Below are 51,120 nucleotides of genomic sequence, written 5' to 3' on the forward strand. Positions count from 1 at the left end.
CCTGAGATGTTGACAGATAATACTGTGGTTTGCTATTTGTCATGTATTTCCAAACTAGGAACACCATGACAACCAGCACCACGCCTCAACTCACTCCTCAACAAGTTGCTGTTGTAGATTTGGCACAGATAGCTAAGCGGCTAGCAGACTATTGGGAGATCGACAAGAACCTTCAAAAAGACGTAAAGGTATGGGCGCTGGCAATCGTTGACGCACTGAACTTTGCCGCCAAGCTCAAAGAGAACGAGAACACGAAAACCAGTATCTATGACGAGAAACACAAAGCTGTATTGGCGGCACTGAACTTGGGCTGCGTTGCTGGTGTTGATCTAGATGCCGATGGGAAAGAAGTCCTCTACATGTATGCGTCAGGAATCGGCGTTGTCTGTGTCCATACCGAATTCATTCAACCACTGCCTCAAGTCGGGAGGTGGGCGGATGATTGGAGTGGTATCAAACGTCAGCAATGGGCGCCTGCAGCTCTGAATCCAAAAGCCATGAGGGATCTGCTGGAAGATTACACCAAACCCCAAAAGCCACTTAGAGATAGTGGTGAGTTTCACAGGAAAGCAAAGGCGGTAGATCGCTTCTACCACTACAACGATTACCAAGCTTGACATGGAACTTCAACAGCACATCCTAGATTTCACGAAGGCTTTAGCGACCGGCGAAATTGAAATCTATAACGAGTTTAGCTTACAGCATGAGCTTGGGCTTTACCTTCGTGCGCACCTTGAAGATTACCGCATCCAGTTTGAGCGTAACGTCTCACACTTCAATTTGCATAAGTCTGACCTGTACAAGCGTGAGATTGATATTGTTGTGATCTCAAAGGACAGGACAATCAACCATAGCGCTATTGAATTGAAGTTCCCAAGGAACGGGCAAGTTCCAGAGACGATGTTCAGTTTTTGCACCGACATAGCATTTTTAGAACAGCTTGTCGCTGGTGGTTTTCAATCAGCCTACTTCCTCGCTGTAGTCGATCACCCGCATTTCTATACTGGCAAACCAGATGGCATCTATGGCCTGTTCAGGAACGGTCAAACCATCTCAGGTCGCATTGTGAAGCCGACTGGTGCGAAGGATCGGGAAATCATAATCAAAGGCTCCTACACAGCTCAATGGCTTCCTATCAGCGACGATATGAAGTGCTGTCTGGTTCAAGTGGAAACTGGTCATGCTTGATTGTGTAAAGCTGGACGAGCTCCAAGGCAAGGACGCAAATCAATACCGAAATCGCTAAGTATTTGCGTACGACAAGCAAGCTGAGCTGTTGAGAGATTGAGAGATCGGTGAGAAGCGCCCTCGCGTACATCGTGCTGTGTGAAAGGCCGCTTGCATCGACCGGTCGAATCCGCATCCCGAAGCCGCCTCTCGGATGACGTTAGCTATCCCGCTACGTTTAAACCATCCAGAATAGCTAGTACCCCCGATGCTCTAGACCTCTTTTCTGGATCTGCGCTTACCTCCGCATAGCTGATAATCCCATCTCGGCTGACGACATAGCGTGCGGACATCGGCAGGGACCAGCTGGTATCGCCGCTGAAGCATGGGATATTTCCCCCTGCCGACAATACCACCGACCGCAAATTGTCTGGTATCGTCCATTGCACCCCGTAAGCTTGGGTCACCAATCCGCTTACGTCGCTCAACACGGGAAAGCGTAGCTTATTCAGCCGCTGTGTCTTGCGACTATATTCAACCGTTTGCTGAGATACCGCCACAACCTGCGCCTCCCGGGCCAGAATTTCGTGACGGAACAAATTTAACTCCTGGAGATCAGCATTACAGAAAGGGCACCATATTCCTCTGTAAAATGTAATAACTACATGGCCCTTTCGCAACAGCTGCTCAAGTGCGACGTCTTTTCCAGATGTATCCCGCAAGACAAACGAGGGCGCGCGCGCGCCAGCGGAAAGTGCTTTGTCCAGCCCTCCGGGATCAATCACATTGCGAAGTGCATGACGCAGCGCGTCAAAGGGAACTTCGCCTGTACAGCCGGTTGCTACCGGCCCTTCTCCTGCAGGGAGTTGCTCATCTAACCGCATACAACCTCTGACATTGCTATATCAATGCAGACACTGTATCGGTTTCCCCCTTGAGGAACTAGCCAACTCCAACGCGTTACTGATATGCTCGGCTGATATGAATGATTATCTATTCGCGTTAAAGTTGTTCGCCCGGGTGGCCCGCCGAGGAAATTTTTCCGCCGCTGGCAGGGAATTCAATCTGCCCCAACCGTCTGTGTCGCGTATTATTTCCAGTCTGGAGCAAGAAGTCGGCGTGGTTTTGCTCAACCGGACGACCAGGGCCGTCAACCTGACCGACGCGGGCGTCGAGTTCCTGGAGCGCATCGAGCCGATTTTACTTGCCCTTGATGAGGCTGCACAGGCCGTACGCGGCAGCGGCGAGTTGCGCGGCACGTTGCGGCTGGGCCTGCCATCCAGCTTTGCATTACGCGCGGTCGTTCCTCTACTGCCGGATTTTCTATCTGAGCACCCTAAACTTAAAGTCGAATTCATTCTCGACGACATGCGTCAAAACCTGATCGCCGATGGCGTCGATGTGTCGGTGCGTTTTGGCCAGTTGATTGATTCATCGACCGTGGTGCGCAAGCTCGGCGAGACGCCGAAGGTCATCGTCGCTTCGCCGGCATATCTGAAAAAGTACGGTACGCCTAAAGTTCCCACCGACCTATCGAGCCACCGTACCATTTTCGGCCCGCAGACATCAGGGCAGGCATGGTCGTTCCGCAAGGAGGATCAGGCCGTTTCAGTGCGCATCGAGGGCGCGATCGTCGCCGCATTTAATGAAGTGGGGACCGCCAGCTCCGTTGCGGGCTTGGGCATCCATTGCCTGAGCGAGGCGGGATGTTACAAGGAATTGAAAGATGGAAGCCTGATTCGCTTGCTGCCCGACTGGGACATGGGCTCAATCGAAGTAAACGCGCTTTTCACCTCGGGGCGTGCATCCAAGCCGTCAGCCAAAGCCTTTTTCGAATACCTGAAAAGCCAGCTTGGCCAATTCGGCATCCGCTAATCCGCCGCACGCCTCACATGACAGTTATTCGCCCCGAGCATCAATGACGCCGGTATCTGCCCCCACAATAGGCATAACGGATCGACGAGCAGGAGCAGACGCTCCCACCGCCGATCTTCCATTCATGCTTATTTTGAGGATACTAAAATGCGCGCCATTCAAAACACCGCCTTCGGCAATCCAGTTGAAACCCTTAAACTGATCGACACCACTGCACCAGGCAAGCCAGGTGCCGGCGAGGTGCTCGTCGCCATGGAATTTGCCCCGATCAACGGTAATGACATGCTCATCATTACCGGCCAATTCAAGTTTGACACCGACCTGCCATCGTTCGTCGGTAATGAGGGTGTCGGCCGTGTGGTGGAGGTCGGCGCCGGCGTGACCAACGTGAAAGCAGGTGACCGCGTGCTGGCGCCGCTGTACAGCTGGACCTGGCGTGAGCAGATGATCTTCGCCGCCGATGGCTTGCTTGCACTGCCGACCCAAGTGGCCCCGCAACAACTGGCCATGGCGCGCATCAATCCCGTCACCGCCGTGCTGTTATTGGACCAGTTCGTCGATCTCAAGGAAGGCGACTGGGTCGTGCAGAACATGGCAAACGGCGGCATTGGGCGCTCGGTCATCGCATTGGCCAAGCAACGCGGCCTGCGGACCATCAGTTTCGTGCGACGGGCGGAACTGGTCGACGAATTGAAGTCCGCTGGCGCGGACATCGTGCTCATCGATGGCCCCGGCGCAACCGAGCAAGTGAAGCAGATCGTCGGTGATGGCAACGTTCGCCTGGCCATCGACGGCCTGTCGGGCAGCCACGCGGCGCGCCTGATCGATCTGCTTTCGCAGAACGGCGTGCTGGTCAGTTACTCATCGCTGAGCGGCGATATGAACATCCCGGTCAATGCGCTGGACTTGCAGGCGCGCGGCATCGTCGTGCGCGGAATCTACCAGGGCCTGCCCGAATACGCAGCAGCGATTCCCGGTGCGATTCGCACTTCGGTGGACCTGCTGGCATCGGGCGAGTTGACCCTCGCCGTCGATGCAGTGTATCCAATCAGCGAATTCACCCAGGCAGTCGAGCACTCGCTGCGCGGAGGCAAAGTGCTGCTGGACCTGCGTAACTAAAGTCCCCCGGCCTGCTGGATCGCCTGCCGCCTTAGGCGGTGCGGTCCGGCGCCCACCCTCCCCCGTTTTATTGATCGCTTGACCGCCCCCGGCGCCGTCAGGCCGTGCGCGCTTGCCCATCTTTATACCTTCGCGCAGCGCCCTTTCCGCCCTCAGCAATTCATTCAATCCGAGCATGAATGTAATACCGCCCACCCGTCTAGTGCGGTGGCCTCATCAGCATTATCTTGACAACCGAACGCAAGAAACGGCGCGCCTATTGTGCTGATTGCCTTCACATAAAACAACCAACCGGGGTCACCTCATCATGGAAAAGATCACCCGCTTCATCTCTCACCGTATCCCACGCGAGCTTTCGTTCCAGGGACCGCAGGGAATTTTGCAGGCATCGCACTGGCTTCCAGAAGAGACCGCAGCCTCCTACGACAATCTGATCGTGTTTTTTCACGGCGGGTACTTTGTCGCCAATGACAGCGAAAGTCTGACCAGCTTATTTCACGATCTCACCAGCATCCCTGCCAATACCGCGCTGCTGGTGTTGCACTACACGCTGGCCAGCACCAGCCCTTTTCCGGCAGCGCTGGAAGACGGCTATAGCGCCCTGCTGTGGGCGGTACGGAACAGCAAGGCGCTGAAGTGGAGCGGCGCCAACCTGATTGTCGCCGGCATCGAAGCGGGCGCCAATCTGGCGGCCAGCGTCGCACTCGTCTGCCGCGATCGCAAAATGCCGCTGCTGAGCGGTCAGTTGCTGATCATGCCCATGTTGGATCCGGGCCTGACCAGCGGCTCCATGCGTGACGCACATGAGGAACCGGCACAACTATCGGCGGCCAACCGTTGTGTGCACGGCTACCGGCAGTACCTGCCCGACGTCGTCGACCGCCTGCATCCATATGCCAGCCCACTCAACGCCCATCGGCTGAAGGATTTGCCGCCCGCGCTGATCCTGTCAGCCGACGCCGACCCGCTGCGCGACGAAGCCGAGACGTATGCCTCGCGTCTCATTACCGCCGGCATTGCGACCTCCACGCTGCGTCTCGCCGCGTTCCCTTTGGACGATCACAACGCCCGCAGCGCCTGTGCCGCTGGCAGCGAAGCCGTCAGCGCTATCGCCGCATTCCTGCACACCATTCAGCACCGGCCAAAGCCAAGCAAGCCACCCGCCATGAGCATTTAATCCAAAGCAAAGAAAGACCCAACTCACCACATGAAGGAACACCATGAATAAGCACTCAATCATCCAGTCAGCCCTACGTCCGTTGGCTGCAGCGCTCACCATTGCCGGCATTGTGGCTGCGCTCAGTGGCTGCGGCGAAGCCAGCAGCAAAGCGCAGGAAGCTACGCCGCCAGGGGCCCCGATCACCGCCGCGCCCGCCATCGCACGGCAGATCACCGAAACACAGGAATTTTCAGGCCGCATGGAGTCGGTCGAGAATGTTGAGATCCGTGCCCGTGTCAGCGGCTACATCACCGCAGTGAACTTCCAACCCGGAGGCAAGGTCAGCAAAGGACAGGTGCTGTTTGTCATCGACCCGCGCCCTTACCAGGCAGAAGCGAACCGCGCCGAAGCAGCAGCCCATGCCGCCAGGGCCCGTGCGGATCTGGCTCGGCTGGAGCTGGCGCGTGCTGAAAAGCTCCTGGCTGACAAAGCTATCGCTCAGCGAGAATTTGACGAGCGCGCCGCCACTCAGAAAGAGCTGGAGGCGAACGCGCGTGCCGCGTCGGCACAGTTTGACACCGCTAAACTCAACCTCAGCTATACCCAGGTGACAGCACCGATTAACGGCCGCGCCAGCAAGGCCGAGATCACAGTGGGCAATCTGATCGATGCCAGCGCCGTACTCACATCGGTGGTCTCTGATGAGAAGATTTACGCCAGCTTCGACGGCGATGAATCGACCTATATCCGCGTAGCCGCCAACGTGCAGCAAGGCCGTGCCATAAACGTCCGGGTGGGCCTCGCCGGTGAAGAGGGGTATCCGCACGAGGGCAAGCTCGAATTCATCGATAACAAGCTCGACGTGCATACCGGCGCGGTGCGCATGCGCGCCGTCTTCGTTAACAGCGACCGGGTGTTGGCGCCCGGCCTGTTCGCCAAGGTCCAAGTCGACACAGGCAATGCGCAGGCTGGCGCCACGAACGCCGTACTCATCAACGACAAGGCGATCGGCACCGATCAAAGCCGCAAGTTCGTCTTTGTCGTCACGGCCGACAACAAGGCGGAATACCGCCAGGTCACGCTGGGCCAGAGCGTTGACGGCCTGCGCATAGTCCGCACCGGCCTGAAGGCTGGCGAAAAAGTTGTGGTCAACGGGCTGCAGCGCGTTCGCCCCGGCGCCCCGCTGGCCCCGCAGATCGTCTCTATGACAGCCGATCACGCTCCCGCCGCTACGGCCGATGTCAAGGTCGCTGTCGCGGGCACCTCGTCGAAAGGACATTGATCATGAACTTCTCCCGATTCTTCGTCGACAAACCCATCTTCGCAGCGGTGTTGTCGATCATTATTTTTGTCGCGGGCACCATCGCCATATTCCGCCTGCCTATTTCTGAATATCCGGATGTGGTGCCGCCATCGGTTGTGGTGCGGGCACAATATCCGGGTGCGAATCCCAAGGTGATCGCTGAAACGGTTGCCGCGCCGCTGGAAGAACAGATCAACGGGGTGGAACACATGATCTACATGTCTTCGCAAAACACCTCGGATGGCGCCCTGATGCTGACGGTCACCTTCAAGATCGGCACCAACATCGAGCAGGCCGAGACTGCGGTGCAAAACCGCGTCCAGCGCGCGCTGCCGCGCCTGCCGGAGGAAGTGCGTCAGATCGGTGTGACCACCGTCAAGAGCTCGCCCAACGTGACCATGGTCGTGCATCTGGTATCGCCAGACAAGACCTATGACGAACTCTACCTGCGCAACTATGCCGTTCTGAACGTCAAAGACCAATTGGCGCGCATTCCCGGCATGGGCGATGTGCAGTTGTTTGGTTCTGGCGACTATGCCATGCGCGTCTGGCTCGACCCACAGAAAGTGGCCGCCCGCAATATGACCGCCACGGACGTGACTGCCGCGATTCGCGAACAAAATGTGCAAGTCGCCGCTGGCGTGGTGGGCGCTTCCCCCACCAGGGATAGCCAGTTTCAGCTGACGGTCAACACGCAGGGACGCTTGAAGTCGGAAGAAGAATTCGCCAACATCATCGTGCGTACCGGCAGCGACGGCGCCATCACCCGGCTCAAGGATGTCGCCCGCGTTGAAATGGGCTCCGGTTCCTACGCCCTGCGCGCGCTGCTCGACAACAAACCGGCGGTGGCGCTGGTGATTTTCTCGTCGCCCGGCGCCAACGACTTGCAACTGTCGGCCGACGTCCGCGCGAAAATGGAAGAGCTGAAAAAAGATTTTCCAAAAGGTGTTGAATTCAGCGTGGCGTATGACCCGACCATGTTCGTGCGTGATTCCATCAAGGCCGTCATCCATACCCTGATCGAGGCCATCGCGCTGGTCGTGCTGGTGGTGATTATCTTCCTGCAGACTTGGCGCGCCTCCATCATTCCGCTGTTGGCAGTGCCGGTGTCGGTGGTCGGCACATTTGCGGTGATGCTCGGTTTCGGTTTCTCGATCAACACATTAACCTTGTTCGGGCTGGTGCTGGCGATCGGCATCGTAGTCGACGACGCGATCGTCGTGGTCGAGAACGTTGAACGCAATATCGCCAACGGCCTGACCCCGCGCGACGCCACCCTGCAGGCGATGAAAGAAGTGAGCGGTCCTATCATCGCGATCGCGCTGGTGCTGTGCGCGGTGTTCGTGCCGATCGCCTTCGTCAATGGACTGACCGGCCAATTCTATCGCCAGTTCGCACTGACCATTGCGATCTCAACCGTCATATCGGCATTTAGCTCTCTGACGTTGGCGCCGGCCCTCAGCGCCGCGTTGCTGCGCCCGCACGATGCGCCGCAAGACGCCGTGACCCGCGTGATGGACCGATTGTTCGGCCGCTTTTTCCACTGGTTTAATACCTTCTTCCATCGCAAATCGACGCAATACGAGGGCGGGGTAAAACGTGTGCTTGGCCGCAAATCGCTGTCCATCGGCGTCTACTTGGCGTTGGTACTCGGTGCCGCCTTCATGTTCCGTGCCGTGCCAGGCGGTTTTGTGCCATCGCAGGATAAGGGATATCTGGTCGGGTTCGCCCAGTTGCCGGATGCCGCTTCGCTGGACCGCACGGAATCAGTGATCCGCCGTACCGCTGACATCGCCCTGGGTGTGCCGGGCGCGCGCAATACCGTCGCCTTCCCCGGCCTCTCGGTCAACGATCTCACCAACGCCCCCAATTCCGGCATCGTTTTCGTCGGGGAATTGGCGCCGGAAACCCGCAAGACCGCCGAGGTCAGCGGCCCCGGCATCGCCGCCGAAATCAATAAGCGCGTCGGCGCCATCGAAGACGCGTTCATCATGGTGTTCCCTCCTCCGCCCGTGAACGGACTGGGGACCATTGGCGGCTTCAAAATGATGATCGAAGATCGTGGCAACGTCGGCTACGACGAGCTGTATGCCGCCACCCAGCGTCTGATCGACAAGGCACGCGCGGCGCCGGAACTGGCCGGCGTGTTCTCCGGTTACCAGATCAACGTACCGCAACTTTATGCCGATATCGATCGCACCAAAGCCAAACAGCTCGGTGTGCCGCTGGAGAGCATCTACCAGACTTTGCAGATCAATCTTGGCTCGCTGTACGTGAACGACTTCAACCAGTTCGGCCGTACTTACCAGGTGCGGGTACAAGCCGACGCGGCCTTCCGATCGCAACCTGAGCAAATCACCCAGCTGAAAGTGCGCAGCACGGCGGGCGACATGATTCCGTTGTCGTCGCTGATGCGCCTGAGCGACAGTTACGGCCCCGACCGCGTACAGCGCTATAACGCCTACGTCGCTGCCGATGTCAACGCCGGCCCTGCGCCTGGCTACTCGTCCGGCCAGGCGCAGGCGGCGCTCGAACGCATCGCCCGCGAGACGCTGCCGAAAGGCGTTAGCTATGAGTGGACCGAACTGGCCTACCAGGACATCTTAGCCGGCAACATGCTGATCTATGTATTCCCGCTGTGCGTGCTGCTGGTGTTCCTGGTACTGGCCGCTCAGTACGAGAGCTGGACGCTGCCGCTGGCGGTGATCCTGATCGTGCCGATGTCCATCCTGTGCGCCTTGGTCGGCGTCAAGCTCACTGGCGGCGACAACAATATTTTCACGCAGATCGCACTGTTCGTGCTGGTGGGGCTCGCCTCGAAAAACGCCATCCTGATTGTGGAATTTGCCCGCGAGCTGGAAGAGCATGGCCGCACCATCGTCGAGGCGGCGCTAGAAGCAAGCCGTCTGCGCTTGCGTCCGATCCTGATGACGTCGATCGCTTTCATCATGGGTGTAATACCGCTCGTGTTCTCACACGGCGCAGGCGCCGAAATGCGCCATGCGATGGGCGTCGCGGTGTTCTCCGGCATGCTCGGTGTGACATTCTTCGGACTGTTCCTGACACCGCTCTTCTACGTATTGCTCCGTAAGCTAGCCCTTCGCCTGGAGCGCAAGTCTGCGGCCGCAGCGACAACCGTACTACCGCAAGGAAATCACTGATATGAACACGATGATCAAGCGGGGCGTCGCGCCCCTGATGGCTGCACTCATTCTTAGTGCTTGTGGCACGCCCGAATTTCGCCAGCCAACGATAGAAACACCGGCCGCCTTCAAGGAAGCGAAGGCGGGCGAAGTCCAGACTGCCTCAGACGGTACCAACTGGAAGCGGGCGCAGCCAGCGGAACAAGAACCGCGCGGCGAATGGTGGCGCGCATTCCAAGACCAAGTGCTTAATCAGCTTGTAGACGAGGCGACACGCAACAACGCCAACCTCGCGATAGCAACCGCACGACTGAAGCAGGCCCGCGCCATTGCCGGCATCGCAGAGGCGGACCGTGTGCCGCAGATCGGCATGGCGGCGGGCGCACAGCGCGCCCGTTCCGCGCCGGCGGAACTAGGTCTGGTGCCAGGTGTCCCGGTAGCGCCACAAACCAGCTATTCGGCACGGTTGACCGCGAGCTACGAAGTCGACCTGTTCGGCCGTGTTTCCGCTGGTGTGGCAGCTGCGAATGGTGACGCTGCAGCGGTCGAGGCCACCTACCGCTCGGTGCTTCTGGCAATGCAAGCGGACGTTGCGCAGAGCTATTTCCGGTTGCGTGCCACCGACGCCGAGTTGGCCACGCTGGAGCAGACCGTTCACCTGCGAGAAGAGAATGTCAAAGTTAACCAGCGCCGTTTCGACCTCGGCGATATCGGCGAATTTGACTTGGCACGGGCCCGGACGGAGTTGGCGACAGCGCGCGCAGAAGCGATCGGCCTGCAGCGCGAACGCGCAACCATCGAGCATGCACTGGCAGTCTTGCTGGGCAAACCTGCCTCGGCGTTCACCAGCAGTGCCAGTCCGCTGCTTGATAGCACGCTGCTGCCTGCTGTGCCGGCAGGCTTGCCGTCTTCGCTGCTGGAGCGGCGGCCCGATATCGTAGCGGCGCAGCGCACCATGGAAGCTGCCAACGCACGGATTGGTGTTGCACGCGCGGCGATGTTCCCTGCATTGAGCATCAATGCTTCAGGCGGCGGTGTCGCGGACACAGTCGCGAACGTTTTCAGCATGAGCGGCCGCTCCTGGATGCTGGGCGCACTGCTTTCCGCACCGTTGATCGACGGCGGCCGCAGCCGGGCAAATATCACCCGCAGCGAGGCGGCGCTGGAAGAATCGGTCGGCCAATATCGCCAAAGTGTCCTGACCGCGTTTGCAGAAGTCGAAGATAACCTGTCTGGGCTGCGCGTTTTGTCAGAGCAGGCACGCGAGATCGACGCGGCGCTGTTAGCTGCGCGCCGGTCGGCGGATCTGGCGCAAAAGCTCTACGACGCTGGCAGGTCCAGCTATCTGGACCTGCTTGATGCGCAGCGGAACTTGGCGGCTGTTGAGCGACAGGCGGTACAGCTACGTGGGAATCGTGCGGTAGCAACGGTGGCACTGATTCGATCACTCGGCGGTGGCTGGGACGCCCAAGTCAACGCGCTTTAAACGCTAACGGATGGGGCTGTGCGCTGGCGCCTGACGCGCCATGCGCGCCCCTCGGATAGGGAAGCCATGTCACAAAAGAACGTTCAATTCTCGCTCGCAGCTCATATTGTGGCCGTGCTGGGCTACCACCACGGCAGCAGTGTCACAACGGCGGTGTTAGCGGATAGCGTGCGCGCCGATGCCACATTTGTGCGCCGGTCAGTCGCCAAACTGGCACGCGCCGGGGTGATCACCACGACGCGTGGCCAGCACGGCGCCTGCCGCCTAGCACGTCCACCGACGGAAGTCACACTTCTGGAAGTGTACCGTGCCAGCGAAGCACCTCCGCCGTTCGCTTTACATGAATATGCCGAGGAGCCGCTATGCTCAGTCAGTGCGAATTTCAAACCATCAATGTGCGAACTGCTACTCGACACTACATCACGCTTCGAGAGTGGCTTGGCAGAGCTCACGGTTGCTGATCTGGTAGGTCGGATTCGCGTCATCGAAACGACATATGGCGCCAATTCGATCAACGCAAGCCGTAGGGCGTTAGGGACAAACAATGTTCCACAAACGTTATGAAAGCGCGCGCTTTCGGGCTGGCATGGCGGCCACCTGGCAATACTGCCCACAGATCGAGACGCGGCAATTCCCAATCGGCCAGAGCCACACAAACCTGTCCCGACGCCAGTTCATCGGTGAAAATCCATTCGCTCGCAACTGCAATGCCAAGGCCCGCGAGTACGGCTGCGCGGACGCCTTCAAGCGCGCTGATGCGAAGCTTAGGCTTGAGCACGATAGTTTGCGTCGCCACGCTTTTGTCGCCCGAGGCGAACGTCAGCTGCTCGCCACCTTCGCCACGCGAAAATACAATCGCGGCATGGTCGGCCAGATCTTGTGGCCGACCTGGGGTGCTGCAGCGGGCGAAATACGCCGGCGTGGCGACGACGATGCGGCGACACTGTCCGATACGGCGTGCGGTCAAACCGGAACTGGGCAGCCTGCCCATCCTGAAGGCTACTTCCGCCCCTTCCTCCACCAGTCCAATGTTGCCATCGTCCAGCAACAGGTCGATCTCCAGTCCGGGATGTTGTTCGAGGAACGCGGCCATATTGGGGATGACGTGCTGGCGAATAAAGGTGATGGTGCCCCCCACTCGCAACCTTCCGCTGAGCGACGCAGGCTCGCCCCGTACCGACCTCAATGCCAGCTCGGCTTCGTCGAGGGTGCGTGTCGCATGCTCGAAAAAAGTCTGTGCCGCATCGGTCGGAGTCAGTCCACGGGTCGAGCGCAAAAACAGTTTATTGCCTAAATGATCTTCGAGCTGGGCGATCGATTTGGATACCGCCGGCTGTCCGATGGCGAGATGCTTGGCTGCGATGCTGAAAGAACCGCTTTCATAAACCCGCACGAAAGCGCGCATGGCGCTGAGTAAATCCATAAATATTCCCATTGGAGATAAAAGATATCACCGAGACCATCATACCCACATAGAAAGGAATAAACCATACTGTTTTTGAGACAGTCATCTCTCACTCTTCCCAACTTTTAAAGAAAGATAATCATGAAACTTTACGGCGATCCTGGCTCGGGCAGTACCCGTCGCGTTCTGGCCGCGTTGTACCACATCGGAGCCGAGTTCGAATTTGAACTCATCGACCTGTTTAAGGGTGACAACCGCACGCCGCAATTTTTAGCTCTTAACCCGAACGGCATGATCCCGGTGCTGGTGGACGACGACGCTGTGCTCTACGAAGCAGCCGCGATCAACCTTTATCTGGCTGAAAAATTTTCCTCCAACCTTTTGCCTGCTGGCGTGGACCGGTCGCTGACCTTGCAGTGGATGTTCTGGGCCGCTGAGCACTGGCGCCAAGGACCGCCGGTACTTTTCAACGAGCGCGTCGCAAAAACTATCATGGGCCTGCCGCAAGATCCGCGTGCAATCGCTGACGCTGAAGCATCGATCCGGAAATTCGCGGCGATTCTGGATGACCATCTGCAGGATCGGCAGTATGTGGTCGGCAAGCACTTCACACTGGCTGACATCGATTTGGCAGCCACGTTCACCCACCTGCCGCGCAGCCGTCCGCCCTACGATGAATTTCCCAATGTGATGGCATGGCATCACCGCTTACTGGAGCACGTCCCGGCTTGGTCCCGGACCCGCGACAAAGTAGAACAGCGCATGGCCGCTTTAATGAAATGAAAGGACATAAAAATGAATGCAATTAATAAACCGCTTGCCGGTAAGGTCGCCTTGGTGACAGGTGGTGCACGCGGTTTGGGCGCAGCGACGGCCAAAGCTCTGGCGGCGCAAGGCGCAAACGTGGCGTTCACATTTGTGTCGCCTGAATCGATCCCCAAAGCAGCAGCTGTCGTCGCCGAGATCGAGCAACAAGGCGTGCGCGGAATCTCAATCCAAGCTGACCAGGCTGATGCGAGCAAAGCATCAGGCGTAATTCAAACCATTCTCGACCAGTTCGGCAAACTCGATATCGTCGTCAACAGCGCATCAATCGACCGTTTCGGTACCGCTGACGACGCCACACGCGACGAAGCGGTGTTTGATCACTACTGGGCTGTGGCCAGCAGCGGCTTCCGCGCTATCGTGCGCGCTGCAGCGCGCGTGATGACGGAGGGCGGTCGCTTCGTGTTCGTCGGCTCGAATCTCGGCGTGCGGCCGGGCTCACCTGGCCTGTCAGACATGGCAGCGATCAAAGCGGCCATCGATGGTTACGCGCGCGGCGCCGCACGCGATCTCGCCGATCGCGGCATCACGGTCAACGTGGTACATGCGGGCTTCATGGAGACAGACATCAACGCCCATATGCGGGACGCGATTGTGCCGATGCTTCAGGGTCTTTGCATCAAACGCTTCGGACGCCTGGAGGAAGTAATTGCTCCGATACTGTTCCTAGCGAGCCCCGCAGCTTCCTACATCACCGGCACGATTATCGAAGCCGACGGAGGCTACAACGTGTAATGCATCTGCCCGACATGACCTGCCGGGCACTTCACCATTTCAGGAACACCATATGACTAAATTAAACGGCAAAACTGCGGTGATCACTGGAGGCAGTTCCGGTATCGGTTTGGCGACCGCGCGGCGCTTCGCTGCCGAAGGCGCAACGGTATTCATCATGGGACGCCAGCAAGCCAGGCTCGATGCGGCGATCACGCTACTGGAAGGGCGCGGCCACGCGGTGCAGGGCGACGCCGGCAACTTATCGGATCTTGACCGGCTCTACGACGCGGTTCGCGTTGCAGGGCGACGCATCGATATTCTGTTCGCCAACGCCGGCGCTGCGATCGCCGGAGCGTTGGGAGACATCAGCGAAAGTGATTTCGATGCAGTCATCGGCATCAATATGCGCGGCACGCTATTTACGGTGCAAAAAGCGCTGCCGCTGTTCAATGACGACGGGGCGATCATCCTCACCGGTTCGATCGCCGGTGTCAAGGGGCGTTCCGGACGTAGTGTGTACGCGGCCAGCAAGGCCGCCTTGCGTTCCTTCGTGCGTTCCTGGGCCAGCGATTTGAAACAGCGCCGCATTCGCGTGAATCTGATCAGTCCAGGACCGACCGACACCGCCTCACTGTCTCGTGCATCAGACGCGGTGCGCCTGGAACTGGCAGCACCAATTTTGCGCGGTGCGCTGGGGCAGCCGGATGAAATAGCTGGCGCGGTATTGTTCCTGGCGTCGCGCGACGCGGCATTCGTCAACGCAACCGAGCTTTTTGCCGACGGCGGATACGCCCAGGTGTAACGCAATAACTATCCCGCCCCGCGACAAGGGGTGGGCTAACCAAGGGAATTCAAATGTTGAGTATCATCCACCGCAAACTAGGGGCGCCTGCCAACGTGCTTGAGCGTGTCGATGCCCCAGCCACAGGCGAACCTGGACCAGGTCAACTGCGCATACGTGTCGCCTATGTGACCGTCCATCCTGGTGATCTGCAGATTATTGAAGGTGCGCCCGCCTCGGGCGGCCCATATGCTGTCAGCCCTGAGGGCCGGACGCCGGGATTTGAAGGCGTAGGCTTTATTACGTCTATAGGGCCAGGCATCGACGCTGCACTTGGGCTGCATATCGGCAAAGCCGTAGCCTATTTTCCGGTTGCCAGCGGCTGGAGCGAATACGTATTAGCTTCTTCCGACGCGGTAGTCCCTGTTCCGGATCACGTGCAGCTGGAAATCGCCGCGCAAGCGCTGATCAATACGGTAACTGCCGAACTCATCATTCGCGCTGGCCACGCCGCCTGGCCCGCCGGGCAACGTGACGCCGTCACCGTGATTCAAACTGGGGCCGCTTCAGCAGTAGGAAAAATTATCACTGCATTGCTGACCGAGCGGGGCGTGCAAGTGATCCGTTTGGTGCGAAGCGCTGCTAGCGCACGCCGTCTCAGGGAAAATGTGGATATCGGTCCAGTCATCGCCACAGAGGAAGTCGGCTGGGAAAAATCTCTCGCACAGGCGGCGGCCGGCGTGCAGTTGCATGTCGCTGTCGATGGTGTTGGCGGTCCGGTACTGCCAGTAATCGCTGACTTACTGGCGCCAGGGGGCACGATCATTAACTATGGATCACTTGGTGGAGCGACGACCGACATTCGCCTGCTGGTCCCGCGTGGACTCACCATTCAAGGCGTGCATATTGGCCAGTGGATGGCGCAGTCTGGGACACAGAAAACGACGGATCTCGATACTGCAATGCGACTTGCGGCAAACCGCCCCGACCTCTTCCCGGTGGCGGCAGTCTACGGGCCAAACCACATCAAACAGGCAATCGAACACGTACGTCAGGATGGACGCGACGGCGCGGTCCTTTTAACATTTCAAGGAGAGAATTCATGAAAATTGGCTTCATTGGTGCAGGTGAGGTTGCCGTTGCTATTGCACGGTATGCGATATCGGCAGGGCATGAAGTTGTATTGAGCAATAGTGGGAATCCAGCCAAGCTGAGTGCGGTGATTGCTCAGCTCGGACCGGAAGCATCCGCTGCCTCTGCTAGCGAAGCTGCACAAGCGCCGCTGGTGGTGCTAGCGGTGCCATGGACGAAGGTCCGAACGGTACTCGCTTCATTGCCGGCCTGGCAAAACCGCGTACTGATCGACGCGACCAATCCATTCCTGCAAATTTCGCCAAGCTGGATACTGGAAGATCTTGGCGAAGATACCGCCAGCGAGATTGTTGCACGGCTGGCGGACGGCGCAAGAGTAGTCAAAGCATTTAACTCTGTGTTGATGAAAAATTTTTCCAGCGCTTCCGCCGAAGGTCGTGACAAGCGCCTGCTACTGGTGTCCGGGAACGACGCCGACGCCAATGCGACGGTCGTGGATTTGATCAACAGCTTTGGTTTTGCAGCGATTGTACTGGGCACACTGCGCGCCGGCGGCAAGCTACAGCAAGCCGGAGGCGCGCTTGCTGGACACGACCTCTGGATCAGAGGCTAGTCCATATTCCAAATCCGATTACGTGTGGAACGGCACCCAGAACATTTTTACTTCGACGTTCAACATGCCCGACTTCACGGTCGGGTCATCGTTGCCGATCTGGATTGCCTCCTCCAGACTTGCGGCTTTGAAGATCGTCATACCGCCTTCGGCCAGTTCGCCGTTAAGACCACCGGCTTTTTTCATGAATGGACCGCTGAGTACGGTCAACCCCGATTCCTGCATTTTTAGCATGTAACCGACATGGTCCATGAATTCAGGTTGCTCGTTGTACTTCACGCCAGGTACCCATTTCGGGCCTGGGGTCTGGAAGGCCACAAAATAGTGCGGACCGTTTTCGTCAATCATGATGTGCTCCTGTAAGTGAGTTGTGCCATAAGTTGTGTCAAAGTTCGTTCGTCGCATAGACGGCCTTTACTAGCAGGCCGGGTTTGTTGCAGCGCCCGTCTGGAAACAAGTATAGATCGCTTCCGGCAGCTATGCGGGCATGACACTTATACGCCGCCGACATGAATTCAAAATGCGAGACGAGGTGACGAAATGCGTATAACTGTCATGTTCTTTTCTTCCTAGTCAAAACTTCTGCACAAAGCTAAAGTTTCTGAAGAATCACGCACCTCGCGAACAACCTGAAAAGCCCGGAGGACACCATGTCAGTCAATTTAGCTGAGCGACGCGCGCTCCTTCGGCAACTCGGTATATTGTTGTTGCCGGCCTGCGCCCCGATCAATAGTTGGGCCAGCCCGGCCCTGCGCATTACGATGGCTAATTTGATGCCATGGAGCGATCAGGCTGGAGTCGCTGGCGTGTTGGTCGAATTGGCACGCAGTATAGAGCGGCGTAGCGGGCAGGTATTGGAGATTGCTCCCCTGCCTTATGCGCGCGCATTCGCCCTGCTTGAACAGGGATCAGTCGATCTGATGCTTGCCGTACAAAGCGATCGCCTCGACCACATTGCTAATTGTGTGGCCGCTGTGTCTGATGCGGAAATCACCGTTGTAGTTCGGCCTGGTATGACGATCAACACGCTCGCCGATTTGCGCGGCAAGCGAGTTGGTCACTTGCGGTTTGCCGACTATGATCCGACCTTTGCCGCTGCAACCGACATACGCAAATACGAATTCAACAGCTACAACCAAGGATTGCGTATGCTGCAGATCGGGCGTCTCGATGCTCTGGTTGCGATTCGCAGTGCCATTCAATATACGTTGAAGAACATGGGATTGCCGCCGGCGCAGGCGAGTGACATGCTGCCTTTGCGCCGCGCAACCGTGGCGCTTTATCAGAGCAAGCGCTGCATTTTTAACGCGAGCGTCAAAAAGGAATTAGCTTTGGCCTGTGCAAATGTGCGTCGGGAGAATCTGGCTCACATACTGCTAAGCCGCTTATTGGTCGACTGAACTTACTCAGCGCGTCGAGTAGTTAGGCATGGCTTTCAACGTTACTTCGCGAGACCTCTTGTGCGTTCTAACAGCTTGCTCTTCCAGACCACTGGCTAGCGCTTGTGACGATGTTGCCCCCAATAGCGATCGGCCACTTCTGATCCTTGCGCCATAAACTTCTTATACGCTTCATCATCCATCTTGCCCGCCGCGTCGTTCAAGAAAGATTGGATCACGCGCGTGAAAACATCGTTGCCGGATGCCTCAGCTGCGCTAACCCCTTCGACGAAGTCCTCGACCGATACTGCACCATCTTTGCCATGACTGAATTTCGCAAAAAGGCTGGCGGCGTCGCTTTCGGATATCCCAGCCATCCGCACAATGCCTGCGAACTCCTTGAAGCTAAGTTTGCGGTCGCCATCGTGGTCGCCTTTGACGAGCAATTGCGGCGCCCACGCCACGCTCATTGGTACCGCCTCCTCCTGGGAGGGATCACCAACAACCGCCACGGAGCCATTGCTCATAATGAAGGTTGTGCCCGGGCTCAGCTTATCAATGACGCGGACCATATCGTCATCAGACATGCGCTCGCCACGTTTTAATCTTTCAAGGATATCGAAAGTGCGCGCCGCATCACTCAAGTCGACCTTGGTTGAACTGTCGGATTTTTGAGAGTTGTCCGCAACGAAGCCTGCCTCGGAACTCGAAGCGGACGCAGCGGAAGAGGCGGAGGGCTGAGCAATACCTGCAGCACTACCGGTGGCATTTCTGAGTGGGGAAATGGTCATGGCGGTTTAAGAAGAATTGGGTTGGAGCAGCTGACTATATTCCCACGCTAGACGAACTTACAGCCCATAGGCCGCATTACAGTTATCTACCCAAAGCATCAATCACCTTCGCTTGCCGTGACACAATCGTCAGTTTTACTATCGACTCATATGCACACACAAATTATTCCGCCGCTCCTGAAAGCAATCGACATCATGACGTTATATTTGGACAAGGGACTCGCGCATGTGGCACACGCAGGCGTGTCAGAGGATACGCTTCTGCAGGCGCGGCTTGCGCCGGATATGCTGACGCTGGCCGGCCAGGTTCAACGTTTGAGCGACAACAGCCGCTACGGCGCGGCACGACTGGCGAACAAAAGCGCTCCCGCCATGGCGGATGAGGAAAAGAGTTTTGCGGAGCTGAAAATAAGGCTGGCCGACACAACCTCATATCTGCAAAGCCTCCCACCGCCCCAGTTCGAACAGGCAGAGTCGCGCGAAATTACGTTGAGCTTCCGTAGTATTGCACGCACTGTCAGCGGACACGAATATTTCAACGGCATCCTTTTACCCAACGTATATTTCCACCTCTCTATCGCGCACGGTATCCTGCGTTCACGCGGGCTCGCCATTGGGAAGCGCGATTTTCTCGGTGAGACACTTCTGGAAAATTACAGGTAGTTTGATGGCGGCAGCGTATCCAAAATGGTATTAATACGTCGCCGGTATAGATGAAATACGATGCCGCCATCTTCTGCATCGGGTGGCCCAGCGCTATCTTGGCTCCTGTATCGAAACGAATCGAGTCCAATTCACTTTATCCAGGAGATGAGCATGCGCGCAGTACACCTTACGGCCTTTGGCGATCCCAACGTTGTTGCAGCTTATGTCGATATTCCGGAGCCGCCTCCACCTGCCCAACGTTGTTGCAGCTTATGTCGATATTCCGGAGCCGCCTCCACCTGCCGCCAACGAAGTGCTTATCGAGGTTCTCTACGCCCCGGTTAATCACAATGACCTGTATCTCATGAGTGGCAACTTCCCTTACCATCCCGCTGTGCCGGCGGTGCTGGGTAATGAGGCGGTGGGTCGCATTATCAGTGTTGGAGCAGGTGTGAGCCAAGTTCAGGTGGGAGACTATGTAACGCCGCCGCTCTACAGCGGCACTTGGCGTGAGCGGATGATCGTTCCTGCGGAGGGCCTCTTTGCGCTGCCTCAGGAAGCCGACCTACAGCAATTGTCGATGATCCGCATTAACCCACTTACTGCCAGCTTGATTTTGAGTGAGTATGTAGATCTGCAACCAGGCGACTGGATAGTTCAAAATGCCGCTACTTCAGGTGTTGGTCGAGCCGCAATTGCCATGGCCAAAGCACGTGGACTCCGCTCCATCAATCTGGTACGACAGTCACGCCAGATCGATGAAATTAAAGCAGCTGGGGGCGACATCGTGCTGTTGGACCAGCCCGGAGCTGCGGCTCAAGCAGCTGCTCAGATCGGCGACGACAAAGTGCGGCTTGCACTGGACGGCGTGGCAAGTTCGTCCACGGCCCGTCTCATCGAATTGCTGTCGCCCGGCGGCACCATCGTAGGATACGCGACGATGAGTGGACAAAAGAGCGCACCAGGCGACTTGATTCAAATGATGTTCAAGTCCATCAGTGGCCATTTCTTCTATCAGAACCGTCCTCAGTTCCGCAGTAAGATACCGGCGCTGCTGCGCGAAGCAGCGCAGCTTGTTGCCGAGGGCAAGATTGTCACACCTGTCGCCCGTACGTACCGGTTATCAGAAATTTCCCAGGCCATCGCGCACACTCAGGCGGGCGGCAAAGTCTTGCTGGAGATCGCTGAGAAAGGCGCATTTTGAGACGTTTACGGTATTAGAGCTTAGTAAAGAAATTAGGTTTGCATCGGCTACAACAACGATCTCAAACGCCGAGCAATGGTGCGATATCGTTAGGCGACAGGTTCAAAGGCCGATTGATAGTAAGCTATGGGGCGGGTACTGCCGGTCGTCAGTCCGCCGCCCTAAGTCAGCTCAAGTATGAGCTTAGAAAACTTACGGCGCACAACTTCTACGCGAAGTGAGTTCCTTGACGCTCGTTACGTGCCGCGTTTCTTACAGCATCTTCGTCGTCAAGTGCTTTAGCTGGCGCCAGCGGCACTTCGGCGCCGTTTTGCTTGCAGGTTATCCATCCGTTGGGAAATAGGAACCAACTCGCAACGGCCCATTCGTCCTCCTTATTCAATATGGCGAGGATTTCTGAAACAATTCCGAGCGGCCGGCGCGAATCGTCAAATTGAAAAGCAGCGAAAAGTTGGCTCCCGACTTGATCGACAGCGAAAATTTTTCGCTCACTCAACCAGAGATCAATCTGGCTTTCGCGGCCCTCTTGCTCATGCAGCGATTGCGAGAGCTCTTGGCGCGAAATCCAGACCGGCATTGCCAACAGCTTTCCAATAGTTTGATTTCTGGCCGATTGATATTGATCGTCGTCTGATGCCTCTTCAAGCATGCGAAGGTGAGAATAAATCGCGATTTTTTGTCCAGACATGGGCGCACTTTCAACGTCGTCGTGCCAGTCCACTGCTTTTACATCTGCGACCCGGATGCCAATCTGCCAAAGCAAATTAGCGAGCGCCTCTGCATCAATGTGCTTCAGTTCTCGACCATCATCAAGGCGTGCAACAAGCACCTCGCCATCCAAGCTAATCAGAGCATTCATCTTATTTCCGGATATGCACTTGTTCGTGGACTATACCGCACAAAGACATGTGATGCGAAGAGCGTTCGGCTCTTCTACGAAGGCAACGCTTTAGGGTTTGGAAGGCCCGAAGCGGCACGAGATTTGGTGAGAAGGTTATTGGCCACCCTACTCTCTTCGTTTAACTGCTTTAAACGTAGATCGTTTCTCTGAACCGTTTCTAACAGATTCTTAAGCTCTTCAGCTCTCAGTGCAAATCGCTCTGGATTAGCCATGTCTGCCTCCCAGATAAATGGATAAGCCTGTCAATTTTTCTTCATTTCCTCCCGCCTATCACCGTCGAACTAAATTGGAAGAGGCTCAAACGTAAAGCTCAATGCGGGTTCGTATTTCGCTTTGGATTTGACTACATCGATCCAAGCACGCTCAAGCACCGAGCGCCGTTGGCCATCATCAAGCATCTCCAGCTTGACGGTCGGCGCGCGCTCCAACAGCTCAGACACCAAGCGTCCCAGAACCCGCTCCGCTCCCGTCAACCGCGCCCAGGTCGCAGTGAGGCGAGCGGTTTGTAGATTTACTTTCTCGGCTAGCGCCTTGCGCTCGCCCTCCTTCGTTTTATTCCAAGCTTCGACTTCCGAAAGGTGCTTCTGCACGGAAGCCAACGCATGTCGCTTCCATTTGGTAAGACGCGCCAATTCGTCGGACAGGCTGGCATTTTTCCGCTCAAAGGTGCTGGCATTAGCGCGGAGATTTTTAACTTGGGTCTCCGAATCTTTCAGTTTTGCTTGCAACACCCGCCGTTCTTCTTGAGCCTCAGCCAGCTTGGCTTTTAAAGATCGAACTTCGCCCCGAGCTTCGTCTCGTTGAGCCTTATACGAATTCGCATACTGCACCCACTCATTGATGACGCGATCAACCTGAATTTGGCGTCCAACTTCATAGCCCGCTCGGCTTGCAGCAGCCACAGCACTCGTAATCCCATTCAGCATAATTCCTCCGGTACGTTGTCAGCAAATTTGTGGAATTACTTAGTGGAGAAAGACCAATCTTTGGTGAATGCAACGCCGTTGTTAGTGCCAGCGAATTTCACGTTGTAGGTAGTACCAGACTTGAATGGGGCCTTGGCGATCAGGAAGGCTACGTTGCTGCTCAGGTAAGCGTTCGGGTCGTTCGAGCGGGTCATCAAACGGGCATCCATTGGCGCTGCCTGACCAGCTTCGGTCACAGTAAAGGTGGTCACAGCGATGGTATTGCCGGTAACGACTGATACGCTGATCGGATAGCTGGTCTTGGTCGGGAAGTCTGCGTTAGCCGTAGACAGGTCAGGGAACGGGTTAGGCGCTTCGACATAAGCGTGCAGAGCCACGGCGGTCTGGCCATTCGCCGGGTACACGCCCACATAGTCCGAAGCGACCGACTGATTGGTTTTCAGGCCCATTTCCATGACGACGGTTTGCGACTGATCGGTGCCGACAGCCACGCCAATTTCACGCACGTTCTGCATCATCAGGCCAGCACGGTGGTACACGGTCTGTGCCAGCGTAGCGAAGGCCGCTGCGCCGCCTTGCTTGCCACCAAAGGTCACTTCTTCGCCAACGTAGCTGCCTTCGTACTGAGCGAACTTGGCACGTTCACCTTCCTGGATACCGGTGAACTTGGCCAGAGCGCCGTTTTCTATGTGCAGCATCGATCGGCCAGTGGCCGGATCGTAGGTGTTGAAGTTCACAGTGCCGCCGCTGTTGACATCATTGGTGATGATGTAGCTCAGGTGGTTGGTCGAGGCGGCATCCAGCTTGGTATTCTGCGCCAGCAGACCCAGACCTACCTTGCCGCGGAAGTCGTTTAGCGCCGTCACGAAGGCATATTCTTCGCTGGTAGCAGCATAGGTCAGCGCCGGAACGGTCGTCTGGGTGTCGCCTGGCGTCACCACCGGTGCCGTCGGCCCTGCGGGATTCATAGGCGTACTCACGCCGGCGGACGGGGTACCACTTCCGCCACCACCGCATGCCGCGAGCAGGACCGCAATGGTAACTGGGATAGTACGTAGAATCATAGCGCTTGAAGAAGACAAGATGGGGTCCTTGAGTCGGTTGTCGTCAATTCCAGATGATTGACACATGGCAACTTTCTCATAAATTATCATTCCAGTCAAATGATTTGACTGTGTGGTAATTTATCTTTTACGTCAAATGCTTAACCATCCCGCCTATCGCAAATACGTAGGGTAAGGAATGGCTGATAACAGAAAAGCGGACGATGGGTTGGAGGCGCGCATCGGCGCCCATATCCGCGCGTTTAGAAAAGCCAAGGGTTACACACAAGCGGAACTAGCCGAGCTTTCGGGGGTCGACAACATGACCATCTCGCGCCTTGAAAATGGCGTCCGCACGCCAACCGTTGAACACCTCTTAAAGCTAGCGAGCGTACTGGATGTAAGTGCGTCGCGCTTACTCGGTGAGGGAGAACTGAAAGTTTCCAGCGACGCATTGGCACTCGCGCAGGTCATGGATGGCCTGAACGCTGAACAGCGCAAGTTTGTGCTAGATCTGATCATCTTGTACACGCAGCGACATGCTCAGTGAAAGAGCTCATTCGCTGTGCGCATGTTCGCGTCTTTTCAGGCGTAAAAGCCCGACAATTCGATATAAATAGTATTACCGATGTTTGTTCGACGAGTCAGCTATTGAAGTGACCATAGACGCATCAAGCCACGAGTGAAGATCTCTCTTGATGTACAAGCATTTGCGCGTAGTAGTGCCGCGCTTCTTCGAGCCTGGCTGCGAATATTTTGGACCACTCCCATCTCGGCGCATCATTTCTAACGACCTCACTGAACAGCATAGGAAAATAGCTACCTCGGTGGAAGTCAATAGAGCATTGTCCGGTAGTGCGTACAAAGCTTTTCTTATTTCAAATTCATCACTATTCATATCTAATAAAGCCGAGGTGGCGCCATAAAGCTAATATGATTATGGTAGCAGCCCAAGAGTGGCCATTTTTTTGAAACGCAGCAAACTGATGCACTTTTTCATTTTTCCCGACTTTTTTATCGAACTTTGTAACAGCACTAGTAAGTAGCACGCCTCAACATCGGTGCACTACTCCAAGTTTTTTCGGCTGAGAGCAACACGAGTCATAAGATCGTGCCTCATTGAATTAGCACGGGTTTAAGATTGCCCCCACGATTAGAATAGCCAGTGCGAGTGACCAGTTGAGAATGCCAAGATAGGCATTGAGTCTTGCGCAGCAGGGATCAACAAGCGATGACGCTATATTTAGAAACGAAGCCCTCAAATGCTCATAGAACTGCTAAAGAAAATCACTAACAAAACAGTACAGAGCGCTGGGCCTCGGTATACGCCTGGCATAGCAAAGAACGCTCCAAATTTGAACATAACCGAGTTGGAGCAAGCACTAGCTGGATTAGCTGTGAGCACTCGGTTCCCGGAAATGCTCAAAGCCGCCGCAGAATCAATTCGCGAAGCAGTCGGCCGAGGTGTCCGCATCGCCGACGGTCAAAGTTTCGAGCAGCTCGCCGACGCGGTAGCTGATGATCTGATAAAACTAGGTCTGGAGAAAGTAGGACGAGGCAAAACTCGATTCGCTCGCCTTGAGCGCACCATCAACGAATTGACAGATCTGATTCGCGGCCAGGAAGCTGAGCTTGAAATCTCGATTCAGGCACGTGACCAACACCTCAGCAAACAAGATAGTCATGCAAGCCAAAGAAGAAACGAGTATCGCAGCGATCAGGAACTGGAGAAGCTAAGACAACGTCTGGATTACGTGCGACGCCTCGATACTTCGTGCCGCCGTTGCGCCCGCCTTATAGAGTCGCACGCAATGAAACTGCGATTTTCTAATCTCGCATTATTGTTGGGCCCTTGGGGAAGTGGCAAGACACATTTTCTATGCGATGTTAGTCTTGCACTCCTCGCGGCCAAGGTGCCTTCTGTTACGTTACTCGCTAAGGATATCGCCGGTACCGTCGACTTGGAAACAGGACTGTGTGAAATATTCGGTGCGTCATCTCTCGATTCGCTTCTAGCGGCACTAGATCAGCTAGGTAAAGGGACTGGGAAACGAACCGTGTTCATGATAGATGGAGTGAATGAAGGGGACTTCGATACCTGGCGCCGCTTTATCGCAAGGCTGACAACGCACGCAAAACGGTACAACCATGTTGGGCTCGTCTTGAGTTGTCGTACGCCGATGGAGAAACTCCTTTTTTCGGAACGTACTCGCAACCAGTATATCAGCCTCGTCCATCCAGGATTCGGCGATATCGAGTTCGACGCACAGAAGGCGTTTTTTTCTTTCTACGGAGTTCCACTGCCCGAAGTGCCGCTTTTGACGGAAGAGTTCTCCCGCCCGCTCACGCTGAAAATTCTGTGCGAGTCATTTGCGGAACTACCTCGAAAGGAACAACGCAAAGGCTTTTTAGGAATTACCTCTGGACAGAAAGGCATGACCTTCGTCTTAGAGAGTTTCGTAAAGCGCCGTACGGATCAAGTCGAGAAGGAGCTGGGGCTACCCAAGCTCTTTTGCTGGAAACTGATCAAGGGCGATGATGCAATTAAAGACCATGCCTCGTCCGGTCTAGCCTCATATATGGCAGAGCATATGGTGGACTCAGTGCCATTTAAAGATGCTATCCGAATCGCCCGTTTGAGGCCAGAGATCACAACCGCGTCATTGGCACGTACTCTTCTGACTCGACTCATCCAAGAAGGTGTGATTCACGACTATGCACAATGGACAGGCAAAGGTGAACATCATGAGCGAGTTATCGGCCTACCCTACCAAAGGTTTAGCGACCACATAATCGCGCGACATCTGCTGGCGCGACACCTCGACAAAAACAGTCTAGAGACCATCAGGGCGAGCTTAACGCCTGGCACTCCGCTCGGCAGGGTATTTGAGCGACCACATAATTGGAGTAGGCAGTACGCAAATCCAGCATTGGCGGAAGCTCTCATCATCGAATTCCCCGAAGTAGTAAAAACAAAAATCCAAGAAGGAGAGCGGGAGCTGTACTACTACCTTCCTCAGCATGCCCAAGACCTAAATAGTTACTTCACTCCTTTCATTGATGGCTTCAGCTGGCGATCGCCCACAACCATCGATTCAAGCACAGAGAGGATAGTTCGTACCGCGATGAATCCTGACCACTACGAAGCCTTTCACCGCACCATGGATGTGCTGGTAATGGTTGCGACAAAGCCAGGACATCCTTTCAGCGCGGAACGACTCTTTCGCTTCTTGGCTGGCCTCAGCATGCAGGAGCGTGACCTATCATGGAGCGAAGTCCTACGCGCAGCGGAGCCCGGCAGCGCAATCGATCGCGTAGCAGAATTCTATTCGTCGATCCCATTCAAAGCATTAAGCATCGAAACGGCCACGCTGGCTGTGACGCTGCTATCAGCATTTCTGACCACCTCGGATCGAATCTTGCGAGATAAATCTACGCTGGCACTTGTTCGCGTTGGCGAATCCTGTCCGAGCGCGCTCTTCTCATTTGCGGAAGTGGCCCTAGCGTTTAATGACCCTTACGTGGGAGAGCGCGTTCTGGCAGCGATGTACGGCGTTTCCATGAGTCTTTGGCGCATGAACCGGGCAGATTTTCTCCCTGAGTTGGCACGATCAGCAAACTTCTTAGCGCGAGAACTGTTCTGCCCAGCAGGCCGATTCCATACTCATCACGTTCTCACCCGAGATTATGCCCTTGGAATAATTGAACTCGCCAAGAGAATCGATGCCGAGGTAATTACGCAAGATTTGGAACCGTTCTTGGCACCACCATTCACTGGCATTCTTTCAAAATTCCCGGAGTCTCGGCGAATCTCCCCCAAGACAATCAAAAAAGTGACCTCCGCGATTCAGATGGATTTCGGAAACTACACCATCGGGCGGCTAGTGCCAGGTCGCTCTAATTATGACGACAAGCATGTCGACTACAGGAGGGTTCGACGCCAAATTGAATGGAGAATGGCAAACCTCGGATATGACAGCGCCAAGTTTGGGGTAATCGATTCTGCCATAGCCAGGACGCATAGCCACGGCCGCAGCGCAGATGGCGCTAAAGTGGATAGGTACGGAAAAAAGTACGCGTGGATTGCGTACTTCGAAATGTATGGCCTTCGCCAGTCCACTGGGCTGCTTCGCAGAGCCGAACGCACTAGCGACTGCGATGTAGATCCCAGCTTCCCCATTGAAGAGAATCACTCAATGCCGCCGATGCAAGGGTTCTTCAATCGCAAACGTTTGCCCAAGTCACACCTCCGGTGGTTGAAATCCGGCCCTGCTCCTGATTATAAGGCGCTACTTCGTCGTGACGAAATCAATGGCGACGCTGGGCCTTGGAGGCTTGTATGTGGGTACATAAACGAAGAAGACAAATCAACACTTCATCAACTATGGGCGCACATGCATATGTACCTCGCAAATAATGACAACGTCGAACACCTACGACAGGCGTTTATGAAAGACGGCTTCCCGCCACACGAGATCAGTCATGTGTCGGAGGATCACTATACATATGCGGGAGAAATTGGCTGGTCCAAACGGTTCGGCGGCCGAGACGATACTGATCAGGAAACGTCGCGAACCGTTAGAGCATTTGGCAGTCATGAACAACAATTGGTGACTGAGCTAATCGAGGAGGCGTGGTATCACGTCGATGGCGCACTGGTTTTGAAGTTTTTCCGTGCACAGTCCGACGCCGGCCGGAAGAGAGCTCGCGCCGCACTTTCGCGCCATCTGGAGGTTATTAACAGCCAGCTTGACGAAGAGGACCAAATCACCATACACGATGTGACAAACTTTAAGTCGATTCCCACCCAGGAGCAATTCGCAAGCGGAGTCGTTCAAAGAATGAGATGGCAAAACGTCGGTGGATTCGAGGTCGAACCTTTGTCTTGGTCATTTGCTTGGGAGAGCTATCACTCGGCGCTGAATCAAGTCTCGTTCAACATGCCTAATCCGTGGTTCTGTGATCAGTTTGAACTGCATTCGCGCCTACGCTCCGTTGGGCTCTTCGATTCATCGGGAAGGAGAGCTACGTATTATCTCAAGGCAGGCGATAGCCACTCAGACAGCACTTCGCTCCTGTACGTTAGGGAAGATTTGCTGGTCAAATATGCTGCTCTTCTAGGCAAGAAGCTTGTAAGCCTGAGCTGGGGTGAGCGTCAAATTCATTATTCGCTTTCAGAGGGTTTTTGGCGGTCTGAGAACAGACCAGACATTGAGCACGATGACACCATCTTCAAGTTCTTTGAAGCGGGCTAAGGTTTACTAGCTCGGCTTGAACGAACGCCAGTTGTCACATGATTTATAGTTCTGAAAGTCTCTACCGCGAAAGCAGCTTGTCAGGATTGGTATCACCGCACCGCATGGTACTGGTGAGTTGTGCGGATGAGTGGCGGTGATCGTTGTCCCAGTTGCAGGTGATCATATCTAGCGAGAGCCGATGTCAAGTACATGCTTCAGGTATCCGCATTTCAGATAAACGCAATTTATCTGAAATGCGGTTAAACTCAAGTGATCATACCCAGACGCTAAGCGACCATAGTTGCTTGCACCTCATTACGCATCTTAGGCGGGCGCCCGAGACGAACAATTCGCTTACTCACGAACGGTTCTGGCGCAGCCAGGACAGGCCAACCTGCTGGGCTCAGCGAATTATAGATATTGGGCGCAGTAGAGATGATGTTCTTTTCAATCCTCTCAATCCACTCTCGAAGCAGTCGCCATTCAGGTTTGGTGTAGAGATCAGTAACGATCGGTCGCTTGTGATTGAAAAATCGCGCGTAGATGTTTTCCGGAACATCCAGAGTCACCATCATGGTTCCGAAGCTCCTACGGAGATCGTGATTTGTCAGCTTCGGAATTTCGGCATCCTCCCGAATGACATTCAAGATGTATGTGGAGTCCGAGTAGTGTCCCGTTTTGCAGAACTTACTGCGAGCCGGGAAAACGAACTTTCGCGTCAACGAAGTGGACTCGCCCGCAACAAAAGCTTCAGCGCACAAGGCTTGTCGGCGCCGGAGCAACTCAACCGCAATAGGTCCCAGCGGAAGTCGATGATTCAAGCCGTTCTTCGTTTGATAGAAGAAGATATATGCACCGTACTCCGGACAATCCAACATTACATGACTGGTCTTAAGACGCTGTTCAGGAGTCAATTGCTCGCCCCATTGCGTAGCTCCATGTTCTGACTTGCGGCATCCTAGCAGCAGCTGCAGAATCAAAAAATCTACGGCTGTTTCGTTATCGTTGTACCTCCTTTTCCCCCAGGCGACTTCCAGAAAAGGCCCTAAGGTTGTCGAAGGTCGAAGTGGGTTTCGAACTTGGTTCTCTTGTCGCAACAATTCCAGTTGAGCCGGAGTGCGAAACATCCTATCCAATACCAACACTTCAAATGGATTTGACGTTAGTCGAGGATCGCGTTGCTCACTGCGCGCTGCGAGTTTCTCTTTTTGAATGTACCAATTCACGCAGGTAATCGCATGACGAAACGCTCGCTCTTTTGCGCTTGGATGCGTTTTGACTTCTTCAACGAACTTCTCCGAGATCTCGTCGATAGACAGCTCACAAACCTTTTTGCGAAGCCAACCGTACCCGGCGAACTTGCGAACGTCCACATCGTGTGCCTTCAACGTACTGTCAGATGCTGGCTTGACGGCCCGCGTAGCTAAGTGCCTCTTGTAGAAATCGAACGCCTGCCCGAGTGTAATGTCATTGACGCGTCGCATTCGTTGCTCAACAACCGGGTTCTTGCCGGTCTCCTTCATCACGATCGCCAACCCGGCGGCAACTTCACGTGCGCGAGGGAGCGGCGATTTGCCTCCCACCATGAAGTCCGCCACATCCCCAACTTTCGCAAGCATAGACTTACCATCCACTTTGCGTCGCAGAATAAACGTCTTCTTGCCGGCGACTTTGACACCGAACCCCACCGGTGCCTCCTGGGCCGAGTCATAGACGATGTAAGGTGCCTCTGCCGGGTTGGCTTCGTAGATGATCTGACCTTGTGAATCGATTCCGACTGGACGCTGGTCGATCGACAGGTTCTTGATGAACGGCATTGTGAGGCTGAATTTCATTACGTGTTTCCTTTGCATATAGGTTTGTTAAGTACAGCGCGGTCGGTTTCCCGGTATAATCCGGCGTCCGTATTCCATGCTCCGAGGGGACTAAAATCCCCATCTAAGCTATTGAATATGTTAAACATTTTCAGACCCTATATTTCGCGGGGGACCACGTTTGAAGCGTTTTTCTGCTTTTTTTCGCTAGTCCCCTTTTGGTACACTTTTTGGAGAAGGAACTTTGCGGCAAGTTGCGGAAAGCTGCGGCAAGTTGCGGTACTCAAAAATGTCTAAGCATTTGATTCAACAGACAAAAAACAACAGAACTGAGCAAACCCAATGAGCGCAACCCCTCCCGAAAAATTGACCCCCATGATGCAGCAATACATGGCGATCAAGAACCAGCATCCCGACATGCTGGTGTTCTATCGCATGGGCGACTTCTACGAGCTGTTCTTCGACGACGCCGAAAAGGCCTCGCGCCTGCTCGGCATCACGTTGACGGCGCGCGGCTCGTCGGGCGGGCAGCCGATCAAGATGGCCGGCGTGCCGTTCCACTCGCTGGAGGGCTATCTGGCCAAGCTGGTCAAGATCGGCGAGTCGTGCGCGATCTGCGAGCAGATCGGCGATCCGGCCACGAGCAAGGGGCCGGTCGAGCGCAAGGTGATGCGCGTGGTCACGCCGGGCACGCTGACCGATGCCGACCTGCTGCCGGAAAAGGCCGAGCGCCCGCTGCTGGCGCTGTGCGTGATCGTGCAGCGCAAGGTGGCCACCGCCGGCCTGGCCTGGCTGTCGCTGGCGTCCGGCGCGCTGCGCCTGATGGAGTTCTCGGGCGACACCCACACCGTCAACACGCGCATGCAGCAGGAGCTGGAGCGCATCGCCCCGGCCGAGCTGCTGCGCGGCGATACCGGCGACCTGTTCGAGGAATACACGGCCTGCCACGTCAACCGCGTGCCGGAATGGCATTTCGATGTGGTCAGCGGCCACAAGGCGCTGCTCGATCAACTGAGCGTCGCCACGCTGACCGGCTTCGGCGCCGACGGCCTGGGCGCGGCGTTCGGCGCGGCCGGCGCGCTGCTGCGCTATGCGCAATCGACGCAGGGCCGCGGCCTGCAGCACGTGCGCACGCTGACCACCGAAACGGAAAATGAATTCATCGGCCTCGATGCCGCCACCCGCCGCAACCTGGAGCTGACCGAAACCATCCGCGGCCAGGAGTCGCCGACGCTGTTTTCGCTGCTCGACCACTGCCGCACCGCCATGGGCTCGCGTCTGCTGCGCCACTGGCTGCATCACGCGCGCCGCGATCAGAACCTGGCCCGCTCGCGCCACCAGGCCATCGCCGCGCTGGCGCAGGCCGACGCCACCGGCTCGCTGTCGCACACGCTGGCGCAGGTGCCGGACATCGAACGCATCACCACCCGCATCGCCCTGCTGTCGGCGCGGCCGCGCGACCTGGCCAGCCTGCGCGACGGCCTGACCCAGTTGCCGGCCCTGCGCCACGGCATGCAGCGCGCGCTGACGGACCCGGAGGGCCTGCTGGCCGGCCTCCACGCCGACCTGGCCACGCCGGCCGCCTGCCTGGACCTGCTGCAGCGCGCGGTGATGGCGGAACCGGCCACCATGGTGCGCGACGGCGGCGTGATCGCGCGCGGCTTCGACGCCGAACTCGATGAGCTGCGCGGCCTGTCGGAAAACGCCGGCCAGTTCCTGGTCGATCTGGAGACGCGCGAACGCGCGCGCACCGGCATCGCCAACCTGCGCGTCGAGTACAACAAGGTGCACGGCTTCTACATCGAGGTCACCAACGGCCAGGCCGACAAGGTGCCTGACGACTACCGCCGCCGCCAGACCCTGAAGAACTGCGAGCGTTACATCACGCCGGAACTCAAGGCCTTCGAGGACAAGGCGCTGTCGGCGCAAGACCGCGCGCTGGCGCGCGAGAAGATGCTGTACGACCAGTTGCTGGGCGACCTGGCGCCGTACATCGGCACGCTGCAGTCCATCGCCCGCGCGCTGGCGCAGCTGGACACGCTGACCGCGCTGACCGACCACGCGCTGCGCCACAACTGGTGCGCGCCGGAGCTGGTGGCCACGCCCTGCATCAACATCAAGGAAGGCCGCCACCCGGTGGTGGAAAACCAGATCGAGCGCTTCATCGCCAACGACTGCCGCTTCGTCGACGAGCGCCGCCTGCTGCTGATCACCGGCCCCAACATGGGCGGTAAATCGACCTTCATGCGCCAGGTGGCGCTGATCACGCTGCTGGCCTACATGGGCAGCTATGTGCCGGCGCAGAGCGTGACCATCGGCCCGATCGACCGCATCTTCACCCGCATCGGCGCCACCGACGATCTGGCGGGCGGCCGCTCGACCTTCATGGTGGAGATGACCGAGGCGGCCGCCATCCTCAACGGCGCCACCGAGCATTCGCTGGTGCTGATGGATGAAATCGGCCGCGGCACCTCGACCTTCGACGGCCTGGCGCTGGCCTGGGCCATCGCGCGCCACCTGATCGAGACCAGCCGCAGCTTCTCGCTGTTCGCCACCCACTATTTCGAACTGACGCAGCTGCCGGACAGCCATCCGAGCGCCGCCAACGTGCACCTGTCGGCGGTGGAGCACAAGGACACCATCGTGTTCCTGCACGCGGTGCAGGACGGCCCGGCCTCGCAGAGCTACGGCCTGCAGGTGGCGCAACTGGCCGGCGTGCCGCAGCCGGTGATCAAGGCCGCGCGCAAGCACCTGGCGCGGCTGGAGGCGCAGGCGCTGGACGCGACGCCGCAGCTGGACCTGTTCGCGGCGCCGTCGGTGGACGCCAACGACGAGGAAATCGCCAGCGCACCGGTCGCCGTGAGTCCGGCCATGCAGGAGCTGCTGGCCGCGCTGGACGAGGTCGATCCCGACGCGCTGACCCCGCGCGAGGCGCTGGACCGGCTGTACCAGCTGAAGCGCCTGACGGCGGCCGCGCAGGCATGAGGGGCGCGCCGCGCAGCCGCCATGCGCTGGCCATCGCCATGATGGCGGCAGCGACGGTTGCGCACGCGCAGGCCGCGTTTCAGTTCAGCGTGATCGGCCATCCGCTACAGCAAGGCCGCGACGAGGCGGCGCTCAGGCGCGCGATCGCCGACGCGGCCCAGGGTGCGCCGGCGTTCGTGGTCGCCACCGGCATCAAGGCCGCGTCGGAGCCATGCAGCGACAAGCTGTATGCGCAGCGGCGCGCGCTGCTCAACGAATCGGCCGCGCCGATGATCGTGTCGCTGGCCGGCAGCGACTGGGCGGCCTGCCTGAATTCCGCCGGCCGTTCCAACGCCATCGAGCGTCTGAACCGGCTGCGCGAAGTGTTTTACGTCGATGGCGAATCGCTGGGCGCGCGCCGCATCCAGGTCACGCGGCTGTCCTCCAGCGCCAAGTTCCGCAGCTACGCCGAGAACATGCACTGGGAGTACAACAAGGTGCTGTTCGCCACCATCAATCTGCCGGCGAACAATAACCACTACCTGCCGGCCGCGGGCCGCAACAGCGAATACGAGGACCGGCTGGTGGCCAACCGCGCCTGGCTGCACCGCCTGTTCACGCTGGCCGAACGCCAGAAGATGCACGGCCTGGTGCTGTTCTCGGAAGGCGACGCCAGGGTCACGGTGGACGAGGGCTTCTCGCTGCTGTCCAGCTTCAGCGCGAAACAGGACGGCTTTGCCGAGGTGCGCAAGCAGATCCGCGCGCTGGCGGAAAAATATCAGGGGAAGGTGTTGCTGGTCGATGCCCAGCCGGCCGCCGCCAATGCGGCGGGAGCGGAACCGGCCATCCAGTGGCGCGGCAACCTGGGGCATCTGAACATGGCCGCGGAGTGGGCCGAGGTGCGCGTGACGCCGGGCGCGGCCGCCCTGTTCTCTCTCAAGGGCGGCAGCGACTAGCGCGGGCTTAGTGAATCGGGTGGATGGCGACGTGATCGCCCTCTTCGCCTTCATCGTCGTCATCGTGGTGATGACCGTGGGCGCCGTGCACGTGGCCATGGGCGATTTCCTCTTCGGTGGCTTCACGCACGTCCACCACGTTCAGCGAAAAGCGCAGCGCCATGCCGGCCAGCGGGTGATTGCCGTCCAGGACCACCTTGTCGTCCGCGATGTCGGTCACGGTGAAGATCATGGCTTCCTCTTCGCCGGCTTCGCCGTCGGGCATGCCTTCGAACTGCATACCGACTTCCAGCGGCTCCGGCAGGCGGTTGCGCGGTTCCACTTTCACCAGCGCGGCGTCGTAGTCGCCGAACGCGTCTTCCGGCTCGATCTGGATGATGGAGGAGTAACCGACGTCCTTGCCGTCCAGTTCTTCTTCGATTTTCGGCAGCGTATTCTCATAGCCACCGTGCAGGTAGACCATGGGCTGGCGGCCGTCTTCGATCAGATTGTCCTGGGCATCGGACAGTTTGTAGTTAACAGTCACGACTGTGTTCTTGGCAATCTTCATGGTGCGCATCCTTTCAGTAATTAGCCCCGGATTATACATTGGATCGCAAAAGCGCCGCGGCGGCCAGGGCCGGGCAAACGCGGCGCCGACGGCCCAAGTTATAATGCGGCATGAACAAACTACCTCTCCTCGGCGACATCACGCCTGCGCAGTTCCTGCGCGACTACTGGCACAAGAAGCCACTTCTGATCCGCAATGCAGTCCCCGGCTTCAAGCCGCTGCTCAGCCTCGACGCGCTGGCCAAGCTGGCCGCCACCAACCACGCGGAATCGCGCCTGGTCACCGGCTTCGGCGGCGCATGGGCGATGCAGCACGGCCCGCTGGAAAGCCTGCCGGCGCGCGAGCAGCGCGAGTGGACGCTGCTGGTCCAGGGCGTCAACCTGTTCGACGCCAAGGCCGACGCGCTGCTGCGCCAGTTCCGCTTCATTCCCGATGCCCGCCTGGACGACCTGATGGTCAGCTTCGCCACCGACGGTGGCGGCGTCGGTCCGCACTTCGATTCCTACGACGTGTTCCTGCTGCAGGCACAGGGCCAGCGCCGCTGGCGCATCGGCGCGCAGAAGGACCTGTCGCTGGTCGACGGCCTGCCGCTGAAGATCCTGGCCGACTTCCAGCCGGAAGAGGAATTCGTGCTGAACCCGGGCGACATGCTGTACCTGCCGCCGCATTACGCCCACGACGGCGTCGCCATCGGCGACTGCCAGACCTATTCGATCGGCTTCCGTTCGCCGTCCTACCAGGAGCTGGGCGAAGCCTTCCTGCAGTTCATGGCCGATTCCATCGATCTGCCGGGCCGCTACGCCGACCCCGATCTGAAAGCCGGCGACAAGCCGGCCGAGATCCCGCGCCAGATGCTGACCAGCCTCGCCGAGGAACTGAACAAGGTGCGCTTTACCGAAGAAGACATCACCATCTTCTTCGGCGAGTACATGTCGGAGCCCAAGCACAATGTGTTCTTCACCGGCCCGGCCAAGCCACTCACGGTCGGCAAGTTCGGCGAGGCGGTGATGAAGAAGGGGCTGTCGCTGTCGCGCAAGACGCAGATGCTCTACCGCGGCAAGCACGTGTTCATCAACGGCGAATCGTTCGGCGTCGGCAAGGCCGACAAGGCCACGCTGGAGTTGCTGGCCAATCAGCGCCGCCTGGACGGCGAACAGTTCGCCGCCGCCTCGGACGACGTGCTGGAAGCGCTGTACACCTGGTACCAGGACGGCTGGGTCGAATTAGGCTAAACCACGGAGGCAAGATGGATCGACTGGTGGTTCCCTTCAGTACCCGGGCGGAGTTCCAGATGCATCTGGCCACTTGCCTCTCGCATGCCGAGCACACGCTGCAGATGTTCGACCCCGATTACGACATCTGGGAGCTGGGTCACAGCGGCACCGACGCCGGCCTGCGCCGCTTCCTGCAGAACGGCGGCCGGCTGCAGCTGGCCGCGCACGAAGGCAAGCGGCTGGAACGCGACGCGCCGCGCTTCCTGCGCCTGCTGCGTGACTATGGTCACCTGATCGAAGTGCGCCGCACCAGCAAATCGCTGCGCCAGCTGACCGATTCGTTCTGCATCGCCGACCAGTTCCACATCGTCCGGCGGTTTCACGCCGATCATTTCCGTGGGGAAGCCGCATTTAACAGCCCGCAAGACACGCGGACCAGCCTCGAACGTTTTCTTACAATTTGGTTAGAATCCGGGCCCGGTTTATTAGCAAACTCAACTGGATTGTGAGCCAGTTAAGAGTAGAATGCTTCTGTTCGCTGCGAACACTGGTAGGTACGCCGCAAAAGCCGCGCGCCGAGTCGAAAACTAAATGTTGCGATAACGCAAAATAGTTGAGTGTTAGGCTTGTGGAACTATTGCGATGCACTAAAAATCGCTATAATATTCGGCTAGGAAGTTTCCGTTGTCTGGTTAGCACCTTTTAAAAGAGGTGATCAAGCCTGCGAAGATGACCTAATGAGCGATAATTACCGGTAATTATTAATCGCAACACTGTGTTTAATTTTGAATTAACTAAGGAAAATCCATGAAAAAATCCCTGCTGATCGCCTCCCTGCTGGCTGTTGCTCTGGCTGCTTGCTCGAAGAAAGAAGAAGCGCCTGCTCCAGCACCAGCTCCAGTAGCCGCTCCAGAAGCTGCTGCCCCAGCACCAGCTCCAGCACCAGCTCCAGCAGCTGACGCTGCTGCTCCAGCCGCTGCTACCCCAGCCGCTTCGGACGCTGCCGCTGCTCCAGCCGCTGCTGCTCCAGCTGCTTCGAAGTAATATCAGCTTGAGAAAAAAACCGGCTTGCGAGCCGGTTTTTTTTCGCCTGAAACTTTTAAAAGTTTTGATGCGATAAAAAAAACCGGCTTGCGCCGGTTTTTTTATTATTTCAACTGCTCGTGCAGCAGGGTCAGGATTTTCTCACCGACCGCTGAGGTTTCCGGCTTGCCCGCATTGCTCAATACCTTGACGATACTGGCATTGCCCTCGGCCGCCTTGACGGAGATCCGGTAGCGCTGCGCTTCCTTCTCTTCTTCCGACGACGAGCCCCAGCTGAACAGCTTGCTGAAGAAGCCCTTGGACTCGGCCGCATCGTCGATGTAGCGCACGAAGTACATGCCCTGGGTACGGTCGCGGTCTTCCACCGTGAAGCCGGCGCGGTCCAGCGCCAGGCCGACACGGCGCCAGGCGCGGTCGAAGCCCTCGTCCACCTGCACCGCGCGCTCGGCGCCGCTGCCCACCAGCGAGGCGTGCTGCGGCTGCACGATGGCGCTGTCGACAGCGGTCTTGGCGCCGGCCAGCTGCTCGCCGCCGTTGCCCAGCTTGTTCATCAGGCGCGCCAGGAATTCCGCCTCCAGGCCCGGATCGTTAGGACGCGGCATCCACTTGGTGGTTTCCTTTTCCGAGCCGGTGGCCACTTCCTGCACGCCGCGGTGGCTGATGTAGATCTCGCTGGCGCCATCGGCGCGGCGCTCGATGCGGGTGCGGAACTTGTCGCGCTCGCCGCTCGAATACACCGAGTCGAACACCTTGCCGATGGTGTTGCGGATGAAGTCTTGCGGGATCTTGGCGCGGTTCTCGTTCCACTCGGTTTCCATGATGCCGGCCGCCGGCAGTTCCTGCGACAGCGTGAAGCCGGAATCTTCCCAGAACTTGGTCAGTTGCGGCCACAGCTGTTCAGGGGTCTGCTTGACCACCAGCCAGCGCTGGTTGCCGTCGCGCTCGACCTTGATGTCGTTCAGCGTGGTCTGCACCACGGTGCCGGCCGGCGGCTGGCCGGCCACCACCACTGCGGTGCTGTTCAGGGCGCCGGACTGGGCCGCCTTGGAGGCGTTGTAGCCGGACGCGGTGGCGATGCCGTTGTTCGAATCCGGCAGCGAGTAACGGTTGTCTTTCTGCAGCTGGGTCAGGTCCGGCGGGACGTCCAGCGTGCTGGCCTTCTTGGCCGACTTGTAGTCGACCTTGTCGTTGCCGATTACCGAGCTGATCATGCCGCAACCGGTCAGGCTGGTCATCAAGGCGCCAACCACCAGCGCGCGCTGCGAGGAAATAAAAGCTGTCTTGCGATTAGTCATGTCGTTACTGTTTAAGAAGCTGAAGTGCAGCAAAATGTGATCCGAGTCCAGGTCGGGACGTGTGCTCGATCGCGTTGGGGGTTACAGGACGCCGGCTTCGCGCAGGGCCGAGCGGACGGTGTCGTGGTAGTCCTCGCCCAGTTGCACCAGCGGCAGGCGGATACCGGCCGGCATCTTGCCCATTTCCGCCAGCGCCCACTTGACCGGCACCGGGTTGGGTTCCACGAACAGTTTCTGGTGCAGCGGGAAGACCTTATTGTTCAGCTCGACCGCCCTGGCGATGTCGCCGGCGATCGCCGCCTTGCACATCTCGGCCATGGCGCGCGGCGCCACGTTGGCGGTCACCGAGATATTGCCGGCGCCGCCGGCCAGCATCAGCGCCATCGCGGTCGGATCGTCGCCGGAATACACGGCGAACTCCTTCGGCGCCAGGCGCAGCAGGTCGTAGCCGCGGCCGATGTTGCCGGTGGCATCCTTCACGCCGACGATGTTGCTGATCTGCGCCAGGCGCAGGATGGTGTCGTTGCTCATGTCCGCCACGGTGCGGCCCGGGACGTTGTACAGGATCACCGGCAAGTCCACCGCCTCGGCGATGGCCTTGAAGTGCTGGTACATGCCTTCCTGGGTCGGACGGTTATAGTAAGGAACCACTTGCAGCGTGGCGTCGGCGCCCGCTTCCTTGGCGTAGGTGGTCAGCTTGATCGCCTCGGCGGTCGAATTGGCGCCGGCGCCGGCGATCACCGGGATGCGGCCGGCCACCTTGCTGACGGTCGCCTTGATCAGTGCGCAATGCTCTTCCACGCTCACCGTGGCCGATTCACCGGTGGTGCCGGCGATGACGATGCTGTCCGTGCCCTCGGCGATGTGCCAGTCGATCAGCTGATTCAAACCCTCGAAGTCCAGACTGCCGTCTGCGTGCATCGGGGTGACGATTGCTACGATGCTGCCCTTAATCATAGGAAACCACTGCTAAAAGTATTAAAACAACGATTGTAGTCGATAGGCCGCGCCCGTGGTGCATCCGGGGCGATAAAATCGGCGCTCAAAATGGCGGCAACAGCGCCGCTTCGCGCGGGAAATCAGGCTTCACCGCGCACAGACGTTGCACCATGGCAGCTTTTGGGGTGGCCGTCACGCCATCCTCGAACGCCACCACGCGCAGACCGTGGGCGCGCGCCAGTTCCAGCAGCTCGCCCGGCTGTAGCAGGAAGGCCGGATTCGACGGCTTGCCGAACTGGGCGTTGCCGTCGGCGAAGGTTTCGTAGATCAGCACGCCGTTCGGCGCCAGGCTGGTCAGCATGTCGGCGATCAGCGGGCGGTGCAGGTAATTGGTCACCACGATGCCGGCGAAGCGGTGCGGACCGAAGGCCCAGGCCGCGCCGGCCTCCTCCAGGTCGATGCAGGAGGTGGTGATGCCGGCACCGCAGGCGGCCGCCAGCGCGGCGGGATCGCGGTCGACCGCCACCACTTCATGCCCCAGCGCCGCCATGTGGCGCGCGTGGCGGCCGTTGCCGCAGGCCAGGTCCAGCACGGCGCCGCCGGGCACCAGCGGGGCATAGCGCTGCACCCAGGGGGAGATTTGATCGCTCATGTCTTTACCTGCTTTTACTTAGGTGTAGGCCAGGCCCATGGCTTCGCGCACGTCGCGCATGGTGTCCTGGGCCAGCTTGCGGGCGGCGTCATTGCCGTCGGCGACGATGGCGCGCACCAGCGACGGGTCGTCCAGATACTGCTGGGCGCGCTCGTGCATGGGTTCCTGTTCCTTGATGATGGCGTCGATCACCGGCTGTTTGCACTCGATGCAGCCGATGCCGGCCGACTTGCAGCCTTTGACCACCCATTCCTGCGTCGGCGCGTCCGAATACACCTGGTGAAACTGCCACACCGGGCAACGCTCGGGATCGCCGGCGTCCGAACGGCGCACGCGTGCCGGGTCGGTCGGCATGGTCTTGATCTTCCTGGCGACCGAGTCCTTGTCCTCGCGCAGGGCGATGGCATTGCCGTAGCTTTTGGACATCTTGCGGCCGTCCAGGCCCGGCAGGCGCGACGCCTCGGTCAGCCGGGATTGCGGCTCGACCAGGATCAGCTTGCGGCTGCCTTCGAGGTAGCCGAACAGCCGTTCGCGGTCGCCCATGGACAGGCTTTGGGCATCGTCCAGCATGGCCTTGGCCTGCGCCAGCGCGTCTTCCTTGCCGTGCTGCTGGTATTCGGTGCGCAGTTCGTTGTACAGCCTGGCGCGTTTGCTGCCCAGCTTTTTCACCGCATCCTGGGCTTTTTCCTCGAACCCCTTTTCCTTGCCGTATAAATGATTAAAACGGCGGGCAATTTCGCGCATCATCTCGATATGCGGTACCTGGTCCTCGCCCACCGGCACCTGGCTGGCGCGGTAGATCAGCACGTCGGCCGCCTGCAGCAGCGGATAGCCGAGGAAGCCGTAGGTTGCAAGGTCTTTATTGGCCAGATTCTCGATCTGGTCCTTGTAGGTCGGCACCCGCTCCAGCCAGCCCAGCGGCGTGGCCATGGACAGCAGCAGATGCAGCTCGGCATGCTCGGGCACGCGCGATTGGATGAACAGCGTCGACTGCGAGGGATCGATGCCGGCCGCCAGCCAGTCGATCAGCATGTCCCAGGTGCTGCGCTCGATGAGCGTGGGGTCGTCGTAGTGGGTGGTCAGCGCATGCCAGTCGGCCACGAAGAACAGACAAGGCAGCTCGGTCTGCATCTTGATCCAGTTCTTCAACGCGCCGTGATAATGCCCTAGATGCATGGAGCCCGTGGGACGCATACCGGAAACGACACGATCGGGATACATGGTTCAGGCTCAACTGAAAAGAAGTTGCAGGGGATAGACCAGCAGATGCCAGATGCCCTGCACGAAGTGCATGCCGCGCACCAGGAAACCGGTCAGCACGCCCAGCTGCATCAGCACGATCAGGCCGATGAACACCCACAGGCCATAGCGCTCGATGCGCGCGTACGGCCGCGCCAGCGACATCGGCAGGATGCCGGTGACGATGCGGCCGCCGTCCAGCGGCGGCAGCGGAATCAGGTTGAACACGCACATGGCCGAATTCACGCCCCAGCCGGCCTGCGCCATCTTGGCGAAAAAGTCGTCCGGGCTGAGGCCGAACACCTGGATCAGGATCACCCACAGGATGGTCCAGGCCAGGCCCATGGCGAAGTTGGCGGCCGGGCCGGCGGCGGCCACGAAAGCCATCTGCTTCTTGGGATTGCGCAGGCGGCCGTAATCGACCGGCACCGGCTTGGCGAAGCCCAGCGCCGGCAGGCTCAGCAGGCTGAGCACCAGCGGCAGGATCACGGTGCCGAACGGATCGATGTGCTTGAGCGGATTGGCGGTCAGGCGGCCGAGGTCGGCGGCGGTGGAGTCGCCGAAATAGCGGGCGACGTATCCATGTGCGGCTTCATGCAGGGAAATTGCAAAAAGAACAGGGATGATGTAGACCGTGATGGTCTGGATAATACTGTCGGTTTCGTTCATGGACGGGATTTTACCAGAGGCGCGCGGCCTGCCTTCGCGGGCCATCGGAGGCCGGCCCGCTTGCCTGATGTGGGGAACGCTTGCTCAGAGGCCGAACACGCTGGCGTCGCCGCCGCCCTGGCGCACCAGCAGCGCCGCGGCGCCGGTCAGGTCGATCACGGTGGTCGGCTGCATGCTGCAAGCGCCGCCGTCGATGATCAGTTCCAGCTGCTTGCCCAGCCGCGCGCAGATCTCGTCGGCGTCGTTCAGCGGCTCCTGTTCGCCCGGCAGGATCAGCGTGGTGCCCAGCAGCGGCTGCTGCAACTCTTCCAGCAGCGCATGCATGATGGTGTCTTCCGGCACCCGCAGGCCGATGGTCTTGCGCGACGGATGGCTGAGCCGGCGCGGCACGCACTTGGTCGCCTCGAGAATGAAGGTGAACGGCCCCGGCGTGGCCGCCTTCAACAGGCGGAATTGCTGGTTGTCCACGCGTGCGTACACGCCCAGCTCGCTCAAATCGCGGCACAGCAGGGTCAGATGGTGTTTCTCGTCGATGCCGCGGATGCGCCGCAGGCGCTCGACGGCGGCCTTGTCGTCCAGGTGGCACACCAGCGCGTAGCAGGAATCGGTCGGCACGGCGACGATGCCGCCGCCGTGGATGATCTGCGCCGCCTGCTTGATCAGGCGCGGCTGGGGATTGACGGGGTGGACCTGGAAGAATTGGCTCATACCTTATTGTACGGCACGCAACGCCGCGATACGCTGTTCGAATGGCGGATGGGTGGAAAACAGCGCGCTCCAGCCGCCGCCGTTGGTGATTCCCGAGGCGGCCAGCGTCTGCGGCAGCGCGCCCGGCTCCATGCCGTTCAGGCGCGCCAGCGCATGCTGCATCGGCAAGGCGCTGCCCAGCAGCCTGGCGGAACCGGCGTCGGCGCGAAATTCGCGCTGGCGCGAGAACCAGGCCACGATCAGCGAGGCCAGCAGACCGAACACGATCTCGCAGACGAACACGGTAATCATATAGCCGATGCCGGGGCCGCGCCGTTCCTCGTTCCTGTTCAACAAGTTGTCGACGAAGAAGCCGACCACGCGCGCCAGGAACACCACGAAGGTGTTGGTCACGCCCTGGATCAGGGTCATGGTCACCATGTCGCCGTTGGCGATGTGCGCCACCTCGTGGCCGAGCACGGCCTCGATTTCATCGCGGTTCATGCCGTCCAGCAGGCCGGTGGAGACCGCCACCAGGGCGGAGTTCTTGAACGCGCCGGTGGCGAAGGCGTTCGGCTCGCCCTGGTAGATGGCCACTTGCGGCATGCCGATGCCGGCGCGCTCGGCCAGGGTTTTGACGGTGTTCACCAGCCACAGCTCGGTGGACGAGGACGGCGTATCGATCACGCGCGCGCCGGTCGACCATTTGGCCATGGGCTTGCTGATCAGCAGCGAAAAGATGGCGCCGGTAAAGCCCACCACCAGCGAGAACGCCAGCAGGCTGCCCAGCTGCAGGGTACTGCCCGATCCCGGCCGGCCGATACCCAGCAGCGACAGGACGATGGACAACACCACCATCACGGCCAGATTGGTGGCGATAAACAGGACGATGCGTTTCATGGAGGTCTCCGGTACAGGCAACAATTTGCCAGAATCATAAGGTAAGACCAGCGCAACGCAAAATCAAGCCGGCAGGCGGCGGTAATCGCTCGGCGATATTACCGCCCGAGGTCAGAACCAGTCGTGCCAGACCGGCTTCACATTGGCCGGCAGCGGCGGCAGCGCGGCGAAGTCCACCCGCGATTCGCCCGGCGCATGGAAATCGGTGCCGCGCGAGGCCAGGAAACCGTAGGCATTGGCCAGCTGCGCATACACGGGATATTGATCCGGCGTGTGGCTGCCGGTCACCACCTCGATGGCGGCGCCGCCCAATTGCTTGAATTCATCGAACAACTCGCCCTGCGCCAATTGTGAGAAGCGGTAGCGCCCCGGATGCGCGATCACGGCGATGCCGCCGGCGCCGCGTATCCAGTTGACCGACTGCTCCAGCGTCGCCCAGCAGTGCGGCACGTAGCCGGGCTTGCCTTCGCACAGATATTTCTTGAACACTTCCGACGTATTGGCGCAGACGCCGATTTCCACCAGATAGCGCGCAAAGTGGGTGCGCGACATCAAATCGGGATTGCCGACATATTTCAGCGCGCCTTCATAGGCATCGGGAATGCCGGCCGCCTCCAGCTGGCGGGCGATCTCGTGCCCGCGGCTGTCGCGGCCGGAGCGGGTGCAGGCCAGACCCTCGACCAGCGCCGGATTGGTTTCATCCAGCTGCAAGCCGACGATGTGCACCGTCTCGTTGGCCCAGGTGATGGAAATTTCCACGCCGCTCACGAAACGCATACCCTGCGCCTGCGCGGCGGCGCGCGCGGCCGCAACGCCGCTGACCTCGTCGTGGTCGGTCAGCGCCCAGACGTCAACGCCGGCCTTGCCGGCGTACTCCGCCACGGCGGCGGGCGCCAGGACACCATCGGAAACGTTGGAATGACAATGCAGATCGACTTTCATAACTGACATTGTACGCTGCCTGAGGGATTTATACGCACGCTTAGTTGGCGAGGAATTCTTCTATCATCTGCGCCAGCGCAAGCGGCTGGTCGTGGTGCAGCATGTGGCCGGCGTCATGCACCGTCTTGCAGGTGACATCGCGCAGGTGCGCCAGACGCCGCTCCAGTTCGACGCGGCCGGCCGGTTTGGCGCCCATCCAGTCCCACATATTGGTCTGGTCGGCTTCCACCCACAGCACCGGCGCGGTGATCGCCTGCCAGCAGGCCATCACATCATCGACGTGGTAGGGCAGCGGCCCGGCCTGCTTGTGCACCGGATCGCCCAGAATTTCCCACGCGCCGGCATCGTTCTGCGCCGACCAGTGCCGGGCCAGGAACGCGGCCTTGTCGTCGCTGAGACGCGGATTGGTCTTTTGCAGGCGGGCGGCCACCGCCGCCTGGCTCGGATAGGTGCGCATTTCCGGCTTTTCCAGCAGGCTGTCCAGCCACTTTGCGTAGCGGCCGGGCGTCTGCTCGGGTCGCGCGCCACGCAGGCCCGGCCCTTCCAGATTGATCAGCTTGCGGATGCGCTCGGGTCGCGCACCGGCATACAGGCCGACCACGTTGCCGCCCATGCTGTGGCCCAGCAGATAAACCGCCCGCTCCGGCGAATAATGGCGCAGGATGGCGTCCAGGTCGGCCAGATAATCGGGGAACCAGTAAGTGTCCAGGCCGCTGCGCTGCGACAGGCCGAAACCGCGCCAGTCCGGCGCGATCACATGCCATTCGCCCTGCAAGGCGTCGACCACGAACTGGAACGAAGCGCCCACGTCCATCCAGCCATGCAGCATGAACAGCTTGGGCGCGCCCGCGTTGCCCCAGTGGCGCACATGGTAACGCAGGCCGCGGATGGTCAGGAACTCGGATCGGGACGGTTTGTGGGTCATGACGCTCTCTGCCTTGAAATTGACGCGGCCGGCGCCATATCGGATGCTTGCCAGCCGCAAGGGCAATAATAGCACGACCGTTCGCTGGCAACGCAAGCGTAAAATAGTGCCATCCCGCCATTAACCACTCAGCTTCCAATGTCAATATACCAACTGGGCGATCACGCGCCCGAGATCGCGGCATCCTCATTCGTTGCGGACAATGCCACCGTGATAGGCAAGGTCACGCTCGGCGAGCACAGCTCGGTGTGGTACGGCGCCACCCTGCGCGGCGACAACGAGCGCATCACCATCGGCGCCCACAGCAATGTGCAGGAAGGCACGGTGATGCACACGGACATCGGCTACCCGCTGACCGTGGGCGAGCATGTGACCATCGGCCACCAGGCCATGCTGCACGGCTGCACCATCGGCGACGGTGCGCTGGTCGGCATCCAGGCCGTGATCCTGAATGGCGCGCGCATCGGCAAGGGCTGCCTGGTCGGCGCCGGCGCGCTGGTCACCGAAGGCAAGGAATTCCCCGACCACGCGCTGATCATCGGCGCGCCGGCCAAGGTGGCGCGCCAGCTGACGGCGGAGGAAGTGGCCGGCCTGCTGCGCAGCGCCGACAGCTATGTGCAGCGCGGACAACTGTTCAAGACGCAACTTAAAAAGATCGGATAAACAATGAGCATCACCACTCAGGACACCCTGCAGAAATTCATCTTCGAGAACGCTGCCGTGCGCGGCGAGCTGATCGACATCTCCGCCACCTGGCGCGAGGTGCTGGCGCGCCACCACTATCCCGCCCCGGTCAAGAAAATGCTGGGCCACATGGTGTCGGCGGCGGCGCTGCTGTCGGCCAACCTGAAGTTCGACGGCGCCATCGTCATGCAGATCCATGGCGACGGGCCGGTGCGTCTGCTGGTGGTCGAGTGCGACGCCGAGCTGCGCCTGCGCGCCACCGCCAAGCTCAACCCGGACGCCACGATCGCCGACGACGCCGACCTGACCGCGCTGGTGAATCAGCATGGCAAGGGCCGCTTTGTCATCACCCTGGACCCGACCGAAAAAGTGCCGGGCCAGCAGCCCTACCAGGGCGTGGTGCCGCTGGACGGCGGCGAGGTGGCGACCGTGATCGAAAACTACATGCTGCGCTCGGAACAGCTGGACACCAAGCTGTGGCTGGCGGCCGACGACAACGTCGCGCGCGGCCTGCTGCTGCAAAAACTGCCGTATCACGGCGGCAAGGCGGAAGCGACGCCGGTCAGCGCCGAAGACGCGCTGGAAACCTGGAACCGCGCCGTGGTGCTGGGCTCCACGCTGAAAGAGCAGGAACTGCTGGACACCACCATCGACGTGCTGATGCAGCGCCTGTTCTGGGAAGAGACCATCCGCGTGTTCGATCCGCTGCATCCGCAATTCCATTGCAGCTGCACGCGCGAGAAGGTCGGCAACATGCTGAAGATGCTGGGCCGCGAAGAAATCGAAAGCGTGGTGGCGGAACAGGGCCACGTCGGTGTGAACTGCGATTTCTGCGGCAAGCACTACGAGTACGACAAGGTCGATTGCGCGCAGTTATTCGCCAGCAGCGATCCGGTCGAAACCCTGATCCCCGCCGGCGAAGCCAAGCACTAAGTTTTTTCCTGGGCGTAGCGCTGTGCCAGCACGGCGCATACCATCAGCTGCAGCTGGTGGAACAACATCAGCGGCAGCACCACGGCGCCCAGCGCGCTGCCGGCGAACAGCACCTTGGCCATCGGCACGCCGCTGGCCAGGCTCTTCTTGGAACCGCAGAACACGATCGCAATCCGGTCCTCGCGGTTGAATCCCAGCCGCCGCGCCAGCTGCGAACTGATCCCCATCACCAGCGCCAGCAGCAGCGCGCTGATCAACAGCAGCCCGGCCAGCGTGCCCCACGACACCTGGTGCCACAAGCCCTGCCCCACCGATTCGCTGAATGCCGTGTACACCACCAGCAGGATCGAGCCCTGATCGACCATGCGCGTCAGCGGCTTGTGCTTTTCCACCCAGGCGCCGATCCAGCGCCGCGCCACCTGGCCGGCGATGAACGGCAACAGCAGCTGCAAGGCAATCTGCAAGGCCGATTCCAGCGGCGAACCACCCTGCATCTGCGCCGACGTCAGCAGGCCGACCAGCACCGGCGTGATAAAGATGCCCAGCAGATTCGACGCCGACGCGCTGCAAATCGCCGCCGGCACGTTGCCGCGCGCGGCCGCCGTGAAGGCGATCGACGATTGCACCGTCGACGGCAGCATGCACAGGAACAGGATGCCCAGGTACAGGTCCGGTGTCACCAGCGGCGTCAGGATGGGTTTCAGCACCAGTCCCAGCAGCGGAAACAGCGCGAAGGTGCACAGCAACACCAGCAGATGCAAACGCCAGTGCGTGATGCCGGCAATCACCGCCTCGCGCGACAGCTTGGCGCCGTGCAGGAAGAACAGCAGGCTCACCGCCACGTGGGTGATGTTGTTGAAGATGACGGCGCCTTCGCCGTAGCAGGGAAACACGCTGGCCGCGATCACCGTGGCGATCATGGCCAGGGTGAAATTGTCCGGCAAAAAACGCGGGCGCCGCATCATCAGGGACACTTCAGTTCCAGCACATCGATCCCGCCCAGCGTGTTGGCCGAACCGGCGCTGCGGATCAAATCCACGCGCTCTTCACAGCTGCTACGCAGCAGGCGCGGATAAGCACGGCTGCAAGGCGTGACCGTATCGCCGGGATTGGCCGCGCTACAGTAAAAGCCTTCCGCCTGCATGCGCACCATCGCCTGGTCCATCGACATGCCGGGCTTGATCACCCCATTCACAAAATTGCCCAGCTTGGACTGGCCGGTGCTAGCACAGGCCGACAACACCAATGGCAAAGCCAACAACAAAATGCGACGCATCGTTACACCTCCGTAATTTCCAGACAGCAGTTTAACCCACGCGCGTCATGATCCGGTAACACTGCGCCCCTATCATCCGCGAGTTGTTAATTCTTCCAACTTGCATCCAAGGTAAACATGAACAAGAAAATATCCGCAGTGTGCTTCGCCGCGCTGAGCTTCCCTATGCTGGCCATGGCCGCCAATGTGGCCGCCGCCGTCGCCGACATGGCTGACACCCCAGCCGCCGCCACTGCCGATAGCGCGAGCGCCGACGCCGACACGGCCGGCGCCGCCGCCGCGCCGATCGCCACCGTCGAAGTCGCCACCCGCAAGACCCGCTCGTCGGTGGAAATGAACAAGTCCGACATGCAGAAAATCCTGCCCGGCATTAACCCGCTGAAGGCACTGCAAACCCTGCCTGGCGTCAGCTTCCAGACCGCCGACCCATGGGGCAACAACGAACAAAACCTGTCGCTGTTCATCCATGGCTTCAGCGGCCAGCAACTGGGCTATACCATGGACGGCGTGCCGCTGGGCGACCAGCAGTACGGCAACTACAACGGCCTGTCGCCACAGCGCGCCATCACCAGCGAAAACGTCGGCAGCGTGATCCTGTCGACCGGTGCCGGCGACCTGGCGACCGCCTCCACCAGCAACCTGGGCGGCACCATCGAGACCTTCTCCAGCAACCCGCTGAGCACCCGCAACCTGGCCGTGCAGCAGACCGTCGGCAGCTACAAGACCTCGCGCACCTTCCTGCGCTACGACACCGGCAACTTCGGCGAGGGCAACAGCGCCTACATCTCGGCCGTGCACCACGAGCAGAAAGCCTGGGACTTCAACGGCCGCCAGGGCGGCGACCAGGTCAACGCCAAGTTCGTCAACAGCGGCGCCAACGGCAAGCTGAGCCTGTACTTCGCCTATTCGGACAAGATCGAGCCGAACGAAGACAGCACCGTGCGCTCGGCCAGTGAAAAATTCCAGCCTTACACCCGTCCTTTCACCTACCCCGACTTCCAGCAGGCGCTGGGCTACCTGTCGGCCACCGGCGCCACGCCCGCCGCGGACGGCAACAACTACCGCAACTACTACAGCGACGCGCAGCGTACCGACTACCTGACCTACGCCAAGTACGACTGGAACATCAGCGACAGCACCACCTGGTCCAACCAGATCTACTACCACAATGACGACGGCGTCGGCGTGGTGGCCGGTCCGATCGGCGTGGCCGGCCTGCCGGCGCTGTTCGCGGTGTACTTCCCTGGCCAGAACCTGAAACAGGTGTTCGGCAACTCGGGCTACGCCACCCGTACCACCGAATACGAAATCAACCGCGGCGGCTGGCTGTCCACGTTGCGCAGCGAAATCGGCAACCACAACCTGCAAGCCGGCATCTGGCTCGAGCACAACCGCTCGTCGGCCTACCGCCGCTGGTATGCGCTGGACGTGAACCATCCGAGCTCGCCATACGACCGCCCGAGCAATCCGCTGATCACCCAGTACGGCAGCGAGATCGACAACAAGGTGGCCCAGCTGCACCTGCAGGACGAGTGGCACTTCCGTCCGGACATGGTGTTGCAGGCCGGCTTCAAATCCAGCCTGCAGTTTGCCGACGGCCAGTTCCCGGTGCAGCCGAAGAACGGCGCCATCGCCGGCTCCACCGCGCTACCGGTCGGCACCATCGACACCAAGAAATGGTTCCTGCCGCAGATCGGCGGCCGCTGGGACATCAGCAGCAGCGACCAGGCCTTCTTCAACGTGCAGAAGAACATGCGCCAGTTCGTTACCTACGGCGGTGGCGGCGTGTCGCCATGGAGCCTGTCGAGCCAGCCCGCGTTCGACCTGTTCAAGGCCACCGCCAAGCCGGAAACCTCGGTCACCTACGAAGCCGGCCTGCGCACCCGGCATGACCTGAACTGGGGCACCCTCAGCGGCTTCGACGGCCAACTGAACGTCTACCACGTCGACTTCAAGGACCGCCTGCTGTCGATCAGCCCGACCTCGGTGATCTCGTCCATCATCGGCGGCAACCTGGCCGTGCTGACCAACGTCGGCAGCGTCAAGACCAACGGCGTCGACCTCTCGGCCACCCTGCACTTCGGCCGCCACTTCTCGCTGTACAACGCGCTGTCGTACAACGACTCCAAGTACGACGACAACTACACCAGCGGCAAGGACATCGTCCAGACCGCCGGCAAGAAAGTGCCGGGCAGCCCGGAATGGATGGACAAATTCGTCGCCACCGCCACCGTGGCCGACACCGAGTTCCAGTTGATCGGCGACTACGTCGGCAAGCGCTACGCCACCTATACCAACGACCTGCACGTCTCGAGCTACTTCCTGATGAGCCTGGGCGTCTCGGGCAAGCTGCCATTCCTGAATGGCGGCTGGGTGAAGAACGCGCGCTACCGCCTGAACGTCAGCAACCTGACCGACCGCCAGGGCGACCTCAACGTGGTGGTCGGCGCGGCCAGCGGCACGTACAATACCTTCCCGATTGCACCACGTCAGGGCTTCCTGACTTTGATGGCGGACTTCTGATGAACAAACTGATCTTGCCCACGCGGCTGTCGCGCCGCGGCTTTATCCAGACGGCGGCGGTGGCCGCCGGCACCGCCGGCGCCGCGCTGCTGCTGCCGGGCGC

The 51,120-nt window shown here is 59.1% G+C and carries 48 protein-coding genes; 28 read left to right on the top strand and 20 right to left on the bottom strand.

The features are described 5' to 3' along the window. The first annotated feature begins 65 nt into the window (after positions 1-65). Together E4L98_RS17665 and E4L98_RS17670 are read left to right on the top strand one after the other, a co-directional pair. Positions 66-617, top strand: coding sequence for a hypothetical protein (locus E4L98_RS17665; protein ID WP_135202856.1), 552 nt, complete (start codon positions 66-68; stop codon positions 615-617). Position 618: 1 nt separating this feature from the next. After that, complete coding sequence (locus E4L98_RS17670; RefSeq protein WP_135202857.1) at positions 619-1,188, top strand: hypothetical protein; 570 nt, start codon at positions 619-621, stop codon at positions 1,186-1,188. A 203-nt stretch (positions 1,189-1,391) separates the two neighbouring features. Here the strand turns inward: E4L98_RS17670 and E4L98_RS17675 are convergent, their stop codons facing one another. Further along, on the bottom strand, positions 1,392-2,051 hold the full coding sequence (locus E4L98_RS17675) for a peroxiredoxin-like family protein (RefSeq protein ID WP_135202858.1): 660 nt from the start codon (positions 2,049-2,051) through the stop codon (positions 1,392-1,394). Positions 2,052-2,148: 97 nt separating this feature from the next. Between E4L98_RS17675 and E4L98_RS17680 the strand changes: the two genes are divergently transcribed. From E4L98_RS17680 to E4L98_RS17710, 7 genes are all read left to right on the top strand, one after another. Next, positions 2,149-3,042: a LysR family transcriptional regulator gene (locus tag E4L98_RS17680; protein ID WP_135202859.1), complete on the top strand. Its 894-nt coding sequence runs from the start codon at positions 2,149-2,151 to the stop codon at positions 3,040-3,042. Positions 3,043-3,189: 147 nt separating this feature from the next. Continuing rightward, positions 3,190-4,161 (top strand): zinc-dependent alcohol dehydrogenase family protein, encoded by a 972-nt coding sequence (locus E4L98_RS17685; RefSeq protein WP_135202860.1) that lies wholly within the window; start codon positions 3,190-3,192, stop codon positions 4,159-4,161. Positions 4,162-4,468: 307 nt separating this feature from the next. Next, a complete protein-coding gene (locus tag E4L98_RS17690) occupies positions 4,469-5,338 on the top strand; it encodes an alpha/beta hydrolase (RefSeq protein ID WP_135202861.1) in 870 nt (289 codons plus the stop codon). A 43-nt stretch (positions 5,339-5,381) separates the two neighbouring features. Next, on the top strand, positions 5,382-6,602 hold the full coding sequence (locus tag E4L98_RS17695) for an efflux RND transporter periplasmic adaptor subunit (RefSeq protein WP_135202862.1): 1,221 nt from the start codon (positions 5,382-5,384) through the stop codon (positions 6,600-6,602). A gap of 2 nt (positions 6,603-6,604) precedes the next feature. Beyond that, positions 6,605-9,784, top strand: coding sequence for an efflux RND transporter permease subunit (locus E4L98_RS17700; protein ID WP_135202863.1), 3,180 nt, complete (start codon positions 6,605-6,607; stop codon positions 9,782-9,784). Between the two features lies 1 nt (position 9,785). Continuing rightward, positions 9,786-11,252, top strand: coding sequence for an efflux transporter outer membrane subunit (locus E4L98_RS17705; RefSeq protein WP_135202864.1), 1,467 nt, complete (start codon positions 9,786-9,788; stop codon positions 11,250-11,252). A 66-nt stretch (positions 11,253-11,318) separates the two neighbouring features. Continuing rightward, complete coding sequence (locus tag E4L98_RS17710; RefSeq protein ID WP_135202865.1) at positions 11,319-11,816, top strand: Rrf2 family transcriptional regulator; 498 nt, start codon at positions 11,319-11,321, stop codon at positions 11,814-11,816. Here the strand turns inward: E4L98_RS17710 and E4L98_RS17715 are convergent. Beyond that, positions 11,764-12,675 carry a LysR family transcriptional regulator gene (locus E4L98_RS17715; protein WP_135202866.1) on the bottom strand — a complete coding sequence of 304 codons (912 nt, stop codon included), beginning with the start codon at positions 12,673-12,675 and terminating at the stop codon, positions 11,764-11,766. The two genes, E4L98_RS17710 and E4L98_RS17715, sit on opposite strands and share 53 nt — an antisense overlap. Positions 12,676-12,798: 123 nt before the next feature. On the opposite strand from E4L98_RS17715, the gene E4L98_RS17720 reads away from it, so the two are divergent. From E4L98_RS17720 to E4L98_RS17740, 5 genes are read left to right on the top strand one after another with little or no spacing between them, the layout of a single operon-like run. Then, positions 12,799-13,440 carry a glutathione S-transferase family protein gene (locus E4L98_RS17720; RefSeq protein ID WP_229257433.1) on the top strand — a complete coding sequence of 214 codons (642 nt, stop codon included), beginning with the start codon at positions 12,799-12,801 and terminating at the stop codon, positions 13,438-13,440. 12 nt (positions 13,441-13,452) lie between these two features. Then, positions 13,453-14,217: an SDR family NAD(P)-dependent oxidoreductase gene (locus E4L98_RS17725; RefSeq protein ID WP_229257434.1), complete on the top strand. Its 765-nt coding sequence runs from the start codon at positions 13,453-13,455 to the stop codon at positions 14,215-14,217. A 52-nt stretch (positions 14,218-14,269) separates the two neighbouring features. Continuing rightward, on the top strand, positions 14,270-15,001 hold the full coding sequence (locus tag E4L98_RS17730; protein ID WP_135202868.1) for an SDR family NAD(P)-dependent oxidoreductase: 732 nt from the start codon (positions 14,270-14,272) through the stop codon (positions 14,999-15,001). A 53-nt stretch (positions 15,002-15,054) separates the two neighbouring features. Next, positions 15,055-16,086: a zinc-binding dehydrogenase gene (locus tag E4L98_RS17735; RefSeq protein WP_135202869.1), complete on the top strand. Its 1,032-nt coding sequence runs from the start codon at positions 15,055-15,057 to the stop codon at positions 16,084-16,086. Next, the gene (locus E4L98_RS17740; RefSeq protein ID WP_135202870.1) at positions 16,083-16,685 is read left to right on the top strand and encodes an NADPH-dependent F420 reductase; all 603 of its coding nucleotides are present in this window, start codon (positions 16,083-16,085) and stop codon (positions 16,683-16,685) included. The genes E4L98_RS17735 and E4L98_RS17740 overlap by 4 nt, the downstream gene beginning before the upstream one ends. Positions 16,686-16,703: 18 nt before the next feature. Here the strand turns inward: E4L98_RS17740 and E4L98_RS17745 are convergent, their stop codons facing one another. Beyond that, a complete protein-coding gene (locus E4L98_RS17745) occupies positions 16,704-17,033 on the bottom strand; it encodes a YciI family protein (RefSeq protein ID WP_135202871.1) in 330 nt (109 codons plus the stop codon). A gap of 302 nt (positions 17,034-17,335) precedes the next feature. Between E4L98_RS17745 and E4L98_RS17750 the strand changes: the two genes are divergently transcribed. After that, positions 17,336-18,085, top strand: coding sequence for a substrate-binding periplasmic protein (locus E4L98_RS17750; protein ID WP_135202872.1), 750 nt, complete (start codon positions 17,336-17,338; stop codon positions 18,083-18,085). A 95-nt stretch (positions 18,086-18,180) separates the two neighbouring features. Here E4L98_RS17750 and E4L98_RS17755 read toward each other — a convergent pair whose 3' ends face one another. Next, entirely contained in the window at positions 18,181-18,855 is a 675-nt protein-coding gene (locus E4L98_RS17755) for an EF-hand domain-containing protein (RefSeq protein ID WP_135202873.1), read from the bottom strand. A 150-nt stretch (positions 18,856-19,005) separates the two neighbouring features. On the opposite strand from E4L98_RS17755, the gene E4L98_RS17760 reads away from it, so the two are divergent. Together E4L98_RS17760 and E4L98_RS17765 are read left to right on the top strand one after the other, a co-directional pair. Then, a complete protein-coding gene (locus tag E4L98_RS17760) occupies positions 19,006-19,518 on the top strand; it encodes a DUF1993 domain-containing protein (RefSeq protein WP_135202874.1) in 513 nt (170 codons plus the stop codon). A gap of 205 nt (positions 19,519-19,723) precedes the next feature. Next, positions 19,724-20,704, top strand: coding sequence for a zinc-dependent alcohol dehydrogenase family protein (locus tag E4L98_RS17765; protein ID WP_135202875.1), 981 nt, complete (start codon positions 19,724-19,726; stop codon positions 20,702-20,704). 208 nt (positions 20,705-20,912) lie between these two features. On the opposite strand, the gene E4L98_RS17770 is transcribed toward E4L98_RS17765, so the two are convergent. The 3 genes from E4L98_RS17770 to E4L98_RS17780 all read right to left on the bottom strand — a co-directional run bounded on the left by E4L98_RS17770 (position 20,913) and on the right by E4L98_RS17780 (position 23,499). Continuing rightward, positions 20,913-21,563, bottom strand: a complete 651-nt coding sequence (locus E4L98_RS17770) for a hypothetical protein (RefSeq protein WP_135202876.1) — start codon at positions 21,561-21,563, stop codon at positions 20,913-20,915. A gap of 323 nt (positions 21,564-21,886) precedes the next feature. Beyond that, positions 21,887-22,531 (bottom strand): hypothetical protein, encoded by a 645-nt coding sequence (locus tag E4L98_RS17775; protein ID WP_135202877.1) that lies wholly within the window; start codon positions 22,529-22,531, stop codon positions 21,887-21,889. A gap of 35 nt (positions 22,532-22,566) precedes the next feature. Then, positions 22,567-23,499 carry a CAP domain-containing protein gene (locus tag E4L98_RS17780; protein WP_167761365.1) on the bottom strand — a complete coding sequence of 311 codons (933 nt, stop codon included), beginning with the start codon at positions 23,497-23,499 and terminating at the stop codon, positions 22,567-22,569. A gap of 274 nt (positions 23,500-23,773) precedes the next feature. On the opposite strand from E4L98_RS17780, the gene E4L98_RS17785 reads away from it, so the two are divergent. Beyond that, the gene (locus E4L98_RS17785; RefSeq protein WP_135202879.1) at positions 23,774-24,124 is read left to right on the top strand and encodes a helix-turn-helix domain-containing protein; all 351 of its coding nucleotides are present in this window, start codon (positions 23,774-23,776) and stop codon (positions 24,122-24,124) included. A gap of 712 nt (positions 24,125-24,836) precedes the next feature. Continuing rightward, complete coding sequence (locus E4L98_RS17790) at positions 24,837-28,829, top strand: NACHT domain-containing protein (protein ID WP_135202880.1); 3,993 nt, start codon at positions 24,837-24,839, stop codon at positions 28,827-28,829. A gap of 269 nt (positions 28,830-29,098) precedes the next feature. Here E4L98_RS17790 and E4L98_RS17795 read toward each other — a convergent pair whose 3' ends face one another. Then, positions 29,099-30,646: a tyrosine-type recombinase/integrase gene (locus E4L98_RS17795; RefSeq protein ID WP_167761366.1), complete on the bottom strand. Its 1,548-nt coding sequence runs from the start codon at positions 30,644-30,646 to the stop codon at positions 29,099-29,101. 321 nt (positions 30,647-30,967) lie between these two features. Here E4L98_RS17795 and mutS point away from each other — a divergent pair, with 321 nt between their 5' ends. After that, positions 30,968-33,610, top strand: a complete 2,643-nt coding sequence (gene mutS, locus E4L98_RS17800) for a DNA mismatch repair protein MutS (RefSeq protein WP_229257435.1) — start codon at positions 30,968-30,970, stop codon at positions 33,608-33,610. After that, positions 33,607-34,545, top strand: coding sequence for a hypothetical protein (locus E4L98_RS17805; protein WP_135202882.1), 939 nt, complete (start codon positions 33,607-33,609; stop codon positions 34,543-34,545). The genes mutS and E4L98_RS17805 overlap by 4 nt, the downstream gene beginning before the upstream one ends. Positions 34,546-34,552: 7 nt before the next feature. Here E4L98_RS17805 and E4L98_RS17810 read toward each other — a convergent pair whose 3' ends face one another. Further along, entirely contained in the window at positions 34,553-35,095 is a 543-nt protein-coding gene (locus tag E4L98_RS17810) for an FKBP-type peptidyl-prolyl cis-trans isomerase (protein WP_135202883.1), read from the bottom strand. Between the two features lie 110 nt (positions 35,096-35,205). Between E4L98_RS17810 and E4L98_RS17815 the strand changes: the two genes are divergently transcribed. From E4L98_RS17815 to E4L98_RS30760, 3 genes are all read left to right on the top strand, one after another. Beyond that, positions 35,206-36,327: a cupin domain-containing protein gene (locus E4L98_RS17815; RefSeq protein WP_135202884.1), complete on the top strand. Its 1,122-nt coding sequence runs from the start codon at positions 35,206-35,208 to the stop codon at positions 36,325-36,327. 59 nt (positions 36,328-36,386) lie between these two features. Then, positions 36,387-36,818, top strand: coding sequence for a DUF7931 domain-containing protein (locus E4L98_RS17820; RefSeq protein WP_229257436.1), 432 nt, complete (start codon positions 36,387-36,389; stop codon positions 36,816-36,818). Between the two features lie 298 nt (positions 36,819-37,116). After that, positions 37,117-37,353 carry a hypothetical protein gene (locus E4L98_RS30760; protein WP_135202886.1) on the top strand — a complete coding sequence of 79 codons (237 nt, stop codon included), beginning with the start codon at positions 37,117-37,119 and terminating at the stop codon, positions 37,351-37,353. A 104-nt stretch (positions 37,354-37,457) separates the two neighbouring features. On the opposite strand, the gene bamC is transcribed toward E4L98_RS30760, so the two are convergent. The 9 genes from bamC to E4L98_RS17870 form a co-directional block, all read right to left on the bottom strand. Then, the gene (gene bamC, locus E4L98_RS17830) at positions 37,458-38,648 is read right to left on the bottom strand and encodes an NlpB/DapX family lipoprotein (RefSeq protein WP_229257437.1); all 1,191 of its coding nucleotides are present in this window, start codon (positions 38,646-38,648) and stop codon (positions 37,458-37,460) included. Between the two features lie 81 nt (positions 38,649-38,729). Continuing rightward, entirely contained in the window at positions 38,730-39,605 is an 876-nt protein-coding gene (gene dapA / locus E4L98_RS17835) for a 4-hydroxy-tetrahydrodipicolinate synthase (protein WP_135202887.1), read from the bottom strand. Between the two features lie 85 nt (positions 39,606-39,690). Next, on the bottom strand, positions 39,691-40,239 hold the full coding sequence (locus tag E4L98_RS17840; RefSeq protein WP_135202888.1) for a class I SAM-dependent methyltransferase: 549 nt from the start codon (positions 40,237-40,239) through the stop codon (positions 39,691-39,693). A gap of 18 nt (positions 40,240-40,257) precedes the next feature. Next, complete coding sequence (locus tag E4L98_RS17845) at positions 40,258-41,460, bottom strand: tryptophan--tRNA ligase (RefSeq protein ID WP_135202889.1); 1,203 nt, start codon at positions 41,458-41,460, stop codon at positions 40,258-40,260. A 9-nt stretch (positions 41,461-41,469) separates the two neighbouring features. Continuing rightward, positions 41,470-42,147, bottom strand: a complete 678-nt coding sequence (locus tag E4L98_RS17850; RefSeq protein WP_135202890.1) for a site-2 protease family protein — start codon at positions 42,145-42,147, stop codon at positions 41,470-41,472. Between the two features lie 84 nt (positions 42,148-42,231). Next, positions 42,232-42,855 carry an L-threonylcarbamoyladenylate synthase gene (locus tag E4L98_RS17855; RefSeq protein ID WP_135202891.1) on the bottom strand — a complete coding sequence of 208 codons (624 nt, stop codon included), beginning with the start codon at positions 42,853-42,855 and terminating at the stop codon, positions 42,232-42,234. Positions 42,856-42,858: 3 nt separating this feature from the next. After that, a complete protein-coding gene (htpX, locus tag E4L98_RS17860; protein WP_135202892.1) occupies positions 42,859-43,734 on the bottom strand; it encodes a protease HtpX in 876 nt (291 codons plus the stop codon). Positions 43,735-43,845: 111 nt separating this feature from the next. After that, entirely contained in the window at positions 43,846-44,685 is an 840-nt protein-coding gene (locus E4L98_RS17865) for a 3',5'-nucleoside bisphosphate phosphatase (RefSeq protein ID WP_135202893.1), read from the bottom strand. A 31-nt stretch (positions 44,686-44,716) separates the two neighbouring features. Continuing rightward, entirely contained in the window at positions 44,717-45,601 is an 885-nt protein-coding gene (locus E4L98_RS17870) for an alpha/beta fold hydrolase (protein WP_135202894.1), read from the bottom strand. Positions 45,602-45,739: 138 nt separating this feature from the next. On the opposite strand from E4L98_RS17870, the gene E4L98_RS17875 reads away from it, so the two are divergent. Continuing rightward, positions 45,740-46,264 (top strand): gamma carbonic anhydrase family protein, encoded by a 525-nt coding sequence (locus tag E4L98_RS17875; protein ID WP_135202895.1) that lies wholly within the window; start codon positions 45,740-45,742, stop codon positions 46,262-46,264. A gap of 3 nt (positions 46,265-46,267) precedes the next feature. Then, a complete protein-coding gene (gene hslO, locus E4L98_RS17880; protein ID WP_135202896.1) occupies positions 46,268-47,218 on the top strand; it encodes an Hsp33 family molecular chaperone HslO in 951 nt (316 codons plus the stop codon). Here the strand turns inward: hslO and E4L98_RS17885 are convergent. After that, positions 47,215-48,180 carry a bile acid:sodium symporter family protein gene (locus E4L98_RS17885; protein ID WP_135202908.1) on the bottom strand — a complete coding sequence of 322 codons (966 nt, stop codon included), beginning with the start codon at positions 48,178-48,180 and terminating at the stop codon, positions 47,215-47,217. The two genes, hslO and E4L98_RS17885, sit on opposite strands and share 4 nt — an antisense overlap. 2 nt (positions 48,181-48,182) lie before the next feature. After that, on the bottom strand, positions 48,183-48,494 hold the full coding sequence (locus E4L98_RS17890) for a hypothetical protein (RefSeq protein WP_135202897.1): 312 nt from the start codon (positions 48,492-48,494) through the stop codon (positions 48,183-48,185). Between the two features lie 117 nt (positions 48,495-48,611). Between E4L98_RS17890 and E4L98_RS17895 the strand changes: the two genes are divergently transcribed. Together E4L98_RS17895 and E4L98_RS17900 are read left to right on the top strand one after the other, a co-directional pair. Then, entirely contained in the window at positions 48,612-51,017 is a 2,406-nt protein-coding gene (locus E4L98_RS17895; RefSeq protein ID WP_205746764.1) for a TonB-dependent receptor, read from the top strand. Continuing rightward, positions 51,017-51,120 (top strand): twin-arginine translocation signal domain-containing protein (locus E4L98_RS17900; RefSeq protein ID WP_135202898.1); only part of this gene is annotated, 104 nt, incomplete at its 3' end. The genes E4L98_RS17895 and E4L98_RS17900, both read left to right, overlap by 1 nt.

Source organism: Duganella callida (genome assembly GCF_004614165.1).
In the GTDB taxonomy this organism is placed as follows: domain Bacteria; phylum Pseudomonadota; class Gammaproteobacteria; order Burkholderiales; family Burkholderiaceae_D; genus Rugamonas; species Rugamonas callida.

What these genes read in the sequence shown, in the direction of transcription:
- E4L98_RS17820 (WP_229257436.1), top strand. Translation starts at nt 36,387, where the DNA reads ATGCATCTGGCCACTTGCCTCTCGCATGCCGAGCACACGCTGCAGATG.
- E4L98_RS17795 (WP_167761366.1), bottom strand. Translation starts at nt 30,646, where the DNA reads ATGAAATTCAGCCTCACAATGCCGTTCATCAAGAACCTGTCGATCGAC.
- E4L98_RS17690 (WP_135202861.1), top strand. Translation starts at nt 4,469, where the DNA reads ATGGAAAAGATCACCCGCTTCATCTCTCACCGTATCCCACGCGAGCTT.
- E4L98_RS17725 (WP_229257434.1), top strand. Translation starts at nt 13,453, where the DNA reads ATGAATGCAATTAATAAACCGCTTGCCGGTAAGGTCGCCTTGGTGACA.
- E4L98_RS17745 (WP_135202871.1), bottom strand. Translation starts at nt 17,033, where the DNA reads ATGATTGACGAAAACGGTCCGCACTATTTTGTGGCCTTCCAGACCCCA.
- E4L98_RS17790 (WP_135202880.1), top strand. Translation starts at nt 24,837, where the DNA reads ATGCTCATAGAACTGCTAAAGAAAATCACTAACAAAACAGTACAGAGC.
- E4L98_RS17695 (WP_135202862.1), top strand. Translation starts at nt 5,382, where the DNA reads ATGAATAAGCACTCAATCATCCAGTCAGCCCTACGTCCGTTGGCTGCA.
- E4L98_RS17705 (WP_135202864.1), top strand. Translation starts at nt 9,786, where the DNA reads ATGAACACGATGATCAAGCGGGGCGTCGCGCCCCTGATGGCTGCACTC.
- E4L98_RS17850 (WP_135202890.1), bottom strand. Translation starts at nt 42,147, where the DNA reads ATGAACGAAACCGACAGTATTATCCAGACCATCACGGTCTACATCATC.
- E4L98_RS17775 (WP_135202877.1), bottom strand. Translation starts at nt 22,531, where the DNA reads ATGCTGAATGGGATTACGAGTGCTGTGGCTGCTGCAAGCCGAGCGGGC.
- E4L98_RS17765 (WP_135202875.1), top strand. Translation starts at nt 19,724, where the DNA reads ATGTCGATATTCCGGAGCCGCCTCCACCTGCCCAACGTTGTTGCAGCT.
- hslO (WP_135202896.1), top strand. Translation starts at nt 46,268, where the DNA reads ATGAGCATCACCACTCAGGACACCCTGCAGAAATTCATCTTCGAGAAC.
- dapA (WP_135202887.1), bottom strand. Translation starts at nt 39,605, where the DNA reads ATGATTAAGGGCAGCATCGTAGCAATCGTCACCCCGATGCACGCAGAC.
- E4L98_RS17670 (WP_135202857.1), top strand. Translation starts at nt 619, where the DNA reads ATGGAACTTCAACAGCACATCCTAGATTTCACGAAGGCTTTAGCGACC.
- E4L98_RS17710 (WP_135202865.1), top strand. Translation starts at nt 11,319, where the DNA reads ATGTCACAAAAGAACGTTCAATTCTCGCTCGCAGCTCATATTGTGGCC.
- E4L98_RS17780 (WP_167761365.1), bottom strand. Translation starts at nt 23,499, where the DNA reads ATGAATCCCGCAGGGCCGACGGCACCGGTGGTGACGCCAGGCGACACC.
- E4L98_RS17740 (WP_135202870.1), top strand. Translation starts at nt 16,083, where the DNA reads ATGAAAATTGGCTTCATTGGTGCAGGTGAGGTTGCCGTTGCTATTGCA.
- E4L98_RS17865 (WP_135202893.1), bottom strand. Translation starts at nt 44,685, where the DNA reads ATGTCAGTTATGAAAGTCGATCTGCATTGTCATTCCAACGTTTCCGAT.
- E4L98_RS17680 (WP_135202859.1), top strand. Translation starts at nt 2,149, where the DNA reads ATGAATGATTATCTATTCGCGTTAAAGTTGTTCGCCCGGGTGGCCCGC.
- E4L98_RS17840 (WP_135202888.1), bottom strand. Translation starts at nt 40,239, where the DNA reads ATGAGCGATCAAATCTCCCCCTGGGTGCAGCGCTATGCCCCGCTGGTG.
- E4L98_RS17760 (WP_135202874.1), top strand. Translation starts at nt 19,006, where the DNA reads ATGCACACACAAATTATTCCGCCGCTCCTGAAAGCAATCGACATCATG.
- E4L98_RS17770 (WP_135202876.1), bottom strand. Translation starts at nt 21,563, where the DNA reads ATGAATGCTCTGATTAGCTTGGATGGCGAGGTGCTTGTTGCACGCCTT.
- E4L98_RS17890 (WP_135202897.1), bottom strand. Translation starts at nt 48,494, where the DNA reads ATGCGTCGCATTTTGTTGTTGGCTTTGCCATTGGTGTTGTCGGCCTGT.
- E4L98_RS17750 (WP_135202872.1), top strand. Translation starts at nt 17,336, where the DNA reads ATGTCAGTCAATTTAGCTGAGCGACGCGCGCTCCTTCGGCAACTCGGT.
- E4L98_RS17895 (WP_205746764.1), top strand. Translation starts at nt 48,612, where the DNA reads ATGAACAAGAAAATATCCGCAGTGTGCTTCGCCGCGCTGAGCTTCCCT.
- E4L98_RS17805 (WP_135202882.1), top strand. Translation starts at nt 33,607, where the DNA reads ATGAGGGGCGCGCCGCGCAGCCGCCATGCGCTGGCCATCGCCATGATG.
- E4L98_RS17755 (WP_135202873.1), bottom strand. Translation starts at nt 18,855, where the DNA reads ATGACCATTTCCCCACTCAGAAATGCCACCGGTAGTGCTGCAGGTATT.
- E4L98_RS30760 (WP_135202886.1), top strand. Translation starts at nt 37,117, where the DNA reads ATGAAAAAATCCCTGCTGATCGCCTCCCTGCTGGCTGTTGCTCTGGCT.
- E4L98_RS17785 (WP_135202879.1), top strand. Translation starts at nt 23,774, where the DNA reads ATGGCTGATAACAGAAAAGCGGACGATGGGTTGGAGGCGCGCATCGGC.
- E4L98_RS17845 (WP_135202889.1), bottom strand. Translation starts at nt 41,460, where the DNA reads ATGTATCCCGATCGTGTCGTTTCCGGTATGCGTCCCACGGGCTCCATG.
- bamC (WP_229257437.1), bottom strand. Translation starts at nt 38,648, where the DNA reads ATGACTAATCGCAAGACAGCTTTTATTTCCTCGCAGCGCGCGCTGGTG.
- E4L98_RS17815 (WP_135202884.1), top strand. Translation starts at nt 35,206, where the DNA reads ATGAACAAACTACCTCTCCTCGGCGACATCACGCCTGCGCAGTTCCTG.
- E4L98_RS17700 (WP_135202863.1), top strand. Translation starts at nt 6,605, where the DNA reads ATGAACTTCTCCCGATTCTTCGTCGACAAACCCATCTTCGCAGCGGTG.
- E4L98_RS17715 (WP_135202866.1), bottom strand. Translation starts at nt 12,675, where the DNA reads ATGGATTTACTCAGCGCCATGCGCGCTTTCGTGCGGGTTTATGAAAGC.
- htpX (WP_135202892.1), bottom strand. Translation starts at nt 43,734, where the DNA reads ATGAAACGCATCGTCCTGTTTATCGCCACCAATCTGGCCGTGATGGTG.
- E4L98_RS17720 (WP_229257433.1), top strand. Translation starts at nt 12,799, where the DNA reads ATGAAACTTTACGGCGATCCTGGCTCGGGCAGTACCCGTCGCGTTCTG.
- E4L98_RS17870 (WP_135202894.1), bottom strand. Translation starts at nt 45,601, where the DNA reads ATGACCCACAAACCGTCCCGATCCGAGTTCCTGACCATCCGCGGCCTG.
- E4L98_RS17665 (WP_135202856.1), top strand. Translation starts at nt 66, where the DNA reads ATGACAACCAGCACCACGCCTCAACTCACTCCTCAACAAGTTGCTGTT.
- E4L98_RS17885 (WP_135202908.1), bottom strand. Translation starts at nt 48,180, where the DNA reads ATGCGGCGCCCGCGTTTTTTGCCGGACAATTTCACCCTGGCCATGATC.
- E4L98_RS17855 (WP_135202891.1), bottom strand. Translation starts at nt 42,855, where the DNA reads ATGAGCCAATTCTTCCAGGTCCACCCCGTCAATCCCCAGCCGCGCCTG.
- E4L98_RS17875 (WP_135202895.1), top strand. Translation starts at nt 45,740, where the DNA reads ATGTCAATATACCAACTGGGCGATCACGCGCCCGAGATCGCGGCATCC.
- E4L98_RS17730 (WP_135202868.1), top strand. Translation starts at nt 14,270, where the DNA reads ATGACTAAATTAAACGGCAAAACTGCGGTGATCACTGGAGGCAGTTCC.
- E4L98_RS17810 (WP_135202883.1), bottom strand. Translation starts at nt 35,095, where the DNA reads ATGAAGATTGCCAAGAACACAGTCGTGACTGTTAACTACAAACTGTCC.
- E4L98_RS17735 (WP_135202869.1), top strand. Translation starts at nt 15,055, where the DNA reads ATGTTGAGTATCATCCACCGCAAACTAGGGGCGCCTGCCAACGTGCTT.
- E4L98_RS17685 (WP_135202860.1), top strand. Translation starts at nt 3,190, where the DNA reads ATGCGCGCCATTCAAAACACCGCCTTCGGCAATCCAGTTGAAACCCTT.
- E4L98_RS17675 (WP_135202858.1), bottom strand. Translation starts at nt 2,051, where the DNA reads ATGCGGTTAGATGAGCAACTCCCTGCAGGAGAAGGGCCGGTAGCAACC.
- mutS (WP_229257435.1), top strand. Translation starts at nt 30,968, where the DNA reads ATGAGCGCAACCCCTCCCGAAAAATTGACCCCCATGATGCAGCAATAC.